The organism is Roseovarius sp. A46 (genome assembly GCF_004126395.1).
GTDB lineage: Bacteria > Pseudomonadota > Alphaproteobacteria > Rhodobacterales > Rhodobacteraceae > Roseovarius > Roseovarius nitratireducens.
Genome location: NZ_PVWS01000017.1, coordinates 1 through 55672, shown reverse-complemented (window position 1 = coordinate 55672; position 55672 = coordinate 1). Strand labels below are relative to the sequence as shown.

General features: G+C 67.5%; 51 protein-coding genes and 1 riboswitch (1 of these 52 cut by a window edge). Of the genes, 28 read left to right on the top strand and 23 right to left on the bottom strand.

The annotated features are described in order from the left end of the window. Window positions 1-395, bottom strand: partial view of a fructose-6-phosphate aldolase gene (fsa, locus tag C6W92_RS10605; protein WP_129432934.1) — the 5' portion only. Its footprint begins 259 nt before the window's first position; the window shows 395 of its 654 coding nt (coding positions 1-395); the start codon lies at window positions 393-395; its stop codon lies beyond the left edge, outside the window. 103 nt (window positions 396-498) lie between these two features. On the opposite strand from fsa, the gene C6W92_RS10600 reads away from it, so the two are divergent. The 3 genes from C6W92_RS10600 (at window position 499) to C6W92_RS10590 (ending at window position 4711) form a co-directional block, all read left to right on the top strand. Continuing rightward, window positions 499-2694, top strand: a complete 2196-nt coding sequence (locus tag C6W92_RS10600) for a primosomal protein N' (RefSeq protein WP_241691134.1) — start codon at window positions 499-501, stop codon at window positions 2692-2694. Between the two features lie 129 nt (window positions 2695-2823). Next, entirely contained in the window at window positions 2824-3318 is a 495-nt protein-coding gene (locus C6W92_RS10595) for a bacterioferritin (RefSeq protein ID WP_129432932.1), read from the top strand. Between the two features lie 160 nt (window positions 3319-3478). After that, a complete protein-coding gene (locus C6W92_RS10590) occupies window positions 3479-4711 on the top strand; it encodes an MFS transporter (RefSeq protein WP_129432931.1) in 1233 nt (410 codons plus the stop codon). 102 nt (window positions 4712-4813) lie between these two features. On the opposite strand, the gene C6W92_RS10585 is transcribed toward C6W92_RS10590, so the two are convergent. Then, the gene (locus C6W92_RS10585) at window positions 4814-6133 is read right to left on the bottom strand and encodes a ferredoxin reductase family protein (protein ID WP_129432930.1); all 1320 of its coding nucleotides are present in this window, start codon (window positions 6131-6133) and stop codon (window positions 4814-4816) included. A 146-nt stretch (window positions 6134-6279) separates the two neighbouring features. Between C6W92_RS10585 and C6W92_RS10580 the strand changes: the two genes are divergently transcribed. Then, on the top strand, window positions 6280-7155 hold the full coding sequence (locus C6W92_RS10580) for a 50S ribosomal protein L11 methyltransferase (protein WP_129432929.1): 876 nt from the start codon (window positions 6280-6282) through the stop codon (window positions 7153-7155). 107 nt (window positions 7156-7262) lie between these two features. Next, a complete protein-coding gene (locus C6W92_RS10575) occupies window positions 7263-7607 on the top strand; it encodes a hypothetical protein (protein WP_129432928.1) in 345 nt (114 codons plus the stop codon). A gap of 80 nt (window positions 7608-7687) precedes the next feature. On the opposite strand, the gene C6W92_RS10570 is transcribed toward C6W92_RS10575, so the two are convergent. Then, the gene (locus tag C6W92_RS10570; RefSeq protein WP_129432927.1) at window positions 7688-7885 is read right to left on the bottom strand and encodes a DUF1127 domain-containing protein; all 198 of its coding nucleotides are present in this window, start codon (window positions 7883-7885) and stop codon (window positions 7688-7690) included. A gap of 210 nt (window positions 7886-8095) precedes the next feature. Here C6W92_RS10570 and ruvC point away from each other — a divergent pair, with 210 nt between their 5' ends. The 4 genes from ruvC (at window position 8096) to C6W92_RS10550 (ending at window position 11034) form a co-directional block, all read left to right on the top strand. Further along, complete coding sequence (gene ruvC, locus C6W92_RS10565; protein WP_104018834.1) at window positions 8096-8581, top strand: crossover junction endodeoxyribonuclease RuvC; 486 nt, start codon at window positions 8096-8098, stop codon at window positions 8579-8581. Further along, on the top strand, window positions 8578-9249 hold the full coding sequence (ruvA, locus tag C6W92_RS10560; RefSeq protein WP_129432926.1) for a Holliday junction branch migration protein RuvA: 672 nt from the start codon (window positions 8578-8580) through the stop codon (window positions 9247-9249). The genes ruvC and ruvA overlap by 4 nt, the downstream gene beginning before the upstream one ends. A gap of 3 nt (window positions 9250-9252) precedes the next feature. Then, entirely contained in the window at window positions 9253-10281 is a 1029-nt protein-coding gene (gene ruvB, locus C6W92_RS10555; RefSeq protein WP_104018836.1) for a Holliday junction branch migration DNA helicase RuvB, read from the top strand. A 123-nt stretch (window positions 10282-10404) separates the two neighbouring features. Further along, window positions 10405-11034, top strand: coding sequence for a hypothetical protein (locus C6W92_RS10550; RefSeq protein WP_129432961.1), 630 nt, complete (start codon window positions 10405-10407; stop codon window positions 11032-11034). Between the two features lie 9 nt (window positions 11035-11043). Here C6W92_RS10550 and C6W92_RS10545 read toward each other — a convergent pair whose 3' ends face one another. From C6W92_RS10545 to C6W92_RS10530, 4 genes are all read right to left on the bottom strand, one after another. Next, complete coding sequence (locus C6W92_RS10545) at window positions 11044-11583, bottom strand: adenine phosphoribosyltransferase (protein WP_104018837.1); 540 nt, start codon at window positions 11581-11583, stop codon at window positions 11044-11046. Window positions 11584-11641: 58 nt separating this feature from the next. Continuing rightward, window positions 11642-12022 (bottom strand): hypothetical protein, encoded by a 381-nt coding sequence (locus C6W92_RS10540; RefSeq protein ID WP_129432925.1) that lies wholly within the window; start codon window positions 12020-12022, stop codon window positions 11642-11644. Window positions 12023-12099: 77 nt separating this feature from the next. After that, window positions 12100-12975, bottom strand: coding sequence for an S-methyl-5'-thioadenosine phosphorylase (locus C6W92_RS10535; protein WP_129432924.1), 876 nt, complete (start codon window positions 12973-12975; stop codon window positions 12100-12102). 126 nt (window positions 12976-13101) lie between these two features. After that, a complete protein-coding gene (locus C6W92_RS10530) occupies window positions 13102-13917 on the bottom strand; it encodes a cysteine hydrolase (protein ID WP_129432923.1) in 816 nt (271 codons plus the stop codon). Window positions 13918-14042: 125 nt separating this feature from the next. Between C6W92_RS10530 and C6W92_RS10525 the strand changes: the two genes are divergently transcribed. Next, on the top strand, window positions 14043-14981 hold the full coding sequence (locus tag C6W92_RS10525; RefSeq protein ID WP_129432922.1) for an AraC family transcriptional regulator: 939 nt from the start codon (window positions 14043-14045) through the stop codon (window positions 14979-14981). Here the strand turns inward: C6W92_RS10525 and C6W92_RS10520 are convergent. After that, the gene (locus C6W92_RS10520; RefSeq protein ID WP_129432921.1) at window positions 14948-16321 is read right to left on the bottom strand and encodes a diguanylate cyclase; all 1374 of its coding nucleotides are present in this window, start codon (window positions 16319-16321) and stop codon (window positions 14948-14950) included. The two genes, C6W92_RS10525 and C6W92_RS10520, sit on opposite strands and share 34 nt — an antisense overlap. A gap of 86 nt (window positions 16322-16407) precedes the next feature. On the opposite strand from C6W92_RS10520, the gene C6W92_RS10515 reads away from it, so the two are divergent. The 4 genes from C6W92_RS10515 to C6W92_RS10500 all read left to right on the top strand — a co-directional run bounded on the left by C6W92_RS10515 (window position 16408) and on the right by C6W92_RS10500 (window position 19917). Then, window positions 16408-16692, top strand: coding sequence for a DUF3572 domain-containing protein (locus C6W92_RS10515; protein ID WP_129432920.1), 285 nt, complete (start codon window positions 16408-16410; stop codon window positions 16690-16692). Then, window positions 16689-17381 carry an HAD family hydrolase gene (locus tag C6W92_RS10510; protein WP_129432919.1) on the top strand — a complete coding sequence of 231 codons (693 nt, stop codon included), beginning with the start codon at window positions 16689-16691 and terminating at the stop codon, window positions 17379-17381. The genes C6W92_RS10515 and C6W92_RS10510 overlap by 4 nt, the downstream gene beginning before the upstream one ends. Continuing rightward, window positions 17378-18259, top strand: coding sequence for a DMT family transporter (locus tag C6W92_RS10505; RefSeq protein WP_129432918.1), 882 nt, complete (start codon window positions 17378-17380; stop codon window positions 18257-18259). Before C6W92_RS10510 ends, C6W92_RS10505 begins: the two co-directional genes overlap by 4 nt. 95 nt (window positions 18260-18354) lie before the next feature. Beyond that, on the top strand, window positions 18355-19917 hold the full coding sequence (locus C6W92_RS10500) for a trimethylamine methyltransferase family protein (protein WP_129432917.1): 1563 nt from the start codon (window positions 18355-18357) through the stop codon (window positions 19915-19917). 344 nt (window positions 19918-20261) lie between these two features. On the opposite strand, the gene C6W92_RS10495 is transcribed toward C6W92_RS10500, so the two are convergent. The 3 genes from C6W92_RS10495 to C6W92_RS10485 form a co-directional block, all read right to left on the bottom strand. Continuing rightward, on the bottom strand, window positions 20262-20756 hold the full coding sequence (locus C6W92_RS10495) for a cytochrome c (protein WP_129432916.1): 495 nt from the start codon (window positions 20754-20756) through the stop codon (window positions 20262-20264). 272 nt (window positions 20757-21028) lie between these two features. Continuing rightward, window positions 21029-21772: an ABC transporter permease gene (locus C6W92_RS10490; protein WP_129432915.1), complete on the bottom strand. Its 744-nt coding sequence runs from the start codon at window positions 21770-21772 to the stop codon at window positions 21029-21031. After that, the gene (locus C6W92_RS10485) at window positions 21769-22509 is read right to left on the bottom strand and encodes an ATP-binding cassette domain-containing protein (protein WP_129432914.1); all 741 of its coding nucleotides are present in this window, start codon (window positions 22507-22509) and stop codon (window positions 21769-21771) included. The genes C6W92_RS10490 and C6W92_RS10485 overlap by 4 nt, the downstream gene beginning before the upstream one ends. A gap of 38 nt (window positions 22510-22547) precedes the next feature. Further along, window positions 22548-22647: riboswitch (TPP riboswitch) on the bottom strand. Window positions 22648-22745: 98 nt separating this feature from the next. On the opposite strand from C6W92_RS10485, the gene C6W92_RS10480 reads away from it, so the two are divergent. Beyond that, complete coding sequence (locus C6W92_RS10480) at window positions 22746-23348, top strand: heme NO-binding domain-containing protein (RefSeq protein WP_129432913.1); 603 nt, start codon at window positions 22746-22748, stop codon at window positions 23346-23348. Further along, complete coding sequence (locus tag C6W92_RS10475; protein WP_129432912.1) at window positions 23345-24613, top strand: diguanylate cyclase; 1269 nt, start codon at window positions 23345-23347, stop codon at window positions 24611-24613. The genes C6W92_RS10480 and C6W92_RS10475 overlap by 4 nt, the downstream gene beginning before the upstream one ends. Here the strand turns inward: C6W92_RS10475 and C6W92_RS10470 are convergent. From C6W92_RS10470 to pepN, 3 genes are all read right to left on the bottom strand, one after another. Next, window positions 24586-24990 (bottom strand): c-type cytochrome, encoded by a 405-nt coding sequence (locus tag C6W92_RS10470; RefSeq protein WP_241691132.1) that lies wholly within the window; start codon window positions 24988-24990, stop codon window positions 24586-24588. The genes C6W92_RS10475 and C6W92_RS10470 overlap by 28 nt on opposite strands. A gap of 192 nt (window positions 24991-25182) precedes the next feature. Continuing rightward, window positions 25183-26469, bottom strand: coding sequence for a hypothetical protein (locus C6W92_RS10465; RefSeq protein ID WP_129432910.1), 1287 nt, complete (start codon window positions 26467-26469; stop codon window positions 25183-25185). A gap of 109 nt (window positions 26470-26578) precedes the next feature. Next, window positions 26579-29131: an aminopeptidase N gene (gene pepN / locus C6W92_RS10460; RefSeq protein ID WP_129432909.1), complete on the bottom strand. Its 2553-nt coding sequence runs from the start codon at window positions 29129-29131 to the stop codon at window positions 26579-26581. Between the two features lie 328 nt (window positions 29132-29459). Here pepN and C6W92_RS10455 point away from each other — a divergent pair, with 328 nt between their 5' ends. After that, window positions 29460-30236: a gamma-glutamyl-gamma-aminobutyrate hydrolase family protein gene (locus C6W92_RS10455; protein ID WP_129432908.1), complete on the top strand. Its 777-nt coding sequence runs from the start codon at window positions 29460-29462 to the stop codon at window positions 30234-30236. 15 nt (window positions 30237-30251) lie between these two features. Here the strand turns inward: C6W92_RS10455 and C6W92_RS10450 are convergent, their stop codons facing one another. The 4 genes from C6W92_RS10450 to C6W92_RS10435 all read right to left on the bottom strand — a co-directional run bounded on the left by C6W92_RS10450 (window position 30252) and on the right by C6W92_RS10435 (window position 37168). Further along, window positions 30252-32402, bottom strand: coding sequence for a choice-of-anchor L domain-containing protein (locus tag C6W92_RS10450; RefSeq protein WP_129432907.1), 2151 nt, complete (start codon window positions 32400-32402; stop codon window positions 30252-30254). A gap of 187 nt (window positions 32403-32589) precedes the next feature. Beyond that, window positions 32590-35034: a Hint domain-containing protein gene (locus tag C6W92_RS18155; protein ID WP_277815901.1), complete on the bottom strand. Its 2445-nt coding sequence runs from the start codon at window positions 35032-35034 to the stop codon at window positions 32590-32592. 177 nt (window positions 35035-35211) lie between these two features. Further along, a complete protein-coding gene (gene kynU, locus C6W92_RS10440) occupies window positions 35212-36405 on the bottom strand; it encodes a kynureninase (RefSeq protein WP_129432906.1) in 1194 nt (397 codons plus the stop codon). A gap of 10 nt (window positions 36406-36415) precedes the next feature. Next, window positions 36416-37168, bottom strand: coding sequence for an SDR family oxidoreductase (locus tag C6W92_RS10435; protein WP_129432905.1), 753 nt, complete (start codon window positions 37166-37168; stop codon window positions 36416-36418). Window positions 37169-37600: 432 nt separating this feature from the next. On the opposite strand from C6W92_RS10435, the gene C6W92_RS10430 reads away from it, so the two are divergent. The 3 genes from C6W92_RS10430 (at window position 37601) to C6W92_RS10420 (ending at window position 41254) form a co-directional block, all read left to right on the top strand. Beyond that, complete coding sequence (locus C6W92_RS10430) at window positions 37601-38053, top strand: isoprenylcysteine carboxylmethyltransferase family protein (protein ID WP_241691131.1); 453 nt, start codon at window positions 37601-37603, stop codon at window positions 38051-38053. A 128-nt stretch (window positions 38054-38181) separates the two neighbouring features. After that, on the top strand, window positions 38182-39756 hold the full coding sequence (locus C6W92_RS10425; RefSeq protein WP_129432904.1) for a Re/Si-specific NAD(P)(+) transhydrogenase subunit alpha: 1575 nt from the start codon (window positions 38182-38184) through the stop codon (window positions 39754-39756). 13 nt (window positions 39757-39769) lie between these two features. After that, window positions 39770-41254 carry an NAD(P)(+) transhydrogenase (Re/Si-specific) subunit beta gene (locus tag C6W92_RS10420; protein ID WP_129432903.1) on the top strand — a complete coding sequence of 495 codons (1485 nt, stop codon included), beginning with the start codon at window positions 39770-39772 and terminating at the stop codon, window positions 41252-41254. A 71-nt stretch (window positions 41255-41325) separates the two neighbouring features. Here the strand turns inward: C6W92_RS10420 and C6W92_RS10415 are convergent, their stop codons facing one another. Next, on the bottom strand, window positions 41326-42228 hold the full coding sequence (locus tag C6W92_RS10415) for a DMT family transporter (protein WP_129432902.1): 903 nt from the start codon (window positions 42226-42228) through the stop codon (window positions 41326-41328). Between the two features lie 295 nt (window positions 42229-42523). Here C6W92_RS10415 and C6W92_RS10410 point away from each other — a divergent pair, with 295 nt between their 5' ends. Continuing rightward, the gene (locus tag C6W92_RS10410) at window positions 42524-43804 is read left to right on the top strand and encodes a DUF3422 domain-containing protein (protein WP_129432901.1); all 1281 of its coding nucleotides are present in this window, start codon (window positions 42524-42526) and stop codon (window positions 43802-43804) included. 76 nt (window positions 43805-43880) lie between these two features. Continuing rightward, complete coding sequence (locus C6W92_RS10405) at window positions 43881-44216, top strand: cupin domain-containing protein (RefSeq protein WP_129432900.1); 336 nt, start codon at window positions 43881-43883, stop codon at window positions 44214-44216. Between the two features lie 34 nt (window positions 44217-44250). Here C6W92_RS10405 and C6W92_RS10400 read toward each other — a convergent pair whose 3' ends face one another. The 3 genes from C6W92_RS10400 to C6W92_RS10390 form a co-directional block, all read right to left on the bottom strand. After that, on the bottom strand, window positions 44251-46266 hold the full coding sequence (locus C6W92_RS10400; protein WP_129432899.1) for a capsular polysaccharide biosynthesis protein: 2016 nt from the start codon (window positions 46264-46266) through the stop codon (window positions 44251-44253). Then, the gene (locus C6W92_RS10395) at window positions 46263-47411 is read right to left on the bottom strand and encodes a polysaccharide biosynthesis/export family protein (RefSeq protein WP_241691130.1); all 1149 of its coding nucleotides are present in this window, start codon (window positions 47409-47411) and stop codon (window positions 46263-46265) included. Before C6W92_RS10395 ends, C6W92_RS10400 begins: the two co-directional genes overlap by 4 nt. A gap of 98 nt (window positions 47412-47509) precedes the next feature. After that, window positions 47510-48802 carry a capsule biosynthesis protein CapA gene (locus tag C6W92_RS10390; RefSeq protein WP_129432898.1) on the bottom strand — a complete coding sequence of 431 codons (1293 nt, stop codon included), beginning with the start codon at window positions 48800-48802 and terminating at the stop codon, window positions 47510-47512. 146 nt (window positions 48803-48948) lie between these two features. On the opposite strand from C6W92_RS10390, the gene C6W92_RS10385 reads away from it, so the two are divergent. Beyond that, window positions 48949-49536, top strand: a complete 588-nt coding sequence (locus C6W92_RS10385) for a riboflavin synthase (RefSeq protein ID WP_129432897.1) — start codon at window positions 48949-48951, stop codon at window positions 49534-49536. A 13-nt stretch (window positions 49537-49549) separates the two neighbouring features. Here C6W92_RS10385 and C6W92_RS10380 read toward each other — a convergent pair whose 3' ends face one another. After that, window positions 49550-50413: a DUF2189 domain-containing protein gene (locus C6W92_RS10380; RefSeq protein WP_129432896.1), complete on the bottom strand. Its 864-nt coding sequence runs from the start codon at window positions 50411-50413 to the stop codon at window positions 49550-49552. Window positions 50414-50632: 219 nt separating this feature from the next. Between C6W92_RS10380 and C6W92_RS10375 the strand changes: the two genes are divergently transcribed. The 5 genes from C6W92_RS10375 to C6W92_RS17710 all read left to right on the top strand — a co-directional run bounded on the left by C6W92_RS10375 (window position 50633) and on the right by C6W92_RS17710 (window position 55517). After that, window positions 50633-51808, top strand: a complete 1176-nt coding sequence (locus C6W92_RS10375) for a pyridoxal phosphate-dependent aminotransferase (protein WP_129432895.1) — start codon at window positions 50633-50635, stop codon at window positions 51806-51808. Between the two features lie 214 nt (window positions 51809-52022). After that, window positions 52023-53138, top strand: a complete 1116-nt coding sequence (locus tag C6W92_RS10370) for a porin (protein WP_241691129.1) — start codon at window positions 52023-52025, stop codon at window positions 53136-53138. A 104-nt stretch (window positions 53139-53242) separates the two neighbouring features. Next, the gene (locus C6W92_RS10365; protein ID WP_129432894.1) at window positions 53243-54073 is read left to right on the top strand and encodes a sulfotransferase domain-containing protein; all 831 of its coding nucleotides are present in this window, start codon (window positions 53243-53245) and stop codon (window positions 54071-54073) included. Continuing rightward, complete coding sequence (locus C6W92_RS10360; RefSeq protein WP_129432893.1) at window positions 54070-54939, top strand: sulfotransferase domain-containing protein; 870 nt, start codon at window positions 54070-54072, stop codon at window positions 54937-54939. Before C6W92_RS10365 ends, C6W92_RS10360 begins: the two co-directional genes overlap by 4 nt. Window positions 54940-55010: 71 nt before the next feature. Next, a complete protein-coding gene (locus C6W92_RS17710) occupies window positions 55011-55517 on the top strand; it encodes a hypothetical protein (protein ID WP_164989215.1) in 507 nt (168 codons plus the stop codon). Window positions 55518-55672: the final 155 nt, after the last annotated feature.

The window sequence follows — 55672 nt, the reverse complement described above, 5'->3', positions numbered from 1 at the left end:
CGCCCGATGAACGGCGAGATGAAGGTCGCCCCCGCCTTGGCCGCCAACAGCGCCTGATTGGCGGAAAAGCACAGCGTCACGTTGACCATGTTGCCCTCGCCCGAGAGCACCTTGCACGCGCGGAGCCCGTCCCAGGTGAGCGGCACCTTGACGGCGATGTTCGGGGCGATGGCGGCGAGCTTTCGGCCCTCGGCGATCATGGCGTCGGCCTCGAGCGCCACGACCTCGGCGCTGACCGGGCCATCGACCATGTCGGCGATCTCCTTGGTCACTTCGAGGATGTCGCGCCCCGATTTGAGGATCAGCGAGGGGTTGGTGGTGACGCCATCGACCATGCCGAGATCGTTGAGCTCGGCGATCTGGGCGGTGTCTGCGGTATCGACGAAGAATTTCATGGGGCGGCCCTCTCTGGCGGCTTGGGTTGTTTCACCCCCGGCTTTACCGCATAGACGGGGAGGCCGAAACCCCGCAAACCCGGCCCGGAGGAGCCTGTCGCGCGTGAGCCAGAGCTGCGATTTCGAGAGAGGGGCGTTGGTGGCGGTGCTGACCGCGCAGCCATTGGGCGGCACGCTCGACTATCTCGCGCCCGAGGGAGGCTGCGACGCGGGCGATTTCGTCGAGGTGCCGCTGGGGCCGCGGCGCGTGCTGGGCGTGGTCTGGGGGTCGGGCGCGGGCGGTTTTGACCTGGCCAAGGCCAAGGCGGTGAACCGGGTGCTCGACCTCGCGCCGATGGATGTGGCGATGCGCGGATTCCTGGAGCGCGCGGCGGCCTACACGCTGACACCCTTGCCGGCGATGCTGCGGCTGGCCACGCGCGCGCCGCGGCTGATGGACCCGCCCGGCGCGCAAAAGGTCTATCGCCCCGGCGATGCCACGCCCGCCCGGATGACCGATGCGCGCGCCCGCGTGCTGGCAGTGCTGCGCGAGCATGGCGGCATGGGGTTCGGTCTGGGCGATCTGTGCGATCTGGCGGGGGTCTCGGGCGGCGTGGTAAAGGGGCTGGTGGCGCAAGGCGCGCTGATCGAGGCGGAGGCCCCGCGCGACGCGCCCTATCCACGGCTCGATCCCGACCGCCCCGGCCATGCGTTGAACGAGGATCAAGCGGCGGCCGCCGCGGCGCTGTGCGACGGTGTGCGCGCGGGCGGGTATGGCACCACGCTTTTGCGCGGGGTCACCGGGTCGGGCAAGACCGAGGTTTACCTGGACGCGGTGGCCGAAACCCTGCGGCTGGGGCGGCAGGCGCTGGTGCTGCTGCCGGAGATCGCGCTGACCACGGAATTCATCGACCGGGTGGAGGCGCGGTTCGGGGCCAAGCCCGCCGAGTGGCATTCGGGCGCGGGGCAGGCCGAGCGGCGGCGTATCTGGAAGATGGCCGGCGAGGGCGGCGTGCAGCTTGTGGTGGGGGCGCGCTCGGCGCTGTTTCTGCCGTTCCGCGACCTGGGGCTGATCGTCGTGGATGAAGAGCACGACCCCTCCTACAAGCAGGAGGATGGCGTGCTCTACCACGCGCGCGACATGGCCGTGCTGCGGGCCTCAATGGGGGACGCACGGGTGGTGCTGGCCTCGGCCACGCCGTCCCTGGAAAGCTGGGCCAATGCCGAGGCCGGGAAATACGACCGGCTGGACCTCGCGGCGCGGTTCGGGGTGGCGGCGCTGCCACAGATGCGCGCCATCGACATGCGCGCCGAGGCGTTACCCGCGAGCCGATGGGTGTCACCCACCTTGCGCGCGGCGGTGACTGCAAGGTTGGCAGCGGGGGAGCAGGCGATGCTGTTTCTCAACAGGCGCGGCTATGCGCCGGTCACCGTGTGCCGGGCCTGCGGGCACCAGATCGGCTGCGAGCATTGCGACGCGCGCATGGTCGAGCACCGGTTCCAGAACCGGCTGGTCTGTCACCAGTGCGGCGAAAGCGCGCCCATCCCCGCGGCCTGCCCGTCCTGTGGAGCCGAGGGGCGGCTCGCCGCCGTGGGGCCGGGGGTGGAGCGGCTGGCCGAGGAGGCGGGCGCGCTTTTCCCCGAGGCGCGTATCGCGGTGTTGTCGTCGGACCTCTTCGGCTCGGCCCGGGCCTTGAAGGAGCAGATCGCCGAGATCGCGGCAGGGGCGGCGGATATCGTTATCGGCACGCAGCTCGTGGCAAAAGGGCACAACTTTCCGTTGCTGACGCTGGTGGGGGTGATCGACGCCGACCTTGGGCTTCAGGGCAGCGACCTGCGCGCCGCCGAGCGCACCTTTCAGCTCATGCGGCAGGTGGCGGGGCGGGCGGGGCGCGCCGAGCGGGAAGGGGTTGCCCTGTTGCAGACGCACCAGCCGGAGCATCCGGTGATCCGCGCGATCCTCGGCGGTGACGAGGAGGGATTCTGGCGCGCCGAGGCGGGGGCGCGGCGGCAGGCGGGCGTTCCACCCTACGGGCGCATGGCGGGGATTATCCTGTCCTCGCCGGATGCGCGTGCGGCGTTCGATCTGGGCCAGGGCCTCGCGCGCAATGCTGCGCCGCTCAGGGCGGCAGGGGCGGAGGTGTTCGGCCCCGCGCCTGCGCCCATTGCCCGCATCCGGGGACGGCACCGGGTGCGGCTATTGGTCAAGGCGCCCAAGGGTGCGCCGCTGCAAGAGGCCATCGCGCGCTGGCTCGCGCCCGTGAAGCTGCCCGCGCAGATGCGGCTGGCGGTGGATATCGATCCGCAGAGTTTCTATTGAGGGGGTCGAAAAACCCGTGTCGGTATCGCGTCGGTATCCTGTCGGTATCGCGCCGGTGAGCGGTGTTGCAAAACGCGGTTTCGTGAATAGGTCACCGGAGGATCTGAAAACAGGCCGAAGGAGGGCCTCATGGCCGATCGGACGACAAGCATCGAGAACCTGCAGACTGCGCTGTCGATGGAATTGACAGCGGTGCATCAATATCTGCTGCATGCCCATACCCTCGAGGATTGGGGCATCGACAAGCTGGCCGTGAAGATGCGCGAGGAGATGCACGAAGAGCTAGGCCATGCCGGGGCGTTCATCGACCGGATCATGTTCCTCGGCGGCGTGCCCAAGCTGGAGGCCGCCAAGCCCCCCAACAAGGCCGAGAGCCTCAAGGCGCTGTTCGAGGCCGACAAGACAGAGGAAGCCGGGGCCATCGAGTTCTATACCAAGGCCGCGCGGCAGGCGTTCGAGAGTGACGATATCGGCACGCGGGCACTGTTCGAGCGGATCGTGCAGGACGAGGAGGGCCACTGGGAATGGCTCGACCTGCAACTCGACCTGTTGCGCAAGATGGGCGAGCCGACCTTCATGGCCAATTACATGAGCGGCACGAGCGCAGATCAGGGCGCGGGCTGACGGCGGCGCGGCTGTCATCCTCCGGCTTGGCCGGAGGATCCCGTGGTAAGAGGAGAGCCTCGGGTCAAGCCCGGGGATGACGCCTGGTCTCTTTGAAGATTTCGGGCGGACGAGGGCGCGGCCTCTCGCCAAGGCCGCGACTTGGGCGTAAGGAATGCGCATGAATGCGCAATTCCCCCTTGGCCGGGCGCGGGATCTGCCCGTCTGGCGACGCCCCGTGACGCTGCTCTTCCTCATGGCCGCCGCGATGCCGGTGGCCTTTGCCACATGGTCGGCGCTGCTCAACAATTTCGTCATAGAAATGGCCGGGTTCGACGGCTCGGACATCGGCTGGCTGCACACGGTGCGGGAAATCCCCGGCTTTTTCGCCATCGGGGTGATCGCGCTCATCATGTTCATGCACGAGCAGGTGCTGGGCCTGGTGTCGCTGCTGCTGTTGGGGGTGGCCACGGCGCTGACCGCGCAATTCCCGTCCTTGGGCGGGATTCTCACCATCACCATGCTCAGCTCGATCGGGTTTCACTATTTCGAGACGGTGAACCAGTCGTTGCAACTGCAATGGCTCGACAAGCTGCGCGCACCGCAGATGCTGGGATGGTTGCTGGCTGCGGGGTCCGGCGCCACGCTGGTGGCCTATGTGCTGATCGTGCTGACGTGGCGGGCGTTCGATCTGAATTACAACCTCGTCTACATGGTGTCGGGCGGGTTCACCGCCTGCGTCGCGGTGTTCTGCCTGCTCGCCTATCCGCGCTTCGAGGCGCCGAACCCGCAGGTCAAGAAGATGGTGCTGCGCCGCCGCTACTGGCTCTATTACGCACTGCAATTCATGGCCGGCGCGCGGCGCCAGATATTCGTGGTCTTCGCAGGCTTCATGATGGTCGAGCGGTTCGGTTTCGAGGTGCACGAGGTGACCGCGCTGTTCATGATAAACCTCGTGATCAACATGGTGGCGGCCCCCCTGATGGGCCGGGCGGTATTCCGCTACGGGGAGCGCAATACGCTGATATTCGAATATGTGGGGCTGGCACTGGTATTCCTCGCCTATGGCGGCATCTACATGTTCGGCTGGGGGGTGGTACTGGCCGCCGGGCTTTACGTGGTGGATCACGTGTTGTTCTCGCTGGCGCTGGCGCTCAAGACCTATTTCCAGAAGATCGCCGATCCCGGCGACATCGCCCCCACCGCCGCCGTGGCCTTTACCATCAACCATATCGCCGCTGTGTTCCTGCCCGCCGCGCTGGGCTATCTGTGGCTGGTCTCGCCGGCATGGGTGTTCGTGATGGCCGCCGGGATGGCCGTGGTGTCGCTGATGCTGGCGCTGATGATCCCGCGCCACCCCGAACCGGGGTATGAAACCATTCTGGCAGGCTTTGTGCCGAAACCCGCAGAATGATGTCAGAGCCAGTACCCGCGCAGGGCAAAGGCGATCACGGCTGCAGCGATAGCGAGATTCAGGGTCCAAAAGGCGCGGATGATGCGTTGGCGGCTGGTTCGGTCAGTCATAGCTGAACTGCTCTGAAAGGATATGGCGGGCGGGCACGCCCATCTCCAAAAGCGCGGTTTCGACCATATGAAGCATCGGCGGCGGACCGCACAGGATAAAAACCCACGCCTGCCGCGCGTTCTCGTCAATGTAGCGCTCAAGCAGGTCCCGGCGGACAAAACCGGTTTCTCCGGTCCAGCCATCTGGAGGGTCGGATAGCACATGCACAAGCGTGAGCGGTGTGTCTCTCGCCATCTGGCTCAGCTCGTCGCCATGGACGATCTGCCCGGTATGCCTGTTGCCATATATCAGCAGGCGCGGGCGCGGGTCCTCTGCTGCGTTCAAGGCACGCAGATGTGACAGCGTCGGAGCAATGCCAACCCCGCCCGCGATCAGGCACAGGCCTGCGGCGCTCTCATGCCCTTTTAGCGTCAGGGCCCCGAACGGCGCGTCCACATAGGCGCGCGTGCCGGTCGCGACTTCCCCAATGTGATTGGTGAAATCTCCCAGTTCCTTGATCACGAAGCGCAACTCGGATCCGTCGCCGGGCGCCGAGGCGATCGAAAACGGGTTTTCATTCAACGAAAAAGCGCTGCGCCCGATGCTGATCCAGGCGAAATGCCCGGGGGCATAGCGCAGGCCGTCATGCCCCTCTGGCACAAGCCGCAATTCCCATGTCCGGTCGGCCAGCTTGCGCACCCGGCTGACCTGCCACAGATGCGCGCGCTTCCAGATCGGCTTGATCACGTAGACCCAAAGCAACGAGAGAACCGCGATGCCGAGCAGACTGCCCCAGACCCAGGTCAACACCGGCTCACGGCTATATTGCCCGGCCCGCGTGGCGTGCAGTACGCCCAGGGCTGCCACGATCAGCGCCATCACCCCATGCGTCAGACGCCAATGCTCATGGCGGTACAACGCATCGCGACCGATCGCCATCACCATCAGGGCCCCCAGCAGAAGCCAGGCGATGATTCCAAGCCAGAGACCATCAAACCCGAAATCCAGCGCGCCTGAGCCCGGCGGCGACTGGCGGGGATCTAGGCTTTGCTGTCCCCGATAGAGAAACGGATGCAGGACGATCAGAACTGCCGCCGACCGTGCCAGCAACTGGTGCAGCCGCATCGTGATATCCATCCCGATGTTGCCCGAGATCGACCGGAAACGCCCCGACAGCACAAATTCAACCAAGAGGATGGCAAGCCCCGCCATGCCGGCGCCAGCGGCCAGTTCATCCCACACGCCCCGCGGTGGCTGGCCCTGCACCGTGGCCAGCGCCAGCGGCGTGCAGACCACCAGGATATAGAAAAGGAAAAGAACGGCTGCGGGCATTGGAATTCCATCTGAGCTCTAGTTGTCCGGAAGCAGGCGTGTTCCATCGACCTGTCTTCGATACCATACGCGCCGCTGCCGCTTGCGGCTCCTGCGGTATCGTGTCACGAAATTCATTCGACCAACAGGCTTTATACGGATCTCTTATGACAAAGACCTATACCGCGCTCACCACGCTCAGCGACAAATCACAGGCGGAGGCGCTCGCCGAGGCGCTGGAGAGGCTGACACCCGAACCGACCGGCGTCGGTGCCTTCGAGATGGAGGACGGATCGGGCTTGTGGGAGATCGGCGCCTATTTCGAGGAGGCCCCTGATGCCGTCGCCCTCGACCTGCTGGCGGCGGCGCATGGCGCGCGTCCCTTTACCGTGTCGGAACTGCCCGAGATCGACTGGGTCGCCAAGGTGCGGCGCGAGTTGAGCCCGGTCGAGGCGGGGCGGTTTTTCGTTTATGGCAGCCATGACGCGGACCGCGTGCCGGAGGGATGCGAGCCGCTGCTGATCGAGGCGTCGATGGCGTTCGGCACCGGGCATCACGGCACCACGCTTGGCTGTCTGCGGGCGCTCGACCGGATGGCGGCGGACGGCTTCGAGGGCAAGTCGGTGCTGGATCTCGGCTGTGGCACCGCCGTTCTGGCGATGGCGGCGGCGCGCATCTGGCCCGCCGTGATTCTGGCCTCGGATATCGACGCGGTGGCGGTGGAGGTGGCCGAGGCAAACCTGGCGGCCAACGCGCTGACAGGCCGCGTGACGTGTGTCGAGGCCGAGGGGCTCGACCACCCGGTGCTGCGTGACGCGGCGCCCTTTGACCTGATCTTCGCCAATATCCTCAAGGGGCCGCTGCTGGCGCTGGCTCCGAGGATCACCGAAGCCCTCGCGCCCGGGGGCAGGGTGATTCTGTCGGGGCTGCTCAACGAGCAGGCCGCGGAGGTAATCGCGGTTTATTCAGAGCTTGGAAACAGTCTCGAACATCACGAAGAGATTGGTGACTGGTCAACCCTTACAATGGCTAAAAGTCACTGAAAATATGTCGAAATCTGGCCGAAGCGAGGGGTCTGCCCAGTTATTGCCACATTTCGACCGCACAATAATCACATCGCGGTGGGGGCCGTTTCTTCGGGACTGAGGCGATGTCTGATGCCACTCGGAACTTCAACGCCCGCCTGCGCCGGATCGATGAGTCGCACGCCCGGCTTGGACGAGGCTATGTCGGCAAGGTTCGGCCAGACGGTCTGATCGTTTTCGCGCCGCGCCGCCGCCGACGGATGATCCCGCTACGCGGCGTTCTCTACCTCTTGGTTGGCTTTGTCTTCTTCAAGGCGGTCGTGCTCGCGCATCTGGGTGGAGACACCTACGAGGCGCGGATTGCGCGGTTGGCCGAGGGGCATGTGCTCGAACAGGCGGGCGCAATGATCATGCACCCCGACACGCTGACACTCTGGGTGGCCGGATACCTGGCACCGGTCCTGCGCTGAGCCGGGCGGACAGGCACGAAAAAGCCCCGCGCGGACCATGTCCGCACGGGGCGCGCGCGATCCTGTGGTGGCCTGCGCGCTCAGAAGCGGCGGGCGACCCGGTCTATATCGCCGCGGCTCAGGCCGATATCGTCAAGCTCGCGATCCGAAAGCTGGGCGAGCGCCTTGCGCGTGGCGCGGCGGTCGTTCCACGAGATCACGGCCTCGACGATGCGAGAGAACAGGCCGAGGGCGGGGCGGGGGTGCGCGTGGGCGCGGGGGGTGTCGATGAGTGCCATGTGCGTCGTTCCTTGATACGGGGGGGCTATCGGGGCAACCCGTTTGTATTGTGCAGCTAATCGGGGCAACCGGTCCGCACAAGCTGGGGTTTCTGCATAGTCCTTATGCAATTCCTGCAAGGCTCGACGCGGTCGCGGCCCGCGCATTGTGCTTGGTTGTCGTTCACGTTTCGTGCTATTGAGGCGAAAACCAAAGCAGGCAGGGCAGACATGCGGGTATTGGGCATCGACCCGGGATTGAGGAACCTCGGCTGGGGCGTGATCGAGGTGCAGGGCAGTCGCCTGAGCCACATCGCCAACGGCGTATGCCATTCGGTGGGCGACGATCTGGGCGCGCGGCTCTTGTCGCTCTACGAACAACTGGGCGATATCGTGCACCGCTATGATCCGCAGGCGGCGGCGGTGGAGCAAACCTTTGTCAACAAGGACGGGGCGGGCACGCTCAAGCTGGGGCAGGCGCGGGGCGTGGCGCTGCTGGTGCCCGCGCAATACGGGCTGACGGTGGGGGAATACTCGCCCAACCGGGTGAAGAAGACGGTGGTGGGCGTGGGCCATGCCGCCAAGGAGCAGGTCGCGCACATGGTGCGCGTGCAGCTTCCCGGCGTGGTCCTGGCGGGGCCCGACGCGGCGGACGCGCTGGCGGTGGCGATCTGCCACGCACATTACGGGCGCGCACTGGCCGGGGGGCTGGCATGATCGGGCGCATCGCGGGGCGGATCGATTACCGCGCGAGCGACCATGTGCTGATCGACGTGCGCGGGGTGGGCTATATCGTGCATTGCTCCGAGCGCACGCTCGCGGCGCTGCCGGGCGTGGGCGGCATGGCCGCGCTCTATACTGACCTCCTGGTGCGCGAGGACCTGTTGCAGTTATTCGGCTTTCCGACGCTGGCGGAGAAGGAATGGCACCGCCTGCTGATGAGCGTGCAGGGCGTGGGCGCCAAGGCGGCGCTGGCAATCCTCGGCGCGCTGGGGCCCGAGGGTGTGGGTCGGGCCATCGCCATCGGCGACTGGAACGCGATTACCGCGGCCAAGGGGGTAGGGGCCAAGACGGCGCAACGGTTGGTCAACGAGTTGAAGGACAAGGCGCCCACGGTGATGGCGATGGGGACTGCCCCGCCACCCAAGCCAGACATGGGCGAGGTGATCGAGGCGGCTGCCCCCGCCGTCGCGGCCGCGGACCCTGTCGGCCACGCACCGGCGGGCAAGGGCGCGCAGGCCGAGGCGCTCTCGGCGCTGACCAACCTTGGGTACGGCCCCGGCGAGGCGGCGGGCGCGGTGGCGCAGGCGGCGGGCGAGGCGGGCGACGCCGACACCGCCGCGCTGATCCGCGCCGCGCTGCGGCTGCTGGCACCGAAGGGCTGATCCATGACCGACCCCGACCCCACCCTGCGGCCCGAGGAACTGCCCGAGGACAGCGACCGCAGCCTGCGTCCCCGCGCGCTCAAGGAATTCATCGGGCAGCGCGAGGCGCGGGCCAACCTGGCGGTGTTCATCCAATCGGCGCGGCAACGGGGCGAGGCGATGGATCACACGCTGTTTCACGGTCCCCCCGGCCTGGGCAAGACGACGCTGGCGCAGATCATGGCGCGCGAACTGGGCGTCGGGTTTCGCATGACCTCGGGGCCGGTGCTGGCCAAGGCGGGGGACCTCGCGGCGATCCTCACCAATCTCGAGCGCAACGACGTGCTCTTCATCGACGAGATTCATCGGCTCAACCCGGCGGTGGAGGAGGTGCTCTACCCCGCGCTGGAGGATTTCGAACTCGATCTCGTGATCGGCGAGGGGCCGGCGGCGCGTACGGTGCGGATCGAGTTGCAGCCCTTCACGCTGGTCGGGGCGACGACGCGGCTGGGCCTCTTGACCACGCCGCTGCGCGATCGGTTCGGCATCCCCACGCGGCTGCAATTCTACGAGATCGACGAGCTGCACGAGATCGTCACCCGCAACGCGCGGCTGTTGAACATCCCCACAGAGACCGAGGGCGCTCGCGAGATCGCGCGCCGCGCGCGCGGGACGCCGCGCATCGCCGGGCGTCTGCTGCGCCGTGTGGTGGATTTTGCGGTGGTCGAGGGCGGCGGCAAGATCAGCCGGGAACTGGCCGATGCTTCGCTTACCCGGCTGGGGGTGGATCACCTGGGCCTCGACGGGGCCGACCGGCGCTATCTGCGGCTGATCGCGGAGGCGTATGGCGGCGGCCCGGTGGGGATCGAGACGCTGTCGGCGGCGCTCAGCGAGAGCCGCGACGCGCTGGAAGAAGTGATTGAGCCGTTCCTGCTGCAACAGGGCCTCATCCAGCGCACACCGCGCGGGCGGATGCTGGCGGCGGCGGCGTGGCGGCATCTGGGGCTTGAGGCGCCGGGGCCGAAAGGAACGAGCGATCTTTTCGGCAAGTGAGACGCGGGTGGCCGGTGGCGGGACTTGGGTATTTGGGCCAAGAAGAAACCGCAGGGGTTTGCGGGGGTGGATCGGTCCTGCTAGAGGGGCGCGGCATTGCGGAGGCGGCCGATGAGCGACACCCTGACACCCGACGAGATCGCGGCGCTGTTTACCCGTGCGGACGGGGAGTTCCTGTTTGCCCGCTGGGGGCGGCCCATCGTGCCGGTCGTCTTTGGCGTGGAGGATGCGACGCTGAGCGTGGTCAAGGGCGCGGTCGAGGCGGTGGTGGCGCTGGCCGGTCACAAGATGGCCGAGACCGACCCGGAACTGGGCGCGAACCTGATGATGTTCTTCTTTCGCGACTGGCAGGAATTGCTGGCCGTGCCCGACCTCGACAGGCTGGTGCCGGACCTCGCGCCGCTGGTGGCGCGGCTTGGGGCGGAGGGGGCCAACCAGTACCGCATCTTCCGTTTTGACAAGGACGGCGCGATCCGGGCGGCGTTTGTCTTTTTGTGCATGGACGAAGACCTCTCCGCCGTGCCCGCCGAGACGCTGGCGCTGAGCCAGGTGGCGCAGACGGTCCTGCTGTGGTCGGACCGCGCGTTCACCGACCGCTCGGCGCTGGGGCAGTTGGCGGACGGGCGGGTGGTGCTGCGGCCCGATATCGGTGCGCTTATCCGGGCCGGCTATGACCCGGTGCTGCCCGCGATGAGCCGCGAGCCCGCACATGCGCTGCGGCTGGCGGCGCGGGTGATGCGCAGCGCGGGTTGAGCGCGCGCGTCATGCTCCCTCGAAGGCGCAGAGCGTGTGCACGTCCATTCCCATCGCCTCGAGCCGGGCGTGCCCGCCGAGATCGGGTAGATCGACGATGAAGGCGCAGCCGGTGATCTCTCCCCCAAGGCGCTCGATCAGCCGGATGCCTGCCGCTGCGGTGCCGCCCGTGGCCAGCAGGTCATCCACCAGGAGCACCCGTTCACCGGGCGCGATGGCGTCGTCGTGGACCTCGATCACCGCCTCGCCGTATTCGAGTTGGTATTCCTCCGAGATCACCGCGCCGGGCAGCTTGCCCTTCTTGCGGATGGGCACAAAACCCACCGAGAGCTGGTGCGCGATGGCGCCGCCGAGGATGAAGCCGCGCGCCTCGAGCCCGGCCACCTTGTCGATGGGCTGCCCGGCATAGGGATGCAGCATCTGGTCGATAGCGATGCGAAATCCGCGCGGATCGGCGAAAAGCGTGGTCACGTCGCGGAACAGGATCCCCTCGTGGGGGAAATCGACGATGGTGCGGATGTAGTCCCTGACGGTCTTTTGCTTGGGCATGGCGGCTCTCCGGTGGGTCGCCGCGCTTGTGCCGCAGCGCGGGCCGCCGCGCAAGGGTTCAGAGCGCGCCGCGATAGGCGGCGATGGCGCCGGTCAGATCGCTGATGGCGTAGAGGGTGAGCAGGAACACCCCCACGCAGAGCAGGAAATTGAGCGCCGTCTGCGCGAGGCGGCCCGGGTGCCCCGGCGGGTTGCCGAGCAAGGGAATCTCTGGCCGCAACAGGAAGCGCGAGGCGATGTAGCCGAAGAGCAGCGCCGACAGCGCCCAGTAGGTGAGCGTCAGGATCGCGGCGTCATGGGCGCGCGCGAGATAATCGGCGAACCCAACGATGAGCACCCAGCGGATCACCTGGAAAATCTCGTCCGCGAGCGCCTCGAACCGGCGGCCCATGTCGTGGCGCCATGCCTGGTCGGTGAGCTTGTCGATGAGCCGGGACATGGGACTGTAATGGGGGCGGCGCGCGCAGGCGTCCAGTGATGTGACACGCTGCGCGCGAAGAGTTGAGCAGACCGCGATCAGTCGAGCACCCGCCCCGCCACCGCGTCGAGCCGCGCGACGAGGGCCGGATCGCGTTTGTCGGGCGCGGTGAGGATGGCGAATTCCAGCGCGCGGTCGCAACCGTGGGGGCAGGGCGTGCGGTCCGCGCCCAAGAGCGCGGGCAAGCGGCGGACAAGGTCGCGGCCCTTGTCGGCATTGGCCCCGAGCGTGGCGATGATGTCGGAGATATCGACGGTGCCGTGATCGGGGTGCCAGCTGTCGTAATCGGTGATCATGGCGACGGCGGCGTAGCAGAGCTCGGCCTCGCGGGCGAGCCGCGCCTCGGGCATGCCGGTCATGCCGATCACGTCCGCGCCCCAGGCCTCGCGATACATCTTCGATTCCGCCAGGGTCGAGAACTGCGGGCCTTCCATTGCCAGGTATGTGCCGCCCGAGTGTACGGTGATGCCTGCGTCGCGCGCGGCGGTCTCGCAAGCCTCTGACAGGCGTGGGCAGGTGGGGTGCGCAAGGCTCACATGGCCGACGCATCCCGTGCCGAAGAACGAGGCGTCGCGCGCGACGGTGCGGTCGATATACTGGTCGAGGAGGACGAAATCGCCCGGTGCCATCTCCTCGCGGAACGAGCCGCAGGCCGAGACCGAGATCACGTCGGTGACGCCGAGCCGCTTCAACGCGTCGATATTGGCACGGTAGGGCACCGTCGAGGGGCTGTGGACATGGCCCCGTCCGTGGCGGGGCAGGAAGGCCATCGCCACCCCGTCGAGCGTGCCGGTGAGGATCGCGTCCGAAGGGGGGCCCCACGGGGTTTCGACCTCTTGCCAGCGGGCGTCGCCCAGCCCGTCGATCTCGTAGAGCCCCGAGCCGCCGATCACCCCGATCATGGTTTGTGCCATCGCCTTGCCTCCATCTGGTCAGAGGCAGGGATAGGCCGGTTCGCTGAAAAAGGAAATGCCCGCGCGGGGTGTGATCCCGCGCGGGCGGCCCCGCCTCATCCCCGGGGGCGCGGGCCGGGGGCGCGCTCAGCCGAGCATCGCCACGACCTCGTCGGTGGTCCACAGCGCGTTGGCCATGAAGCGGAAGTTGGTCAGCGCGGCGAGATAGCCGTCGCCCTCGGGCAGCATCGCCGCCGCCGTGCCGTCGGAGACCACGGCCACCTCAAACCCCTGTTCGAGCAGTTCGCGCATGTGGCTCTCGGTGCACAGGTTGGCCGACATGCCCGCTAGGATCACCTGGTCCACGCCCATCTTGCGCAGTTGCAGCGCGAGATCGTTGGTTTCCGGTCCGTAGACCTTGTGCGGCGAGCACTGGATGGTCTTGCCGTCCTCGATATAGGGCTTGTATTGCGGCATGTAGTCGGCGCCCGAGCCTTCGAACCCGTCGAGGCTAAGCGGGCTCTTGCGGTCGAACATGCTGATCTTGTGCATGAGCTTTTCCAGTGCACCCTCGAATTTCCAGCCGTGATCGGTGGGGTAGTAGTAGTGCGGCGAGACAGCGACGGTGATATCCGCGCCCTTGGCCGCCTTGAACAGCCGTTCGATGTTGTCGACGGTGTTGTTCATCTCGACCGACTTGCCCACCGCGCCCCAGGCGACGCCGTCGGGCGACAGGAAATCGACTTGCGGATCGGTGACGACGAGGGCCGCGCGGTTGAGGTCGAGCACCATGTCGCTGGGCGGCAGGAACGGCTCGGCGGGCGGTGCGTAGGGGTTGGCCTCCTGCGCCTGCGCGCCAGAGGCGGCGAGGCCGGTTGCGGCAGCGGCCAGCGCGGCCGTGCCGGTGAGCGCGGCGCGGCGGGTGAATTTCGGGTCATGGTCGTGATCGTGACAGGTGCACATCAGGTCTCTCCCTTGGTTTTGACATGACGTAGTCTGCCGGAGGTGATGTGCCTTTGCGTCCTGAATCGGTGGCATATGGACGATTTTTCGTGCCTTTCGCGTCCCGCTGCGGCAGGATCGGCCCCATGACGGAGCACCCCCACGACCGGATTCTCGACGCGCTGGAGATCAGCGCCGAGCCCTTTGCCATCTGCGCGCTGGAGGGCGCGTGTAGCATGGGGTTGGGCCGCACCCCGCGCGCCACGCTGCACTACGTGCTGGGCGGGCGGGGCGTGCTGTCGGTGCAGGGCGGCGCGCCGCTCGATCTGGCGCCCGGGCGGCTGGTGCTGGTACCGGCGAGCCGCACCCATTCGCTCGCCCATCGCGGCGGCGGTCAGACGGGGCTGCCCGCCTGCCACCCGGCGGGGCTCGACCTTGAGGCGCATGTCGCACGCGGCGCGGGGGCGGGGGTGATGGTGGTGCTTTGCTCCACGATCTCGGTGGGGCTGCGCGGCACGCACGGGTTGATCGACCTGTTGCGCGCGCCGCTCGATCTCGATGTGACGGCGAGCCCGGTGGCGTCGCAGGCGATGGCGGCGCTGGTGGCCGAAATGGGGAGCGTCCGGCCCGGGCAGCGGGCGATGGTCCGTGCGCTGTTGCTGCAATGCCTGATCGAGATGCTGCGCGTGCGGCTGGAGGCGGGCGATCCGGCAGTCACCTGGCTCGCGGCGCTGGCCGATCCGGGGCTGTGGCGCGGCTTGCGTGCGATGCTCGACGAGCCTGGCGCGCCCCACACGCTCGACAGTCTCGCGGGGGTGGCGGGGATGAGCCGGTCGCGCTTTGCCGCGCGTTTCCGGGCGGCCTATGGGCAGGGGGCGATGACGCTGTTGCGCGACCTGCGGCTGGCGCGGGCGGCGCAGATGCTGACCGAGCGGCGGGCACCGGTGGAACAGGTGGCGCGCGCGGTGGGGTTTCAGAGCCGCAGCGCCTTTACTCGCGCGTTCGTGGCAATGTGGGGTGAGACGCCGCGTGCTTTTCGCGGGCACCCCGGTCAGGCCGCCGAGCGGGCGCAGAAGCTGGCCTGATTGCGGCCCTGCGCCTTGGCGGCGTAGAGCGCGCGGTCGGCCTCGTCCAGGACGGTCTGCATGTCGGGAGCAGGATTGCCGGGACCGCTTTGCACGAGGGTGACGCCGATGCTGAGCGTGACCGGGATCGGCGCGGACTGGCCCGGTACGGCCATGGGCGTGGCACGGATCGCGTCACACAGGCGCTCGGCTACGCGGCGGGCGCGTCCGGGCGTGGCGTCCGGCAGCGCGACCAGGAATTCCTCGCCGCCGATGCGCGCCAGCAGATCACCCTCGCGTAGATGCGCGCCAAGCCGCTCGGTCACGGCGCAGAGTACCGCGTCGCCCGCGGCATGGCCGTGGCGGTCGTTGACCCGCTTGAAGAAATCGAGATCGGCCAGCATCACCGCGAGGCTCTTGCGCCCGATCGTGGTCTGCGCGAGCTGGCGTTCGAGCCAGGGCAAGGCATGGCGGCGATTGTAGGCGCCGGTGAGGGGGTCACGAACCGCCGCGGCCATGCCGGAGCGCAGCTTGCCGCGCAGCACCTCGATCCGGCGCTTCCGGTCGATCTGGCGGGCGATGCGCAGGGCCAGTTCCCCGCCGTCGGCGGGGGCGAGGAGCACATCGTCGGCCCCCATGTCGAGCAGTGTTACGGCGAGCGGGGCTGCCGCGCGGTCGAGCAGCACGAGGACGGGGCACCGACAGGTGTCGCGCGCGGCCTTGATATCCGCCAGCAGGCGCAGTCCGGCCTCGGCCTGACCGTTGGCGATGCGTAGGAGATGTACGTCCTGCGGTCCTGGCGGGGTGGTGCTCTCGGGGGCTATGCAGGTCAGGCGGTGCGGTGTGCGATCGGCGAGCAGGCTGCGCAGCGCGCGGGTCGCGGCGCGGTCCGCGCCGCAGATGGCGACGCGCCCCGGCAGGACGATTTCCGCCCGCGCTTCGGCGAAACCGGCGGCATCGCCCGCCTGCGCGGCGATCTCGGTTTCGGCGTGGTGGCTGCGCAACAGGTTGCGCAGCCTCGCGAGCAGCAGCGCCTCGGGGACCGGCTTGGCGAGGATGTCGTCGGCGCCCGCGCGAAGCATGGCCTGCCGCTCGGCGGCGCATTCGGTATCCTGCATCATCAGCACCGGCACATGCGCCAGCCTTTCGACGCGGCGCAGCGCGCGCAGGAACGGCTCGGCACTCTGCCCATCAAGGTGGGTATTGGCGAGGATCAGGTCCGGCGCGTCCTTCGCTGCGATGCGCAGCGCCTCGCGCGGGGTGGCCGCCTGCACGACCCGGTTGGGGGTGGGCGCGAGCTTGACCTTCAACACGATCCTGTTGGTGGCCATATTGTCTACAATGAGAACCGTGCCCGACATTGCGGTTGCGCCTTCGCTCTAAGCGTTTACCTTTGGGCCACTATCGCGCCGAGTGGTTAAGAAAACCTTTCCGGGAATTAACTTAAATGAACATGACGCAGGATTTCGCCGAGACCGTCGCGCTCGGGGCCTTGGGCTGGCTCGCGGGCCATGATGATCTGTTGCCGGTTTTCCTCGGGGCCACGGGGGCCTCGGAGGACGATTTGCGCGCGCGTGCCGCCGATCCCGAGTTCCTGGGCGCGGTGCTTGATTTCCTGGCGATGGACGACGCATGGGTCACGGCGTTCTGTGACGCGCAAGGTTTGGGTTATGACGTGCCGATGCGCGCGCGCGCGGCCCTGCCCGGCGGGGCGGAGATGAACTGGACATGAGCCGCGCCGACGCAATCCTGTTCGACAAGGACGGCACGCTCTTCGATTTCCACGCCACGTGGAGCACGTGGGCGGGGCAGGTGATCCGCGACCTTGCAGGTGGCGAGGCAGTGGCGATGGCGCGGTTGGCCGAGGCCGCGCATTACGACCTGGCGGCGGCGCGATTCTTGCCGACAAGCCCGATTATCGCAGGTACCAACCGCGAGGCCGCAGAATGCCTGGCCGGGGCGCTGCACGACAGGGACGTGGACAAGATCGAGATCCACCTGATGCTGAGCGCCGCCGAGGCGCCGCTGGCCCCTGCCGTGCCTCTGGCCCCTTACCTCGACGGGTTGCGCGCCCGCGGGCTGCGGCTGGGCGTGGTGACCAACGATACCGAGTATGGCGCGCGCGCGCATCTGGGCACCGTAGGGGTGCTGGAGCGGTTCGATTTCATCGCGGGCTTTGATTCCGGTCACGGGGCCAAGCCCGCGCCAGGGCCGCTCCTGGCCTTCGCGCGGGCAGTCTCGGTCGCGCCCGGCCGGGTGGTAATGGTGGGCGATAGCACCCATGACCTGATCGCGGGCCGCGCGGCGGGGATGGTATGCGTGGGCGTGCTGACCGGCACGGCCGTGGAGGCCGACCTTGCCCCGTTCGCCGACGCGGTGCTGCCAGATATCGGCCACCTGCCGGAGTGGCTTCTGGCATGACGCGACACCCGCTGTTTGGCCTGTTTCTCGCCACCTTCGGCGCGCTGGTGCTCACGCCCGACGCGCTATTCATGCGGCTGTCGGGCATGGGCGGCTATCAGATGGTGGGCTGGCGCGGCCTCTTGATGGGGGCGGTGATGGTGGCCCTCTGGGCGCTGACGTCGCGCCGCCGGGGCCGCGACCTGGCGCTTGTGGCGACCGGTTTCGGCCTTGCCATCGTGGCCTGCCAGTATGTCAACGCAACGCTGTTCAGCCTCGGCATCGCGCACGCGCCGGTGGCGGTGATGCTCTTGGCGGTGGCGACGGTGCCGGTCTTTGCCGCGCTGTTCGCCCGGATCATCATCGGCGAGCCGACGCGCCGCGCGACATGGGTGACGATCGTGGTGGTGCTGGGTGGCATCGCGCTGGCGGTGTTCGGCGGCGAGGGGGCGGTGACGCTGACCTCCGACGCGCTGTTGGGGGCGATTGCGGGGCTCGGGGTGGCGATGGTGCTGGCGCTGAATTTCGTGATTCTGCGGGCGCGCCCCGACCTGCCGATCCCGCTGTTGATCGGGCTGGGCGCGGCGCTCGCGGGCGTGACGGGCACCGCGATCACCGGGCCTGTGGCGATGACCGACGGTGTGGTCTGGGCGATCGCGGTTTGCGGGCTGGTGATCCTGCCGGTGTCGTTCTTCTCGCTCTCGCTTGCCTCGCGCTACACTCACGCCTCGAACGTAAGCCTTCTGCTGCTGCTGGAGACGGTGCTCGGCCCGCTCTGGGTGTGGCTGGGCGTGGGGGAGGAGCCCACGCCCATGATGCTGGCGGGGGGCGCGGTGGTGGTGGTGAGCCTCGCCGTCTATCTCTGGCACACGGGCCGCCGACGGATGGCCGTCGCCTGAAAGAGTGAAAACGACAGGTTTCGTCGCAAAGCGGCATGTGGGCTGTGCGCGCGCGGTGTTTCGTTATGGAAGACGAGCACCGGGAGGGCGCGAAGATGGCCGAGGATCTCAAACGCAGGAAGCGCGGTGGCGGCCGCGCGGGCAATGCCGCGCGGCGCGGCGGCGCGGTGATCGAGCAGATGCCGTGGAACCCGCCGTTGAACATCGACCGGCCGACCGAGCCGCTCGGACCCGAGGGCGTGAAGGCGATCCATGACGGTGCGATGCGCATTCTCGAAGAGATCGGGATCGAGTTTCTCAACCCCGAGGCGGTGAAGATCCTGCGCGCCTCGGGTGGCTGCAAGATCAATGGCGAGAACGTCCGCATGGGCCGCGATTTCGTGATGGAGATGATCGGGAAAGCGCCGGAGAGCTGGACCATCACGCCGCGAAACCCCGACCGGCGGTTGACCATCGGTGGCAATCACCTGAACTTCGGCAACGTCTCCTCGCCGCCGAGTTACTGGGACATGAAGATCGGGCGCAAGGTGACGGGCACCCGCGAGATGTGCCAGAACCTGTTGAAACTCAGCCAGTATTTCAACTGCATCCATTTCGTCGGCGGCTACCCGGTGGAGCCGCAGGACATCCACGCGAGCGTCCGGCACCTCGACGTGCTCTATGACAAGCTGACGCTGACCGACAAGGTGGCGCATGCCTATTGCCTCGGGAAAGAGCGGGTCGAGGATGTGATGGAGATGGTGCGCATCGCGGGCGGCCTCAGCCACGAGGAATTCGAGGCCAGCCCGCACATGTATACCAACATCAACTCCACCTCGCCGTTGAAGCACGACTACCCGATGCTCGACGGCTGGATGCGGCTGGCGCGGCGCGGGCAGGGGCTGGTGGTGACGCCCTTTACCCTGGCCGGGGCGATGGCGCCGGTGACGATGGCGGGAGCGGTGGCGCAATCGCTGGCGGAGGCGCTGTGCGCGGTGGTTCTGGCGCAGGTGATCCGGCCCGGCGCGCCCTGTGCGATTGGCACGTTTACCTCCAACGTGGACATGAAATCCGGCGCGCCCGCGTTCGGGACGCCGGAATACATGCGTGCGACGCAGATGACCGGGCAACTGGCGCGGTTCTACAAGCTGCCGATGCGGGCCTCGGGCGTTTGCGCGGCCAACGTGCCCGACGGGCAGGCGATATGGGAGACCTCCAACAGCCTGTGGTCGGCGGTGCAGGCGGGGGCCAACATGGTCTATCACGCGGCTGGATGGCTGGAGGGGGGGTTGATCGCGTCCCCTGAGAAATTCGTCATGGATTGCGAGATTTTGCAGCATATCCAGCGGTATATGGACCCGATGCTAACCGCCACGGGGCCGGACGAGATCGCCATCGACGCGATCCGCGAGGTCGGCGGACAGGGCCACTTCTTTGGCATCCAGCACACGCAGGACCGCTATACCACGGCCTTTTACGCGCCGTTCCTGAGCGACTGGCGCAATTACGAGGCGTGGGAGGCGGCGGGGGGCGTATGGACGACCGCGCGCGCGCACCAGGTGTTCCAGGACATCATCGCGGGCTTCGAGGCGCCGCCGATGGACGAGGGTATCCGCGAGGAACTGGCGGCCTTCGTGGAACGGCGCAAGGCCGAGGGCGGGGCACCGACGGATTTCTGAGGAGGGGGTGAAAGTGGCGTCGGTAACACGTCGGTATTGCGTCGGTATTCCGGCGGTGCGTGGGGGCCGGTCGGGGGACGGGTACTTGGGCCAAGAAGAAGGGAGCAGATCGGGGCGTCTGCCTGTCGCGGTGCGGATCGGTGAAAAAGGGGCAACCGCCCCGGAAGGCGTGCCCCTGACGGCAAGAGGCTCCTGACGGTTTTTCGGGAGACTTGGGCCGCTTTACTATATGCACCTTTTCGGCGCGCACCGATCCAAGAGGGCAAGTCCTGCTGTGAGTAGCGGTCTATCATTAGAAAGCGCAAAAACGTCGGAACCGATGGGTAAGCAAGCTCCTAGTTCGATTACTTTACCAAAAGCTGGCGCGTAAGAACCTCGACCATCTTTTGAGCCTCAGACTCATCAAGTCGCCCGTGATTCAGTAGGAACTCTGCGACGTCTCTATTCGAGTAACGACCGGTCAGTACATCGTCGCGCAAAATCAACTTGATGCGCGCAAACTTGGCAGCATTGTCATGGCAAATAACGCACTTGTTTCTGAACAGGGCGCCAGAATCGTGAATAAACTCGAACTGCTCAATCAGAACGTCGATTTCTTCGTCTGATAGCTTGCCGTGACCTGCCTCCAGAAAATCACGGACAAGGCGATCCGAAATTTTTCCAACAAGGCCGATATTAGTTATGGCCAACTTCTCAGCGACAAACTCTCCGGCATGCGGCGCGTGACAAGCTGCGCAGTTCTGTTCGTATACAAAATGCGGGTCAAGCTGCTGGGCGTTCACGCAAACTGCCCAAAACACAGCGCCGACTGATAGACCAATTTTTTTGAAGTGTTTCATTTTCCGAGCATCCTTGGGGTGCAAGAAACCGCGCACATTCAGGATACATGCTTCCGTCGTGATCACACTTGACCAGAGTCAATCTGCTGGCCGATCAACCTTGATTTGTTGAGGTTTTAAGAATCTACTAATTCCCGCCTGAAGCAGCTTGTTCGATTGTTTCTAAGCTTGCTACGCATTGCTGCCGTGGGTGCAAGTTGAAGCATCCGGCAAAATGGGCCCTCGACATCCTCGGCCTCATGGCTTCGCCATGATGCGCACAGGGCCGGGGATCAGCCCGCCGCCGTCCCATCCAGCCACCTCCGGCACGCCGCGTCCACGGCGCGGTGCAGCAGAAGGGTGAACACCGCCAGCACGATGAGGGCGGCGAACATGAGGTCGATCTTGGCGCGGCCATTGGCCAGCAGCATGAGGTAGCCAAGCCCCTTGGAGGCCCCCACCCATTCGCCGATGATCGCCCCGATGGGGGCGTAGACGGCGGCGAGGCGCAGGCCGGAGGCAAAGCCCGGCAGCGCGGCGGGCACGCGGATATGCCACATCAACCGCGCGGGCGAGCCCCCCATCACGCGCCCGAGGTCGAGCCAGGGCTGCGGGGTGCGCATCAGCGCGTCGAAAAACGACGAGGTGACCGGGAAGTAGATGATCAGCAGCGCCATGGCGATCTTGGACCACAGCCCGTAGCCCAGCCACAGCGTCAGGATGGGGGCGAGGGCGAAGACCGGGATCGCCTGGGAGAACACCATCATCGGGCGGATCAGCCCGCGTGCGAGCGGCGAGGCGGCGAGGCCGATGGCCGAGAGCCCGCCCAATATCGCCCCCAGCGCCAGCCCGATCAGCACCTCGGCGATGGTGACGCCCGCGTGCCCGGCGATCAGCGCGCGGCTGTGCCACAGCGCCTCGGCCACGCGGCCCGGCCCCGGCAGGATGAAGGGCGGCAGACCCGTGAGCGTGACAAGCGCCTGCCACAGCGCGAGCGCCAGCGCGGTGGAGGCGGCGATGGGGATGAGCCTGCTCATGCCGCCGCACCCTGCTCGCGCAGCCGGGCGAGCAGGCGGCCCTGCACTTCGAGCGTCCCGGCATCGTCCACGGGCCGGGGCACGGGCGCCGCGGGGGGCGCGACAGTCTCGAGCCCGTCCGCCCCGAGGATGTGGATGGCATGGCCGAGGCGGGCGGCCTCGCCCGGGTCATGGGTGACGAGCAGCACCGTGCGCCCCGAGAGGTGCCGTGCGCCCAGCTCCTGCATCTGCGCGCGGGTGCCCGCGTCGAGCGCCGAAAACGGCTCGTCGAGCAGCACGAGGGGGCGGTCCTCCATCAGCGTGCGCGCGAGCGCAACGCGCTGCCGCTGCCCGCCGGAGAGGGCGTGGGGCCGTTTGTGCGCGTGCTCTGACAGCCCGGTGCGGGCGAGGATGTCACGGGTGCGGGCGGGATCGGCGCGGGTGCCGCGCAGCCGCGCGCCGAGGGTGACATTGCCGGTCACGTCGAGCCAGGGCAAGAGATCGGCCCCCTGCGCCATGAGCGCCACGCGCCCGGTGACCGGCGCGCCGTCGGAGGCGGTGATGGTCCCGTCGAAGCGCGTCACCTCGTCGGTCCCCGCGACCAGCCGCAGGAGCGTGGTCTTGCCGATGCCGGAGGGGCCGAGAAGGCAGGTGATCCGCCCCGCCGCCGCCTCGAGCCGAAGCGGACCGAAGAGCGGCGCGCCGCCGATCGTGGCGGTGCCGTCGATGAGGAGTGCGGGCGGCGTGGCGGCTTGCATGGCCGGTCCTTTGGTTGGGCGGGGGACAGGGCAGGCCGCTTGAGCGCGTCTCCGTTCCCTCCGCCGGTGCGAGCCGGGTCAGGTTCGATGGGTTGGCGCAGCCTCTCAGCCCCTTGCAGGGCACCCCAACGGATGGCGGCGGTGGTAGCAGGCCCCCGGTGCGCTGACAAGCGGCGCGCGTTCAGGGAATGTTAAACTCTGGTTGCCAGACTGCGCGCACCGGCAAGGAGAGGGCCATGAACGGGCTGATCAACCGCGCGATCGCGTGTTTCGTCAGGGACAGCTACGGCGTTCCCGTGTGGGAAGAGGTGATGGCGCGCCTCGGGATCGACGAGTCCGCGTTCGAGCCGCTGATGCCGTGCGAGCCGGGGGTGACGGCGCGCCTGGTCGAGGCGGTCGCGGCACGGTTTTCACGGTCGTCCGCCGACCTGCTGGAGGATCTCGGCACCTATCTCGTGGCGCAGCCCCGGTCCGAGGCGATCCGGCGGCTGTTGCGCTTCGGCGGGGTGGACTTCGCCGAGTTCCTCGAATCGCTCGAGGACCTGCCCGACCGGGCGCGGCTCGCCATGTCCGAGCTCGACCTGCCCGCCATCAGCCTTTACATGCAGGGCGCGGGGGTGTTTCTCGTGGAGATGGCGCGCGCAGATGGCGCGGGGCTGCGATTTGGGCCGGTTCTGCTGGGCATGCTGCGCGCGATGGCCGACGATTACGGGGCGCTGGTGCTGCTCGATTATCGCGGCTGCGACGCCACGCGTGAGATCATCGAGGTGCACCTGCTCGACGCGGCCTTTGCCGACGGGCGGGACTTTGACCTCGCCAGCGGGCGGGCCGCGCCATGAGCGGCGCGGCTGCGCAGATGCAAGCCTTGGCGCAGGTGGCGATGCTTGACCGGTTCTGTCCCATGCACGTGGTCATCGGCCCGACCGGCCATGTCATCGGCGGCGGGCCGACGCTGGCCAAGATCGTGGCGCCCGAGAAGATGATCGGCCGGCGGTTTCTCGAATTGTTCGAGCTGACCCGGCCGCGGGCTGTGCAGGACGTTGCCGCGCTGCGCGCGCTAGACGGGGCGCGGCTGCGCCTGCGGCTGCGGTCGCGCCCGCGCTATGCGCTCAAGGGGCAGCTTTGCCTGCTGGCGCCCGAGGATGCGGGCGGAGCCGGGGGCGCGATGGTGGTCAACCTCGCCTTCGGCATCTCGGTGGTCGACGCGGTGCGCGATTTCGGCCTCAGCGGCGCAGATTTCGCGGTGACCGATCTGGCGACCGAGATGCTTTACCTGCTCGAGGCCAAGACCCTGGCGATGGAGGAATCGCGCAGGCTCAACCGCCGCCTCGAAGGGGCACGGCGCGCCGCGCAGGAAGAGGCGCTGACCGATACGCTCACGGGATTGCGCAACCGGCGCGCCTTCGACGCGCTGCTGGCACAGGCGGTCCAGGAGGGCGGGGCGTTCGCGCTGCTGCATCTCGATCTCGATTTCTTCAAGCAGGTCAACGATACCCACGGCCATGCGGCGGGCGACCTCGTGCTGCGCGTGGCGGCGCGGCGAATGCTGTCGGTGGTGCGCGCCCGCGACGTGATCGCGCGCGTGGGCGGCGACGAGTTCGTGCTGTTGCTGCCCGGTATCGACGCCACCGGCGCGGTCGATACCGTCGCCCGGCGGCTCGTCGCGGCGCTGGAGGAGCCGGTGAGCGACGGCACGCTGACCTGTCGTATCTCGGCCAGCATCGGCGCGACGCTCTGCCGTGATGGCCCGGGCCGCGCGCCCGGTGAAATCATGGATGCCGCCGACCGCGCACTATACGCGGCAAAGGCTGCCGGGCGCGGCTGTCACAGGCTCCACATCGCGCAGGACGCGGCGCCGCCGGGCGGCGAGCCGATGCCGCCAGGGTTGCAAGACGCCGGGGATGCGGACGGTGGCCAGTGCGCCGGGACCGCCCGCTCTGCCGGGGCGGATCGGAAGGTCGGGATATGCCAGGACGCCGATACCGGACCGCGGGCCGGGGGTGCCGTGGACGCGGTGTCCGGTGGCGACGGCGTGGCCCCGGGGGACGTGGACGGCGCTTGGCAGGCTGCGGGCGCTCACGGGGCGGCGATGCGTTCCAGGTAGGCCCAGACATCGCGCGCCTTGTTCGCGTCGCGCAGCCTGTAGGCCATCTTGCCGCGCGCTTCAGGGTCGTCGAGATAGCCGCGCAGGAAGGCGGTGGCGTCGCGCACGTAGACCACGAAATCGGCTTCGTTCCAGCGCAGCCCGCGCTGCCCGGCCTCGGTCATGGAGGGAGAATAGTGAAAGCCCGGCACGCTACCCGCATGGCGCCCGATCACGCCGTAGAGATTGGGCCCGGTGCGCCCGCCGCGCACGAGCGCCGAGCCGGTCTCGTCGATGACGGAATGACAGGCGGTGCACGCCCGGAACAGGCGCTCGCCGCGTTCGGGATCGGCGGCATGGGCCGGCAGGGCGAAGCCCAGGGCGGCGAAAAGGATCATCTTTCGAGAAAATTGCATCGCGCGCGGCCTCCGGACGGTTTCTTCTCCCCACATGTCCAAGATGGCACGGCAGATGGCGCAAGCAATGCGCCAACCCCGGGCTTCACGCGCTTGTCAGCATCCGTCATCGGGGCGTGTGCACGAACAGGACGGTAAGGTTGTGATCAACCACAAGATGTAGGGAGGGGCCGATCAGAGCGCGGGAAGCCGATACATTCCCGCGCTCGAGAAGCCGAGCGCACAGCCATCGGCGATCTCGTCGGCAAAACGCTCGGCGATCACCCGCAGCGCCGCCTGCCGCCCCCTGGTCACCAGTGCGCGGCGCGGTGGCAGCGACGGGGTGGAACCCGGCCCGATCAACGCCTGCGACCAGATCAGCGGGTGCAGCTCGTGCAGGTGCTGCGCGACCAGCCAGTCGAGGCAGGCATGGATCGTGGCGCGCGCCCTCTCTTGCGCGGCGGGCAGTCGCGCCGCGCCGGTGCGCGGGGCCATCGTGAGGCCGCAAAAGGCGGCGATCTCGTTGATGATGTGCTGGTCGGGGGCCTGCACGGCGATGGCGTGCAGCCCGTCGACGAAGAACTCCGCGTCGACGGTGCCGAGACCGTCGGGCTCGATCGCGAGCGCGTCGAACCAGACCCAGGTATAAGCCCCCGCCCCGTGGTGCGCGCCGGTTTGCGCGGCCATGCGCCTTGCCTCCAGCTCAAGCTCTGCGAAGGTGCCGAAGCGCGAGGGCAGCAGCGCCTCGCCAAGCGCGCGCAGGTGCCGCGCGCTGCCCGGGTCGAGCGCGATGAGCCGGGCATAATCGTCTGCCACGCGCCGCCGGGGCGCCGGGCGCGCGGCGAGCAGGGCGCATTGCGCCGCCGCCAGCGAGGGGGCGTCGTGGGTCTCGGCGTCGAAGGGGCCGAGCAGGTCCTCGGCGCGCCGGAAGTGGTCGAGGAAATGTGCCTCTCGGTCCGGCGTGGCGGTGCCTTTCGCGGTGCACATGCGCCACGCCCGGCCGATATCCATATGCGTGAGCGCGATCACGAGTGCGATGGGATAGCTGTCGGGATGATCGGCACGGACCTGTTCGAGCGCGTCGAGCCCGGCGGGGTCGGGCGTGCGCGCGTCGTGAACCGCGTCCCCGGCGGCGGCCACCGCATCGGCGCGCGCGCCTTCGGCCAGCAGCCCCGCCGCCGCCTCGCCGCCCGGCGTGTGCAATCGCGCGGCGTCCGCTTTTGCGATTCGCTCGGCAAGCCGCGCCCAGTCTTCCTGGCGGGCAAGGCGCTGGCCCGCGTCGTGAAAGTGAATGCGAGCATGTTCCTCGTCGCTGATAGGGAGCGTGGGCAGCAGGATGCGCCGCGCGAGGCTGTCGATATCGGCGCGCGGTCGCGCGAGACCGAGCCGCCGCAGCAGCCGTGCGAACGCGGGCGCCCGTGCCGGTTTGCGCCGCTCGGTGCGCCGGGGGCTTTCAGACGGGGCGATCGGGTCGAATATCATGGCATCTCCGGCGAGCTGGATCGGACACAGCCTGCCGGGCCATTTCGGCCAAATCTGGGCACGCCTTGGGTGAAGGCGGGGAATTGCCGACGCGCCGCGCGGCGGCTGGTCAGGCCTCGCGAATGCGGCCCAGCATCTCGGCGGTGTCGCGGCTGAGCCCCGGTGCAGCGAGGATGCGGTCGATCTGCGCGAGAATCATGTCCTGCCGCGCCGCGTCGTAGCGCCGCCATGTCTCAAAGGCCGCGCACATGCGCGCCGTTGTCTGGGGGTTGAGCGGGTCAAGCGCGATGAGCATGTCCGCCATCAGCCGGTAGCCGCGCCCCGAAACATGGTGAAACCCGGCGGGAAATCCGGCCAGCGCGCCCAGCACCGCGCGAAAGCGGTTGGGGTTGCGGATGGTGAAATCGGGATGTTCGGTGAGCCGCGCGGCGGTCTCGGCGGCCTCGGCGGGATCGGCGTTGAGGATCTGCATCCCGAACCACTTGTCGAGCACCAGCCGGTCGTGCCGCCATTGCCGGTAGAAGGCGTCCGACACCTCTGTGCCCTTGCCCGCGCGCATCAGGCAGGCGAGCGCCGCGAGTTGCTGGGTCATGTTGTCCGCCGCGTCGTATTGCACCAGCGCCCGCGCGCCCCCATCGCGCCGCGTGATGAGGCCGAGCACGGCGTTGGCCAGCGCCCGCGCGCCGGCCTGATCGGGGTCGGGGCGGTAAGGGGCACTGACCTGGTGCGCCGTGTAGAGCGCGTCGAGCGTGCCCTGCATGGCGTCGGCGCGGGTGATGTCGAGCGCCTCGCGCGCCTCCCAGATGGCCTGCGGGTCGGGCGTGTCGCCCGCCTCGGACAGAGCCTGCGCCAGTTCGTCCTCGCCCGGCAGGCCGAGGGCGAGGGCGCGGAAGGCCGGGTCGAGCGCCTCGTCGCGCAGCATGGTGTGCACCGCGTCGAGATAGGCCGGGTCGGGGGCCGCGCCGTCGCGGATCATGGCCATCAGCGTCTCGCGCGCCAGTGCGCGCCCGGCCTCCCACTTGTTGAAGGGGTCGGTGTCGTGGGCGAGCAGGAAGGCGCGTTCGGCATTGGTGGTCTCGCGCTCGACGATCACGGGGGCCGAGAAATCGCGCAGCACCGAGGGCACCGGCCGGGCCGCGAGCCCGTCGAAGGAAAAGCTCTGCTGGGCCTCGGTCATCTCGAGAATTCGGGTGGGTTCCACCTCGTCGCCATTGGGGCCAAGCAGGCCGACGGCGATGGGAATGACGCGGGGGGATTTGTCGGGCTGGCCCGGTGTGGGCGGCGTGTTTTGCTCGAAGTGCAGGGTGTAGGTGCCGTTCTCGAAGCTGTCGGTGACGCGCAGGCGCGGCGTGCCCGCCTGTGCATACCAACGCTTGAACTGGGTGAAGTCGCGGCCGGTCGCATCCTCGAACACCTGAAGCCAATCCTCGATGGTGCAGGCCTGACCGTCATGGCGGGTGAAGTAGAGATCGAGGGCCTTGTAATAGTCTTCGTCGCCCACAAGCCGCTTGAGCATACCGATGAGCTCTGCCCCCTTCTCATAGACGGTCGCGGTGTAGAAGTTGTTGATCTCGATGAAGCTTTCGGGTCGGACGGGGTGGGCGAGGGGGCCTGCATCCTCGCGGAACTGGCGCGCGCGGAGCGCGATCACGTCGGAGATGCGCTTGACCGGGGCCGAGCGCATGTCGGCGGTGAACTGGCTGTCGCGATAGACGGTCAGCCCCTCCTTGAGGCAAAGCTGAAACCAGTCGCGGCAGGTGATGCGGTTGCCCGTCCAGTTGTGGAAATACTCATGCGCGATGATTGCCTCGATCCGCTCGAAATTGGCATCCGTGGCGGTCTCGGGGCTGGCCAGCACGCAGGAGGAGTTGAAGATGTTGAGCCCCTTGTTCTCCATCGCGCCCATGTTGAAATCGTCCACCGCGACGATGTTGAACAGGTCGAGATCGTATTCGCGGCCATAGACCTCCTCGTCCCATGTCATGGATTTCTTGAGCGCCTCCATGCCGAAGGCGCATTTGTCCTCGTCGCCGGGGCGCACCCAGATGTTGAGACCGACCTCGCGGCCAGAGCGGGTGGTGAAGCGGTCGGGATGCGCCACGAGATCCCCCGCCACCAGCGCGAAGAGATAGGCAGGTTTAGGCCACGGATCGTGCCATTCCGCCCAGCCGTCGCCCTGCGCCACCGGGTTGCCGTTGGACAGCATGACCGGCATGTCGCCCTCGATGCGCACGGTAAAGACGCCCATCACGTCGGGGCGATCGGGGTAATAGGTGATCTTGCGAAAACCCTCGGCCTCGCACTGGGTGCAGAACATCCCGTTCGAGAGATACAGCCCCTCAAGCGCGGTGTTGGCCGCCGGGTCGATCTCGACCTCGGCCTCGAAGGTGAAGGGCGCGTCGGGGACATCGGCGGTGAGGCCGGTTTCCGTCACCTCGGGCGCGATGGCCGCACCGTCTATGCGGGCACCGATCAGGCGCAGGTTCTCGCCATGCAGAAAGAACGTGCGCGATACGGCCCCAGGGTTGGGGCGGAACGCTATCTTGCTGACAACGCGTGTTTTTTCTGGATCGAGGTGAAAGGTCAGGTGCACCGCGTCCACGAGATAGGCGGGTGGCGTGTAATCCCTCAGATAGATGGGCTGGGGTGCGGCGTCCTTCATCCGGTCTCTCCTGCAAGCGTCGGCGCGACCCTAGGCGGATCGGAGAGGGGCTGCAACGGGGCGTTCCCCCGGCGCGGGCGGGCGGTGACGGCGCAGCGGGGCGCGGTGTGGACGACGCGACCGGGGCCCGCCGGGATGCGGATGGCGGGGGATCCGGCCACGCCGCCCACGCGCGCATCATGGCGGGAAAAAATGAGCAAACCGTCAACCACCCTGCGCAAATCCGCGTCATCGCACGGGCACCTGTGCGCGGAGTGCCCTTTCGTTATTTCGTTTCGCGCTATACCTTGATTTATATCGTGCAGCAGAGCCACCAAGAAGGACTACCATGGCGCGCCCCGTCGTCGGCATCATCGGCAACAGCTACGAGATCAACGACCGCTACCCGGCCCATGCCGGAGGCACGATCAACTCGGCCGCCGTGGCCGAAGTGGCCGGTTGCGTGCCGCTCATCATTCCGAGCGATCCGCGCTTCGTCTCGGTGGCCGAGCTGATGGAGGTGTGCGATGGGTTCCTGCTGACCGGCGGGCGGCCCAACGTCCATCCCGAGGAATACGGCGAGACACCGACCGAGGCGCATGGCGCGTTCGACCGCGCGCGCGACGCGATCAGCCTGCCGCTGGTGCGCGCCTGCGTGGCGCGGGGGCAGCCGTTCCTGGGCATTTGCCGTGGTTTCCAGGAGGTCAACGTCGCGATGGGTGGCACTCTGCACCCCGAGATCCGCGAGCTGCCGGGGCGCGACAATCACCGCATGCCGCCCGAGGGCACCATGGAAGAGCAGTTCGCCCTGCGCCACAAGGTGCGGTTTCAGCCCGGCGGCGTGTTTCACCGGCTGATGGGGGCCGAGGAAGTGATGACCAACACGCTGCACGGGCAGGGCGTGATCGCCGCCGGGCGCGATATCGTGATCGACGGCTGGGCGCATGACGACACGCCCGAGGCGCTCTATGTGCGCGGTGCGCCGGGCTTTACCCTGTCGGTGCAGTGGCACCCGGAGTGGAATGCGGCCAACGACCCGGTCAGCCGCCCGCTGTTTACCGCCTTCGGCGATGCGGTGCGGGATTGGGCGGCGAAGGCGGGCACGCCGCTGCGGCAGATGGCCTGAGCGTCAGGCGCGCGGTCAGGCGGCGTAGCCGGCGAGGCGTTCGCGCAGCAGGGTCGCCTCGCGGGCGCGCAGGCAGGGGCGCGCGGTTTCACGGTGGCGCGACGCGGTGCTGCGCAGTTCCGGGAAGATCGCGAACAGTTCCTCGCGCGCGGCGGTGTCCACGGCCGAAAGTGCCGCGTCGCCGGCAAAGAAGCTCTCGGTGGCAAAGCCCTCGGCATAGATCACCTCGTGGCGGTCGAACATCAGGTGGATGTAGGTGACCGCCTTGCAAGGCGCGATGCAGGCATCGGTGCCGCCCAACAGATGCTTGGCGGCGACCAGCACCTCGTCGCAGCCGAACAGCAGCTCGGCATGGTAGCCGGTGACGAGCAGGCGGTGTTGCGGCGATACCAGTAACCCGCCCGTCCCGGTGCCGAAGATCGCAGGGCCCACGCGCACGGGCGCGAAGGCTCCTCGGCCTGGCACGGTGCGCTGCCCCACCCAGCGCACTGGCCGCGGCCCGTGATCGCGGGTGATGACCATGTCACCCGGTCGCAGCGTCTCGACCGGGCGCTCGCCGCGGGGGGTGAGAATGCGCGTGCCGGGCGTGAAGCAGATGATGTTCTCGATCTCGGAGAACGTCACGAGGGTGCCATCGGGCAGGGTGAAATTGCCCGACAGCCCGCCCGCGTCATCGTCTTCGTTGGTGAAGGTGATGTCGCCCTGTCCCACGTCCGGTGTGAGGATCAGCGTATCGCCGTCGGTCTCGTCGCCCTCGCCGCCGGTGATGTCGATGGCGCCGCTCTCGCCCTCGACCTCGGCGAGGGTGAAGGTGTCGTCGCCCTCGCCGCCCTCGGCGCTGTCGCCCTGCGCGATGAGAAAGCTGTCGTTGCCCGTGCCGCCGATGAGGGTGTCGGCCCCGGTTCCGCCGTCGATCACGTCATCGCCCGCGCCGCCATCGACGGTATCGTTGCCCGCGCCCGACAGGATGGTGTCATCGCCGCCGCCGCCCTGAACGGAATCGTCGTTGGAGGCGTCGGAATGGTCGAAGGCGTCGATCATGTCGCCCTCGGGATCGCCCGTGTAGTCGGCATCGATCACCTCACCCGCGCCGGTGCCTTCGACGATGAAATCGGGCGGCGTGGTCGTGGTCTCGATGGTGACGAAGCCGGTGGCAGGGGTGCCGTTCTCGTCCACCGTGGAATAGGTAAATGTGTTGGTTCCGATATCGCCGTCCGTGGTGATGGCGATGGTGCCGTCGGCATTCAGCGTGACCTGCTCGCCGGTGGCGAGGGTGACGGTATCGCCGGGGCTGACGGCGGTATTGTCGATATGGGTGACGGTGTGCCCGTCGCCCTGGTCGTTGGCGAGAATGTCGTGGATTTGCGTGGTGTTGGGCCCCTGCGCCAACGTATCAAGCTCGGCGATGTTCATCGTCTGGACCGAGTCGGCCATGATGAGCAGGTTGGAATCGTACACGCCGTCGCCGCCATCGCCGATGGCGATACGGATGTCGTTTTCCTCGCCCGGGTTGACCGGGGCGGTCAGCGAAAGCACCACGGTGGTGCCGTCCATCTCGGTGTTGAACTGATCGCCGGCGTTGTCGCGGTAGAGGTTGGCGTTGGACGTGTCGTTGATCGTGTCGATGGTGATGTCGGTGCTGCCGCCCTGCGCGAGCTCCAACGGGACATAGGCCCCGTTGACCCAGACACCCACCGCGTCGTTGAAGCCCGAGTTGACGTATTCCAGGTATTCCTCGGAGGAGAACACGAACTGCATGGTCAGCGTGTCGCCCTCGGGCACGAAGGTGGCGTCTAGAATGGCGGCATCGAAGATTTGCTGTCCCGAAATCGTTTCGAGCTGGTCATCGCCGCCGCTGTACTGGTCATCGTCGTCGTCATCTTCGCCGTCGCCGCCCCAGTCGGTCGAGGTGTTGGGGGCGGTGTTGGTGTTCAGCGTGCCGGAATCGTTGGTGAAATCCGTGGCGCGCCCGGTCGAGAGGATCACGCCCTCGTCGCCGGGGCTGATCTCGCCCAGGGTGCCGGTGCCGCCTGAATAGGTGCCCGAGGCCCCCCCGGCGCCGCTGTAGCTTGCCGAGACGACGGTGACGCCGTCACCGAACATGGTGTCGGCCATGTCCATCGCGGTGGCGGAGGTGTTGACGTTCAGCTCGCTTGCAATGGGCATGACATCACTTTCCAACTCGGATAACGCGGCCGCGCCGAGAGGCGCCGCAGTCTAGACCGCCGGTTCACTCCAGAGGGTTAACGCCTCCGTTTGGCCTGCATTTGGCGCGGTCGAGGCAATTCGGCGGCGGGGCAGGGATATCGTGTCGGCATCTTGTCGGGATTGCGTCGGTATCCGTGCCACCCGGTCACGCGGCGGGCATCAAGAGCCGCGCCTCGTGGCGGCGCAGGCAGGGGCGCGCGGTGGGACCATAGCTCTCTGGGTGGGAGCGCAATTCGGGAAAGAGCGCGAAGAGCTCTTCGCGTGCGCCCCCGGCGATGGCCGAGAGGCCGATATCGCCGACGTGAAAGCTCTCGGTCGCGGCGCCCTCGGCATAGATCACCTCGTGGCGGTCGAACATCAGGTGGATGTAGGTGACTGCCGCCTGATCGGTCTGCGTCACCGCCTGTCCGTCCACCAAGTGCTTGGCGGCGACCAGAACCTCGTCGCAGCCAAAGAGCAGCTCGGCCTTGTAGCCGGTGAACAGGAACCGGTGCTGTGGCGACACGGTGAGCGGTGCGCACGCCCCGTCGAGCACATGCGCGGCCACGCGGACCGGTGCGAAGCGGCCAGTGCCCGGCACCGTGCGTCGCCCGACCCAGCGCAGCGGCTGCGCCCCGTGATCGCGGGTGATGACCATGTCGCCGGGGCGCAGGCCCTCGACCGGGCACTCGCCCTGTTCGGTGAGGATGCGGGCACCTGGCGTGAAGCAGATGATGTTCTCTATCTCGGAGAAGTTGACCAGGGTGCCGTCGGGCAGGGTGAAATTGCCCGACAGGCCGCCCGCCGCGTCGTCGGTATTGGTGAAGGTGATGTCGTCCTGGCCGACATCGGCGGTCAGTTGCAGCGTGTCGCCATCCGTCTCGCCGCCTTCGCCGCCGGTGATCGAGATCGTGCCGTCGCCGGTTTCCGTCTGGTTGCCGAGAATGAACAGATCATCGCCGTCGCCGCCAAGCAGGGTGTCGTTTTCGCCTGCGACGAGCGTATCGTCGCCGCCGCCCCCGAACAGGAGATCGGCCCCCGCGCCACCGTCGAGGCTGTCATCGCCCGCGACCGTTTCGACCCCGAGGATGAGCGGGCTCTCGTCGAGGCTCGTTTCGGTGCCGCCCGGTGCTGTGACCGTGCCCGACAGCACCTCGCCCCCGGCGTTTTCCCAGACCCGCACCTCGATCGTGTAGGTTTGCCCCGCCTCCAGCGTCACCTCGCCCCAGCGCGTGGTGGGGGCCTGGTGATAGTCGTTGTCGAGGAACGGGCCGTCATTGCCGGTCTGGTTGGTGAAGTCGAGCGGGTCGCCCTGCGAATCCAGGATGCGGAGGGTCGAGCCGTCGTCGGAGGTGGTGGTGAACCGGTAGGTGCCCGCATCGGGCGCGTAGAGCGTCGAGGTGAAGATGACGCCGAAATCGTTGGGATCGCCCTGCCCGGTGGCCGCCTGACCAAGCGCGTCGATATCGAGCGTGTCCTGCGTGCCAGAGCCTGCGAGCGTGCCGTTCTCGATGGTGAAGGCCTGCCCGTTGGCCGAGGAAAAATCCTGCGTGTAGACCTCGTAGGCCCAGCGGGCGCTGGTGCCGTCGCCGTAGAGCTCGTCGTCGCCGCCACCGCCAAGCACGGTGTCATTATCCGCCCCGCCGATCAGCGTATCGCCGCCGTCAAGCCCGTCGACGACATCATCCCCCGCGCCGCCGTCGATGTAATTCGTGGTGGTGCCGCCGTCAAAAACGCCGTCAAAGCCGGTCAACGTGTCGTTGAAATCCGATCCGATGATTCCGTCAATTCCAGAGCCGGTATCGCCCGTTGCATCGCCACCACCATAGGTGCCGGTGCTGAGATCGACATTCACGGCCGCGTCCGAGGCGGAATAATCGACAATATCAAGCGCGGCACCGCCACTAAGGGTATCCGCGCCTGCGCCGCCAATCAGCGTGTCATCGCCGTCCGCGCCAACAAGGCTGTCATCGCCAGCGCCGCCATGGATCGAATCGTTGCCGGTGCCCCCCAACACCGTGTCATCGCCTGCGCCCGCGAACACCGTGTCATTGCCTGCCCGCGCCAGGACAGTGTCATTGCCCCCGCCGACCGAGTCGCCGTCGGCATCCACGTAGCTCGCGTCGATGCTGTCGTTGCCCGCGGTCCCGTCGACCTCGAACCCGGCCTCCACATAGTCGTCGATACTGAACGCCGGATCGCCCGCGGTCACATCGGGATCGGTGTCATGGTCGAGCGTCTCATAGCTTCGGCCGGTGACAAGCGGTGTCTCTGACAGGGTATAGTAGCCGGTCGCGTCGCCGCTGGTGACGCGAAACGTTATGACGTTGAACGTATCACCGGTGACCGTATCGCGCAGGGTCCAGCTTTCTTCGGCATAGATGCCCGCTCCAGTCGAGGTGTCGCCGCCAACCGTGACGTCTGCAGTGGCGCTCTCGCCGCCCGACCCGCTGCTGTCGATGGTCTGGCCTTCGAGGCCCGGCTCGTTGTCGGTGATCGTCGCGGTGCCGGACGGTTTGGCCTCTCCGGTCCAGCTCGCGGTATTGCCGACCGATCCCGACAGGATGAACAACGGGTCGTTGTTGTAGATATTCACCGTGTATGTCGGCACTGGCCTGTTCCTTCCTCATCGCCGCTGGTCTGCGCCAACTGGCTGGACGGGATTTGGGTTGGTTTCCCGTCTTGTTTCCAAAACAGATACAGTGCCGGTGCGGCGGCAATTGGTGCATATTCTGCTCAAATTTAGGCGTATTGTGTCGAATCTGGGATCAGTCGGAGGGCCGGGCAATCAGGTCACGGCGTTGCGTCTGCGATGGGCCGGATCGTCCCAGAGGCCGCCCTGCATCACCTCCGTCAGGATGCGGGTGGCCGCCTGCACCTCCGCCTCGCCGAGATATAGCGGCGTGAATCCGAAGCGCATGATGTCAGGCGCGCGGAAATCGCCGATCACGCCGCGCGCGATCAGCGCCTGCATGGCGGCATAGCCCTCTTTGAATCGGAACGAGACCTGGCTGCCGCGCCGCGACGGATCGCGCGGGCTGGCCAGCGTGAGCATCGGGCAGGCGGCTTCGATGCCGGTGATGAACATCTCGCTGAGCGCAACGGAGCGCGCGCGCAAATCCGCCATATCCACCCTGTCCCAGACATCGAGCGCGGCGTCGAGCGCGGCCATGGCGAGCACCGGTGGCGTGCCCACGCGCATCCGCTCGATGCCAGCGCCCGGGCGGTAGGCAGGCTCGAAGTCAAACGGTGCGTCGTGACCCAGCCAGCCCGAGAGCGCCGGAAAGGCCGTGTCCGCATGGCGCGGGGCGACGTAGATGAAGGCGGGCGCGCCGGGGCCGCCGTTGAGATACTTGTAGGTGCAGCCCACGGCGAAATCCGCGCCTGTCCCTGCCACGTCCACCGGCAGCGCGCCCGCGCTATGCGCCAGATCCCAGACCGTGAGCGCCCCTGCCGCGTGGGCGCGCGCGGTTAGCGCGGCCATGTCGTGGAGCCGCCCGGTGCGGTAATCCACCTCGGTGAGCAGCGTCACGGCGACCTCTTCGGTGATGGCGTCGGCCACCTCTTCGGGGGCGACGACGCGCAGCTCAAGGCCGCGGTCCAGTGCCCGGATCAGCCCCTCGGCCATGTAGAGATCGGACGGGAAATTGCCGCTGTCGGAGAGGATCACGCGACGGCCGGGGCGCAGGTCGAGCGCGGCGGCGAGCGCCTGGTAGACCTTGATTGACAACGTATCACCGAGGACCACGGTACCGGGCGCCGCGCCGATCAGCCGCCCGATCCGGTTGCCCAGGGCGCGCGGTTGCGCCATCCATCCGGCGCGGTTCCAGCCGGTGATGAGCATCTCGCCCCACTCGTCCTGCATCGCCCGTGCCATCCGGGCGCTGGCCGCGCGGGGCAGGGGGCCGAGCGAGTTGCCGTCGAGATAGATCACCCCCTCGGGGAGGTGAAACATGGCGCGGGTTGCCTCGAAATTCGTCATCCCGTGCCCCCTAGACCTGTCCGCCCGCGATTTCGATGCACTGGCCGTTGACGCTGCTCGATCCCGGGCCGCACAGCCATAGCACGGCCTGCGCCACCTCGTCGGGGGCGATCAGGCGGTTGTGGCGATTTGTGGCGATCATGGTGGCGCGGGCGGCATCCTCGGTCACGCCCGCCCGCGCGGCGATCGAGGCCACGTTGCGCGTGACAATCTCGGTATCGACATAGCCGGGGCAGACCGCGTTGAAGGTGAGAGTCGTGCCGAGGTAATCCTCGCTCAAGCTCCGGATGAGGCCGATCAGCCCGTGCTTGGACGCGGTGTAGGCCGACGCGCCCTTGAGCCCCCGCAGTCCGGCGATGGAGGAGACGGCGACGACGCGGCCCCACTCGGCGCGGCGCATGTCGTGCAGACATTCGCGGATCGTCCAGAACGCCCCGTCGAGATTGGTGGCCATGATGCGCCGCCAGAAATCGGTATCGGTCTTGTGGAGCGCGCGACCCTCGGCGATGCCGGCGTTTGGGGTGCAGACCTGCACCGGGCCGCGTGCGGCGACCGCTGCGGCCACGCCCTGGGTGACGCTCGCCTCGTCCGTCACGTCCATGACCTGCGGATGCAGGCGCGGGCCGGCCACAGCGTCGAGCACCTCCGCGCGGCGGCCCGTGATCGTGACCTCGGCCCCTGCATTGGCGAGTGCGCGGGCGATGGCGAGGCCGATGCCCGTGCCGCCGCCGGTGACGAGAGCGTGTTTGCCGTCGAGTGTCATGGAGCCTCCGGTTTGGTTGCGGGCAGCGTAGCGGTGACACGGGGAGGGGGGAAGGGGAAGGTGCGGGTTGGCGGGGGTGGCCTGAAGCGGTCGTTGGGCATTTGGCGATGGTTCGCGCGAGCGCCCGACCGCCGGGTGGGCGCAGTTCGGCCAATGCTGTGCGATTTATGGTGCAAGATACCTCTTATATTTCCGCCACTTGCACCGTTGCAGAAGCGCCCGCCCGATGGGGCGGTCGGGCGCTCGCGCGGCGGCGTGCAAGCACGCCTTGTTCCGCGCGGGGGCAGGAGGCGAATGGCGGCAACAGGCCAGACGCGCCCGCGATCCAAAGCGCCCTCGTCACTCCCGCTGGCACCGGGCGTCACGCGGTTTTTGACATCCCCGCCATCCCGTGCATGGTGCCATTGACACCTGTCCCGGAGAACCGCGCGAATGCTGAAATGGATCGACATGCCCCCCGTCTGGCTCGTGGGCTTTCTCGTGCTGGCGTGGGCACAGGCGATGTGGGCACCGATGGACCTGAGCCTCGGCGGCGGATGGGTGGATTTCGCGGGCGGCTTGCTGGTGGGCGGCGGCGTGCTGCTGATCGCGCTGGCGGCGATGGAGTTCCGCAAGCACAAGACCACCATCGTGCCGCACGAGACGCCCGAGCGGCTGATACAGTCGGGCATATTCAAACGATCGCGCAACCCGATCTACCTGGGCGACGCGCTGATCCTCGCGGGATTCATCCTTCGCTGGGACGCGGTGCTGGCGCTGCCGCTGATCCCGGTTTTCGTCTGGGTGATCGAGCGACGATTCGTGATCCCCGAAGAGAACCGGATGCGCCGCACGTTCCGGGCCGATTTTGCCCGCTATTGCGAAAAAACCCGGCGTTGGCTGTAGCGCCTGCGGCAAACTTGATATCGCAAGTCGCAAAATAGTGTGAAATAACCGCTTTCGTGAAAACCGACCCGGCACCGGATGACCGGCGGCCATCGACAGACAGGATCTGCCAGAGGGGGACAGGAAACGTGAAGATCGGAACGCCAAAGGAGGTGATGGAGGGTGAGAACCGCGTCGCGATGACGCCGGACTCTGCGCTTCAGCTTCAGAAACTGGGATATGACTGCGCGATCGAGACCGGCGCGGGCGAGCGCGCGGGTTTCTCGGATGCCGCCTACGAGGAGGCCGGGGTCGAGATCATCAAGACCGCCGCCGCGCTGTGGAAGGCGAGCGACGTGATCGCCAAGGTGCGCGTGCCCACCGAGACCGAGCTGAAAAGGCTGCGCGAGGGGTTGACGCTGATTTCGTTCTTCAACCCCGGCGGTAACGAGGCCGGGCTGGAAACCGCCGCCAAGAAGGGCGCCACCGTCATCGCGATGGAGATGGTGCCGCGCATCAGCCGCGCGCAGAAGATGGACGCGCTGAGCTCGATGGCCAATATCGCGGGCTACCGCGCGGTGATCGAAGCGGGCAACAATTTCGGCCGCTTCTTTACCGGGCAAATCACGGCGGCGGGCAAGGTGCCCCCGGCCAAGGTGCTTGTTGTGGGCGCGGGCGTGGCGGGGCTGGCCGCCATCGGCACGGCCACCAGCCTCGGCGCGATCACCTATGCGTTCGATGTGAGGCCGGAAGTGGCCGAGCAGGTGGAATCGATGGGCGCCGAGTTCGTCTATCTCGATTTCGAGGAAGAACAGCAGGACGGATCGGCCTCGGGCGGCTATGCCTCGGTGTCGAGCCCGGAATTCCGCGAGGCGCAGCTTGCCAAGTTCCGCGAATTGGCGCCGGAGGTGGATATCGTGATCACCACCGCGCTTATTCCCAACCGCGAGGCGCCGGAGCTGTGGACCGAGGACATGGTGAAATCCATGAAGCGCGGCTCGGTGATCGTCGATCTGGCCGCCGAGAAGGGCGGCAACTGCAAGCTCACCGTCGCCGACGACAAGATCGTGACGGAAAACGGTGTGACCATCATCGGTTATACCGATTTCCCGAGCCGGATGGCGACGCAGGCCAGCACGCTCTATGCCACCAACATCCGCCACATGATGACCGACCTGACCCCCGAGAAGGACGGGCAGGCCGTGCATGACATGGAGGATGACGTGATCCGTGGCTCCACCGTGACGCACAAGGGCGAGATCACCTGGCCGCCGCCACCGCCCAAGGTGGCCGCGATTGCCGCTGCGCCCGCGAAGGAAAAGCCAAAGGAACTGACCGCCGAAGAAAAACGCGCGCAGGAGATCGCGGCGTTCAAGGCGCAGACCAAGAGGCAGGTGACGCTGCTGGCCATCGGGGGCGCGCTGGTGCTTGGCGTCGGCCTCGTGGCGCCGGCGAGCTTCATGCAGCATTTCATTGTGTTCCTGCTGGCGGTGTTCGTGGGCTTCCAGGTGATCTGGAATGTCAGCCACAGCCTGCACACGCCGCTGATGGCCGTCACGAACGCGATTTCGTCGATCATCATCCTCGGCGCACTGATACAGATCGGGTCGAGCTCGATCTTCATCACAATCCTCGCCGCGCTTGCGGTGTTCATGGCCGCGATCAACATCTTCGGCGGCTTTCTCGTGACACGGCGGATGCTCGCCATGTTCCAGAAATCATAAGGCGGAGGGGATCATGGATTTCGGATTCACGATAGCGGCCTATGCGGTCGCGGCGGTTCTCTTCATCCTCAGCCTTGGAGGATTGAGCGGACAGGAAAGCGCCAAGCGCGCCATCTGGTACGGGATCGCGGGCATGACCATCGCCGTCTTGGCGACGATGGTCGGTCCGGGGCAGGGGCTGTGGCTCTTGTCGGTGGTGCTGATCGCCGGTGGCGCGGCGGTGGGGTATCAGCTCGCCACGCGGGTTCAGATGACGCAGATGCCCGAGCTGGTGGCGATCATGCACAGCCTCGTGGGCCTTGCGGCGGTGTTCGTGGGGTTCAACGCCGATCTCGAGCTGGGGCGCGTGGCGCAGGCGTTTGCCGACCAAGGGCTCGCCTTTCCCAGGTCCGAGGAGATCAGCGCGGAGGCCGCGGCCTTTGCCAAGCAGTTCACCGGCTTTGCCGCCATCCTCGCCAAGAAGACGGCAGTGGAGGTGAATATCCTCAAGGTCGAGCTGATGCTCGGCATCTGGATCGGTGCGGTCACGTTCACCGGATCGGTGATCGCCTATGGCAAGCTCGCGGGCAAGGTGGACGGTGCCGCCAAGAAGCTGCCGGGCGGTCACGTTCTCAACGCCGGTGCGGCGGCGTTGTCGCTGCTGTGCGCGGCGATGTATCTGGGCGGCGCGGGCGTATGGACGCTGGTGCTGCTGACGCTCCTGGCGTTCTTTATCGGCTATCACCTGATCATGGGGATCGGCGGGGCCGACATGCCGGTGGTCGTCTCGATGCTCAACAGCTATTCGGGCTGGGCGGCGGCGGCGATCGGCTTCAGCCTTGGCAATGACCTGCTGATCGTCGTGGGCGCGCTGGTCGGCTCTTCCGGTGCGATCCTGAGCTACATCATGTGCAAGGCGATGAACCGGCAGTTTGTCAGCGTCATCCTCGGGGGCTTTGGCGGATCGCAGGGCCCTGCGGCGGAGATCGAGGGCGAGCAGGTTGCCATCGACGCGGACGGTGTGGCGCAGGCATTGAACGAGGCCGACAGCGTGATCATCGTGCCGGGCTATGGCATGGCGGTGGCGCAGGCGCAGGGGGCGGTTTCGGACCTCACCTCCAAGCTGCGGGCAAAGGGCAAGACCGTGCGCTTTGCCATCCATCCGGTGGCAGGCCGCCTGCCGGGGCACATGAACGTGCTGCTGGCAGAGGCCAAGGTGCCCTACGACATCGTCATGGAGATGGACGAGATCAACGAGGACTTCCCCGACACGGATGTGGCGATCGTCATTGGCTCCAACGACATCGTCAACCCGGCGGCGCAGGACGACCCCAACAGCCCGATTGCGGGCATGCCAGTGCTGGAGGTGTGGAAGGCCAAGCAGGTCTTCGTCTCCAAGCGCGGGCAAGGCACCGGCTATTCCGGCATCGAGAATCCGCTGTTTTTCAAGGAGAACACGCGGATGTTCTACGGCGATGCCAAGGCCAGCGTGACGAGCCTGCTGCCGAAGATCGAGTGAGGGCCTTTACAGGTCTGCGTTAGCGGAGGCGCGGCCTGCGGGTCGCGCCTCTTTTCATGGCGCGCGGTCTCTCAGCGCAAGGCCCGCGTGAGCATGCGCCAGGGCCGCCCGTCGATCGCGGCAAGCCCGGCACCGATCAGCGCCATTCCCATCATGTGCCGCAGGAGCAGCACCTCACCCAGGATGAGCGTGCCCAGCAGGATGGCACTGGCCGGGACAAGGAAGGTGACCAGAAGCAGGTTGGTCGCCCCCGCCGTCGCGAGGATGCGGAAGTAGAGCGTGTAGGCCAGCGCGGTCGACAGGGTGGCCACCCCGATCAGTGCGCCGATGGCTGCGATGCCGGGGGGCGCAAGGCCCCACGGGCGATCGACGATCAGCGCGAGCGGCAGCAGGATCAGGCTCGACGCGATGACCTGTCCGGTCGCGGTGGCCATCGGGCTGACCCCCATGCCGCGGAAGCGTCGCCCGAATATCCCCGCCAGCGCGTAAGAGACGGCAGCCATCAGGCACAGGAGTTGCGCGGCCACATGCACACCAAGATCGCGCAGTGCCCCCATTCCGATCATCACCGCCACCCCCGCGAAGCCGATCAGCACACCGGAGATCTTGCCGCCGGTCATGCGTTCGTCGCGGGTCAGGACATGGGCCAGCAAAACGGTGAAGAGTGGTGTCGCGGCATTCAGGATCGAGGCCACGCCCGAGGCGATATGCTGTTGCCCCCAGACGATCAGCGAAAAGGGAAGCGCGTTGTTCATCAGCCCCATGCAGGCGAAGGCGACCCAGATGCGCCGCCCGCGCGGCAGGCGCTCGCCACGCAGTCGCAGAATCGCCATCAGGATGAGGGCGGCAAGGGCCACGCGGCCCACGACGACGCTCAGCACCGGCAGGTCGCGCACCGCCACCTCGTTAAAGAAGAAGGACCCGCCCCAGACCGTGGCAAGTGCCAGAAGCATACCCCATTCGAGTGCGCTCATGGGGCGCTGTGACGGTGGTGCGGTCGGTGCCGATGCGTCTGAAATGCTCATGACGCCAGATGTGCCCCACAGGGAGCGGGGCTGACGACCCGTTTCCTGCGGATTTCGCGTACGCGGCGCATGACGCATTCGCCTTTGGCGCGGCGCGGGTTTTGGAGTATTTTCACCAAGAAGAAGCCCGAAGCCTGTGCGGTATACGGTTGTGTTCCGCTAAATCATTGGGTTTTCAGGGAAAACCTCTTTTGCGCGGGTGCGTGGCGCGCTAAGGAACGGCACAGGATCAGGAGACCGGCCCATGCCCCCCATCACCGACCATCCGCTGCGCTACGAGCTGACCAACGAGCTGCACGCGCGGCCCTTTCCCACACTGGCCGCGCCCTGCACGGCGATCTATCTCGCCGTCAAGCGCGAACAGGACGCGGCCAAGCGCGATCGCGCGGCCGATCTCGCGCATCTCACCGCGCTGCTCGACCGGTACGGCGCCAAGCATCCCCGGCCCGGTGCGACGCATTATTTCGGCGAGATCGGGCGGCACCGGCTCAAGTGGGAGAGCCATACCGAGATGGTGACCTACACGGTGTTCAGCGAGGGGGTGAGCGAGCGCCCCTTCGACCCGGCGGATTTCGACGTGTTCCCCGACGAGTGGCTGGCCGAGGCGCCGGGGCAGCGGATCACCTCGGCGATGATCCGGGTGGTGCCGTGGGAGAGCCGCGAGGGCGCGCGGACGGATATCGACCGCTGGTTCGTCCCGGAGAGCGTGGCGGTGGCACGGGTGCTCGACGATGCCGGCGTGATCGCCGGCGATTTCCGGATCGACCCGGCGGGGCATTTGCGGTTCTCACTACACGTAGCCCCCGAGACCGGGCAGCGGCGGATCGGGCGGATCGTGCAGCGGCTGTGCGAGATCGAGACCTACAAGACCATGTCGATGCTGGGCTTTGCCCGGGTGCGCGAGATGAGCCGCCAGATGGGCGAGACCGACAGCCGCCTGAGCCGCCTGGTGGGCGACATGACCGCCGGCAGCCAGCCCGCCGAGGACACGCTTGACGGGCTGCTGGAGGTGTCGGCGGAGCTGGAAGCCCTCGTTGCGAAATCCTCCTTCCGCTTCGGGGCGACGGCGGCCTACGAGCAGATCGTGCATCAGCGGATCGGGGCGCTGCGCGAAGAGCGGTTCAACGGGCGGCAGACCTTCTACGAGTTCATGATGCGGCGATACGATCCGGCGATGCGCACGGTGACGGCGACAAAGGACCGGCTCAAGGCGATGTCGGACCGGGCGATGCGGGCGGGCGATCTCTTGCGCACCGGGGTGGACGTGGAGCGCAGCGCGCAGAACCAGAGCCTGCTGGAGAGCATGGACCGCCGCGCTGACCTGCAACTGCGGTTGCAACGCACGGTCGAGGGGCTCAGCGTGGTGGCGATCAGCTATTACGCGGTGTCGCTGGCGGGCTACCTGCTCTATCCGGTGGCCGGCGTGATGGGGGTAAGCAAGGGCATGATCACCGCCGCCGTCACCCTGCCGGTGGTGGCCGCGGTGTGGTGGATGGTGCAGCGCATCCGCCGCAAGCTGCACTGACGCGTTGTCCTGAGGCGTTGCCATGCCAGGGCCGGGGGCGCATGATCGAAGGGCGAGACCCCAGGAGGAGATGCCGATGCCCTTTGCCGATTTCATCATGGATTTCCCGTCCCTCGATCTGCCCTTTCCCGAGGACGTGGTGCAGAGCCGCGCCGTCCGCTCGGAGCACGGGCTAAGCGTGTTCTTTACCTTTCTTCAGGACATGGTCCTGCCGCCGCACAGCCACGGCCCGCAATGGGGCACGGTGGTGGAGGGCGAGATCGAGTTCACCATCGGTGGCGAGACGCGCATTTATGGACCCGGCGACAGCTATGCCATCGGCGCGGGCGTCGAGCATGGCGCGAAGATCAAGGCAGGCACGCGGGTGATCGACGTGTTTGCCGAGCCGGACCGCTACCCGCTCAAAGGCTAGACGCGCAACCTGGGGCCGACGGCGCCGCGCCCGCTCAGCGCCACAGCCACGCGTGGCCCGCCAGCGCGCCCTGCGCCTTGGCCAGCAGCCGGTTCGCCGCCCCCGCGCGCGGCCCCTCCGCGTTCGTCAGCCGGTCGGCCACCACCTCCACCGGGCAGGGCAGGCCGGTGACCGGATCGCGGTAGCGCGGGTAGTCGATCAGGGTGGCGTGGACCAGCCCCTCGAGCGCGGGCCGGGCGCGGCGCCGCGCGGGCACCGGCCCGAGATCGCGGGTGAGGCCCCAGCCCGCGTAGAAGGGCACGCCGGTGGCGGTCACCCGCACCCCGCGCAACAGTGCCTCGAACCCCAGAAGCGAGGTCATCGTCCAGACCTCGGCCACCTGCGTCAGCAGCGCGGCGGGATCGGTGCCGGAGACCACCAGATCGGCGAGACCGTCGAGCGCCCCGGGCGGCACCGCGCCGGGGCGCAGCCCGGCCTCGACGTCGGGGTGCGGCTTGTAAAGGATAACCGCGTCGGGGTTGTCCGCACGCGCGCGGCGCAGCAGCTCGAGATTGGTGGCAATCGCGCCCGCGCCGAGCCGGATCGAGGCGTCATCCTCGACCTGCCCCGGCACGAGGATGCGGTGGCCGTCGGGCAGGGCGGGGGCGGGCGCGCCGAGGTTGTACTTGCTCAGCCCGTGATCCGTCAGCGTCGAGATGAGGGCGCGGGCACGCTGTACGTGATCGGCGCGCAGCGTCTCGCGCATAGCGATCAGCCGCTCAAACCGGCTTTCGCGGCCGGGATCGTAGTAGATGCCGAGATCGTCGAGCACCAGCGACAGGGGCGGCACCAGATCGGCCCCGAGCCCGCGCGAGCGCAGGAAGCCGTCCTCGACGTGCACCGCGGCCTCGGGGGCGTCCGTCTTTGCCGAGGCCCATACCATCGCCGGGCGGTCGCCGCGCGCGCGCCCGAAGATCACCCGCCGCTGGCTGCCGAAGAAGCGCTGGATCGGTGCTCGTTTCCACAGCCGCATGCCATGCGCGGTCCAGCCCCGGTGATCGTCGCGCCAGGCGCGGGTTTCGGCCTCGAACTGGTCGAGCGCGGTTTCCAGGTCGCAGAGCCGGTCGCGGCAGGGATCGTACCAGGTGGGGGCGAGGATCATCGCGCCGGCGAAGAGCTGTGCGCGGGTGAGGGTGCGGGTGCGCCGCGCGAAGGGTGTGGCGTGGCGGTCCTCGGTCAGCCCCCACCCGGCGTAGAAGGGCCGTCCAAAGACCTGCGGGCGGTGGCCCGCGAGGATCGCCTCGAACCCCATCTGCGACGACACGGTATAGACCGCCTGTGCCCCTTCGAGCAGCGGCCAGGGGCTGAGCGGCGCGGTGATCAGGCGCACGCGGCCGACGGCGTCCGCCGTCGAGAAATAGCCCCGTCGGTGGCCCTGGGCGGTCTCGGGGTGAGTCTTGATCAGGATGGGCGCGTTGGGGTGCTCTTCCTGCGCGAGGGCCAGCATCTCTTGAAAGGTGCTGGCATCCGCCCCGCCATGACGGACCGAGGCATCGCCATATGTCTGGTCGATCACCAGAACGTAGCCCGGATCGGGGCAGGGCAGGGCGGGATCGACGCCGGAATACTTGGTCAGGTGGCCCGCGCGCAGCCGCGCCATGGCGTCGCGCGCACGGTCCAGAAGCGGGGTGTCGTCGAGCGGGTGGCGCGCGAGCGTATCCTCGATATCCGAGGGCACGCCTGCATCGAAATGCACGCCCTGCCGATCGAGCAGAAGCCCCAGCGGCGGTGCACCGCTGCGCCCCGGCAGGACCGAGCGCAGGAATGCGTCCTCAACCCGCAGAAGCCCCGTGCCGGTACGGTTCGCCACCGCCTCGCCGCGCGCCGCGACCGGGCTCTTGCCCCAGACCGCCACGAGGTCCCCGGCAGACGGCCAGCCGAGGCGCAGGTCGTACCCGGCAAGGTGCAGGATGCGCCTTACCCGCCGCTGCCACAAGAACCCGCCGTTGAAATGGAAAACCCGCCGGGGCGTATCGGCCCCGGCGGGTGCGTCGCCCTGTTCTGGCGTCATACGTCGCCTTGCAGCGTGCTCGATGCGGTCGAGACCGAGCCGACCGCGCCCAGCGTGCCGGTGAGCGCCGAGATGACCTTGCTCCATTGCGCGAAGGGGGCCTCGGTCACGTAGATCGTATCGTCGTCGCGGATCGCGAAATCGCGGGCCATGAACATGCCGTTGGGTTGCGTGAGGTCGAGCACATAGACCATGCGCTGCGCGCCCACGAGATCGTTGCGGCCCAGCACCTGGTTGGCGATCTCCGCCGGTTCGTTGCGCAGCACGAATACGCCGGTGGGATCGGAGGACGCCACGCTCAACCCGCCGACCTGTGCCAGCCCCTCGAGCGCGCTCAGCGTCTGGGTCTCGAAGGTCACGCGCGCCTGCGCGCCGGTGGCCCCGAGCGCGGTGTAGGAGCGGGTGTCGGCCTCGACGAGAACGCGGTCGCCGGCGCGCAGGGCGATGTCGAATTGCGGATACTTGAACAGGTCCTGGAACCAGACCTTGGCGCGTTTCTCGCCGCGGATCACGGTGATCTGCGCGACCTCGGGCTTGATGGCGATGCCGCCCGCCGCCGCGATCATTGCCGAGAGCCGCCGCGTCGGCGCCTCTATCGGGTAGACGCCCTGCCCGGCGACCGCGCCGCTCACCGATACGGTCGAGCCGTCACCGGCCACGCGGCGCACCTCGACCTGTGGATCGGGGGTCTGCTGGTCGAGTCGCTCGGTGATAGCGCGGCGCACCCCCTCGGGCGTGTTGCCCGCCGCCCTGATGCGGCCGGCGTAAGGCACGAAGATGAAGCCCTGGCCATCGACCTGCACCTCTTCGAGGACGGTCTGGTTTGCGGTTGCCCCGGTCATCAGCCCGTCATCGACATTTTCCCAGATGGTGAGGCCGAGTTTGTCGCCAGCGCGGATCGTGTCCGAGCCGAGGAGCCCGGCATTGAGGAAATCCTCGGTGAAGCCGAGCGCCGGCTGCACGGCGGTCGCGCGGGTAACGCGGTCGTTCACCGTCACCACGAAGGCGTCGCCCTGACGCTGCACCGATCCGGCATAGATTTCGCGCTTGTTGGGGCCCAGTCGTGGCAGGCCGCACCCGGCTAGGAGGCTTGCCACCAGCAAGAGGGCGACGGGACGCGCCCATCGGGAGTGTCGGGGTGTCACTGCTCGGTCTCCTCGACCTGTTCTTGTTCTGCCTCGGTATTTTTCCCGGAACGCTATCGCAAGGGGCCTGAAAAATCCAGCTTTTCCTGTGGGCTGCCTCAGGGAACGAGGCGCAACTGTTGCCTTGGTGCCGCGGTGCCGCGGCTCAGCGCGTCGTAGGGATCGTCGGGTGCGAGCATCATGTCCACCACTTGCCGCAGCACCTGCCGCCGCCCGCGCGCCGAGTAGAACCCGCCGGGAAGCTGGCTGGTTTCCAAGAGGTAGCGGCGGTAATCGGCATAGGCGCGCCGGTCGGGGCGCTCGGCTCGGGCAAAGAATTCGGGCAGTGGCAGGGTCGAGACGAATTCGGGTTTGGCATAGACCGCCGCGCCGAAGGTGCGCAGGGGGATGCCCCGCCACAACACCTGCTGCCCGGCGGTGGAGTTGACGGTGACGGCGCTGCGCGCCTCGTCGAGAAGCGGCGCGAGCTTGCCGCCGCGCAGGAAATGCACCCGGCCTCTGAGCCCATGTTCATCCACCAGCCGACGCAGCGTGGCGCGGATGGGGGCGCGACCGTCCTCGAGCGGGTGCGCCTTGACCACGAGGTGATGATGCGGCGGTGCGCCCGCGGCAAAGCCCTTGATCACAACGTCGAGAAACTCGGTCATCGACGAGAACGGCGAGTGCGCCTGGAACGAGGCGTCGTGTTCGAGCTGCAAGAGCGCGACGTGATAGGGAAAGCCGCCGGTGCGGATGCGCCGTGTCGCAACGCGCCGTTCCAGCGCCAGGGCGGGCATGAACAGCAGGCGCCGCATGTAGAGCGCGAATTCAGCCCCCACCCCGATCGTGCGGTGCGGACGAAACCGGCGATAGCCCCGGTTCAGCGCCAGCACGCAGCCGTGATAGAGCGCGCCATAGAAGATGTGCTCGCGCATGTCGCCCCAGCTTGCGGGCGGCAGGGCGGTATCCATGTCCGAGGCGGCGAGGGCCGTGCGCATCTCGTCGATACCGAGATCCATCAGCCGCGAATGGCCGTTCGTGCCGCCGCGCTCGTAGGTGATCCAGTAGGGGCGCATGTAGCCCTCTTCGAACACATGCACCGTGATCCCCGCCGCGCGGGCGATGGCCACCGCCTCGGCATGGACGGGCCGCGTGTCGCCGTAGAGCACCAGATCGGTCACGCCATGCGCCGCGATCAGGCTGCGCAAGGTTTCGGGCCAGCGGTCAGGCGCCTCGCGAAAGGCGATGTAGCGACCGGCATCGGGCCAGAAGGCGCGATCGCCCGCGTTGAAGCCCACGCGCCGCACCTCGGCCCCCGACCGGCGCAGCATCTGAGCCAGCCGGTGAAAAAACGGCCCGTGCGGCCCCTGCAGCAACAGGAAAGAGCGCCCTATTCCGGTCAGCCCTGGCATTCCTGCATGTCCCCGCTCACTCTCGTTCCGGGGTTCTCGTAGCGGAAAATTCTGGCAAAAGTAAGCCTGCGGGTCGCTGGTTGGCTTGTCTTGGACCGGTCGGGGCGCTAGGCCGTTGGGGCAGGCCAGCGAAGGGAGCGGCGCGCATGTTCACAGGCATCATCACCGATATCGGCCAGGTTCGCGCGGTCGAGCAGCGCGGCGATATGCGCGCGCGGATCGCGACCGGCTATGACACCGGCACCATCGAGATGGGTGCCTCCATCGCTTGTGACGGCGTGTGCCTGACGGTGGTGGATCTCGGCCCCGACTGGTTCGATGTCGATATCTCCGCCGAGACGCAGTCACGCACCAACCTCTCGACATGGAAGGACGGGCGGCGCGTCAACCTCGAGAGGTCGCTCAAGGTGGGGGACGAGCTGGGCGGGCATATCGTTTCGGGCCATGTGGACGGGCTGGCCGAGGTGGTGTCGGTGGCCGCGGATGGCGACAGCACCCGCGTCACGCTGCGCGCGCCCGGGGATCTGGCGCGGTTCATCGCGCCCAAGGGGTCGGTGGCGCTCAACGGCACCTCGCTTACCGTCAACGAGGTCGAGGGCCGCGATTTCGGGATCAACTTCATCCCCCACACGCGGCAGGTGACGACATGGGGCGACGTGGCCGAGGGCGACATGGTCAATCTGGAGATCGACACGCTGGCGCGCTACGTGGCGCGGCTCGCCGAGGCGGGGTGAGGCGGGCGTCGGCTCACGCCTCGGCGGGCACCGCCGCGCGGTAGAGGTGCCAGGTGGCGTGGCCCAGCACCGGCAGGACGATCACCAGGCCAAGGAACAGCGGCAACGTTCCAACAAGCATCGCCACCGCCACGATCAGCCCCCAAGTGGCTGAAACGCGGGGGTTTTCGCGCACCACCTTGAGCGAGGTGAGCACCGCCACCGTCACGCCCGCGCGCCGGTCGATCAGCATGGGAAAGGCGGTGAGGCTGAGCGCCAGCACCATCGCGGCGAACACCGCGCCCACGCCCACGCCCAGCACGGTCATTGCCCAGCCGGGCCCCGTGGTCAGCACGTCCCCGAGGAAGCCCGCGACCGAGGTTGGCGGCTCGGGGCCAAGGGTGGCGTTGTAGATCACGCTCGCGGCGAACATCCACGCGAGGAACAGTATCATCAGCACCGCGCCCAGCACGATGACAGGCACGATGACCGGCGCGCGGATCACCGAGAATGCCGCGCCCCAGCCCGCGTGCCCGGTCGCTTCGCGCTGGCGGCTCATCTCGTAGAGACCGGTGGCGACCACCGGCCCGAGCAGCGTAAACCCTGCTGCCAAAGGGAAAAGCATCGGCAGGCGCGCCATGTGAAACGCGGTGAGCGCGAGCGCGATGCCGATGATCGGGTAGATCAGGATGAGAAAGATCACGTCGCTGCGCAGGGCGCCGAAATCCTCGATGCCGCGGCGCAGGGCGGTGCGCAGGTCGTCATTGGTCAGGCGGCGCACCTCGGGCGGGGTGTCGGCGTGGCCGCGCAGGGCTTCGGTCGCCTCGGCGGCGGTGCGCCCGGCGCCAAACGCGGCCTCGGCGGCCCAGCTCAGGGGGTTTCCGATGGTTCGGGTCATGGTGTCCTCCCGCTTGTTTTGCGACGCCGGATGCGGCGTTCTGCCACACCATGATAGCACGCAATGGCGCTTCGTCACACTCACGATCCGGCGACGGGCGCGGCGGCGAACCTGCAGGTTCGGGCGGCGAACCGCACGGTTCAAACCATGCTTTCGCCTTGCGGCGGGGCATGGTGCGCGGCATGGATCGGCGCACAGGACGCAGTCGCGGAGGCGGTAATGAAATTCTCGACGGTGACGGACCGGCTCGCCGGGCTGGGCGGGGCGAAGTGGCGGGTGCACGAGCGCGCCGCCGAAATGGCGCGCGCGGGGTGCGACGTCATCCGCCTGACCATTGGCGAACCCGACATCGCCGCGCCGCCCGCGCTGATCGCCGATGCGGGGGCGGCGCTGGCGGCGGGGCGCACGGCCTATTCCAACGGGCGCGGCGAGGCGGGGCTGCGCGCGGCGCTGGCGGCGCTCTACACCGCGCGGCGGGGCCGCGAGTTCACCCCCGAACAGGTGATCTGCCTGCCCGGCACGCAGACCGCGCTATTCGCCGTGATGGCGGCGCTGGTGGAAGCGGGCGACGAGGTGCTGGTGGGCGATCCGATGTATGCCACCTACGAGGGCGTCATTCGCGCCACCGGGGCCGGGATGGTGCCGGTGCCGCTGGACCCCGCGCGGGGCTTTTGCATGGACGCGGGCGACCTGGCCGCGCGGGTCGGCCCGCGCAGCCGGGCGATCCTGCTCAACACGCCGCACAACCCCACCGGCGCGGTGCTGACCGAGAGCGACATCGCGGCCATCGGTGCGGTGGCGCGGGCGCATGACCTGTGGATCGTGGTGGACGAGGTGTACGAGGACCTGGTGTTCGACGGGATGCGTTTCGTCTCGCCGCTCGCCGATCCGGCGCTGGCCGACCGGGTGATCGCGGTGTCGTCGATTTCGAAAAGCCACGCCGCGCCGGGGCTGCGCAGTGGCTGGTGCATCGGCCCGCAGGCGTTCATCGAAGCGCTGTTGCCGCTGGCGGAGGTAATGCTGTTCGGCAACCAGCCGTTCATCGCCGATGCCACCGAGGCGGCGATCCGGCGCGGATCGGAGGTCGCGGCGGGGATGCGGCAGCGCTATGCCGCGCGCGCCGCCGCGCTGGCCAAAACACTCGAATCCGGCAGCGGGCTGCGGGTGCACCGTCCGCAGGCGGGGATGTTCGCGATGGTCGATGTGTCGGCCACGGGGATGTGCGGGGCGGATTATGCCGACGATCTGCTGGCGGAGAGGGGGGTCGCGGTGATGCCCGGCGCGGCGTTTGGCGAAACGCTCGAATCGTGGGTGCGGGTGGCGCTGACGGTGGACGACTCGCGACTCATGGAGGCCGCCGCGCGGATGGCGGCCCATGCGCGGCTTCCCGCGTAAGGTCAAAGATGAACCTACATTTTCCTGATAATATCTCGGACTCTGCCGCCCTGCCCGAAAGGTGTGTGGTATCTGAGCCACAATTGCCGCGGGATGCGCGCGGGGCCGGGGGGCTTCGTTGACACCCGGGGGGGGATTGGCGCATTCCAATGCCCAAGCCGTGTCAATGACTGGTGCGGCGGAAATGAAAACCTGCTTATGAGGAGGGACACCCTTGAAAAAGCATCTTCTGAGCACCAGCGCGATCGCACTTGGCGTCGCAATGGCTGCCCCGGCTTCGGCCCAGGAATGGAACATGAAGTGGGGCGGTTTTGCCAACACCCACGTCGGTATCACTGACGTTTCCGGCACCGGCGTTACCGGTGCGGACTTCGACGGTGTCGATGTCTACACCAACTCGGAGATCATCTTCTCGCCGTCCGTCACGCTCGACAACGGCATGACCTTCGGTTTCAGCGTCCAGATGGAAGCCATGAACAACGGCGGCGGCGCTGTTGGCATCGACGAATCCTACGTCACCATCGAGAGCGATACTCTCGGCAAGGTCGTCCTCGGCTCCGAGAACTCGGCCGGCTACCTGCTGATGGGCTCGGTCTACACGCCCGGCGTGTCGTCCATGGCGATCAACTCGCGTTCGCTGTCGGCCTTCATCCCGGTCACCGGTTCGGGTGGCTTCCGTCAGGCGGCCCTGTCGTCGCTGACCGAGGTCGCTGGCAACAACGACGTGCAGCGCATCACCTACTTCACGCCGTCCTTTAACGGCCTGACCCTTGGTGCGTCCTACGCGGCGACCAGCGCCGGTAACACCACCAACAACTTCGGTGTGAACCGCAACGCGGTTGGCCCCGTGTTCGACATCTTCGACATCGGCGCCAAGTACAGCCAGTCGTTCAACGGTGTTGACGTTGGCCTCGCAGCCCGCTGGGGCACGGGTGACACGAACACCGTCGGCCGGTCGGATCCGACCACCTGGGGTGTTGGCGGCACGATCGGCGTCAGCGGTTTCACCTTCGGTGCAACCTATGCCGAGAACGACAACGGCTTTGCCGGCGGTGCGGGCGACCAGGAAGGCTGGAGCGTGGGCGCGTCCTACGACATCGCAGGCCCCTGGACCGTTGGCCTGAGCACCTACCAGGGTGAGACGAGCAACGGTGGCGGTGCCCCGAGCTCGGACTACGAGGCCTACCTGCTTGGTGCGTCGCGTAGCCTTGGTGCCGGCGTAAGCTGGGACGTCTACTACGCCTACATGGAAACCAACAACGGTGCCGTGGCCGGAAACCCGGGCATCGACGGCAACCTGCTGGCGACCGCAATCAACCTGAGCTTCTGAGCCAGTTGATCTGAAAAAAAGGCGGCGGGGGGTGACATTATCCCCCGCCGCTTTTATTTGTCCGGGTGTTATTTTCGCATCCCGGAAAACGGACGGTCCGCACCATGAAAAAAAGCATCGTCTGGATGGCGTCCTACCCCAAGTCGGGCAACACATGGGCGCGGATTTTCCTGGCCAATTACATCGCTAACGCGCGTGAGCCGGTGCCGATCAACAACGCGCATCTTGTGGCGATGGGCGACTCGATCACCAAGACCTATCGGATGGTGGCAGGTGGTCCGCTCGACGTGACCAATATCGACCAGACCCTGCAACTTCGCCCGCGGGTGCTGCGCGGGATCGTGGCGAACAATGCCGATATCAACCTCGTCAAGACGCACAACGCCCGCGTCACCGCGCGCGGCGTGCCGCTCATCCCCGACAGCGTCACGCGCTCGGCAGTCTACATCCTGCGCAACCCGCTCGACATGGTGCTGTCCTATGCGCGCCATTACGGGATGACGCCGGAAGAGGCGGTCAGCACTGTCAGCCACCCCGACAACGCCAACCCGCCCGACGAGGAGACGGTGACGCAGTTCATGGGCTCTTGGTCCGATCACGTGCGAAGCTGGACCGGCAAATCCGCCTATCCGGTGCTGGTGCTGCGCTACGAGGACATGCTGGCGGAGCCGCGTGCCTGTTTCGCGCGGCTGGTGCAGCATCTGGGGATGCCACTCGATGTCGAGCGGCTGGACCGCGCGATCCTGTTTTCCAGCTTCAAGGAGCTGTCGGAGCAGGAGAAGAAGCAGGGTTTCGTCGAGAAATCCGAGCAGAGCGAGCGGTTCTTTGCCAAGGGGCAGAAGGACCAGTGGAAGACCGACCTGCCCGCGCGGCTGGTCAAGAAGATGAAGCACGCGCACCGCAAGGTGATGACCAAATTCGGGTACCTGGAATGAACGATCTGCGGCGAATAATCTGGCTGGCGAGCTATCCCAAGTCCGGCAACACCTGGATGCGGTCGCTTCTGGCGCATTACTTCATGCCCAAGGGGCAGGCGCCGGACATCAACCATCTCAGCCAGTTCACCACCGGCGACATACGGCAGGATTTCTTTGACCGGGCGGCGGGGCGCGTCTATCGGGGCAAGACCTACGAGGACTGGATGGCGGTGCGGCCGACCGCGCTTCGGATGATCGCGGCGTCGAAGCCCAGCCACCATTTCGTCAAGACCCATTGCCAGCCGATCCGCATCCTGGGCAAGGATGTCATCCCTGCCGAGGTGACGGCGGCGGCGATCTACATGATGCGCAACCCGTTCGACCTCGCGCCCTCGTTCGCGCGGCACCAGGATTGCGATCTCGATACCGCGATCGACCGGATGATGGACCCGGACATGAGCAGCGGCACCGACACCGGCATCTTCGAGGCGCTGGGACGGTGGGACGATCATGTGCAGACGTGGACGACCGCGCCTGGCCTGCCGCGTCATGTCATCCGGTACGAGGACATGCTGCGACGGGGCGAGCGCGAGATGACCCGCCTGCTGGAGAAATTCCTGCGCGTCAAGGTGGACAAGGCGCAGCTTGCCTACGCGCTGCGCGAGACCAGTTTCGATGCGCTGAAGAAGCAGGAGAGCGAGGCGGGCTTTCGCGAGCGCCCGCCGCACATGCAGTCGTTCTTTGCGCGTGGGCAGGCCGGGGTCTGGCGCGAGGATTTGACGCCCGCGCAGGTGGGCCGCATCCGCGAGGCGTTCATGCCGGTGCTGGAAAAATGGTATCCAGAGATGCTGGAGGAGACCGCCGAATACGCGGGAGCCGCGTGAGGGCCGGATTTGGCATTCCGGCGCGCGATCCCCATGTCGGGGCAGACAACGGGACGACCAAGGAGGTTGCGATGATCCGATCCGCGATGACGTTCGCCGCGGCTGGCCTGCTGGCTGGCTGCACTGCCGCGACCGCGCCGCAGACCGTGGCCCGGCTGGGGGCCGACCCGGTGCTGTCGGGCGGCAGCTATGACAGCGGGGGCGGGATCACCGTGGCCATCGACCTGCGCGAGCGGGACGGGCGCACGATGGTCTGCGGGGTTTGGGCCGAGAGCCGGCAGCAATCCATCCTGACGAATAACAAGGCGAAGGGCGTGCTCGATACCGGCGCGGTGGCCGTGGGCGGCAAGACCGTCCTGCAGGGACTGCGGTTCATGAAGGAAGTGCCGCCGATGGCCGATTATGGTGGGCAGGAGGCGCATTGCGCCGTGACGTCGCGGGCCTGGCAGCCGGGCGACGCCGCGCGCCGCGCGGAGATCGGCATCCCGCGGCAGGTGGTGCATGTCGAGGACGACGAATTCGGCGGCACCTTCGCCGTGTGGTTCCGGCCAACCGGACCCGGCGCGGGCGGAGTGTAAGGCGGCAGGCGCGGGGGCTTTTGGCCTTGAGCGGACGTTCGGGTCTTGGTGCCAATGCGCGGAATCAAGGTGCTGAAAGCACCGCCGCGCAGCGCCCGACCGCCCCCTCGGGCGGGCGCTCCTCGACGTCGCAAATAGCTGTGATCATTGAAGTA

Bases quoted from the DNA above. Each gene is read 5' to 3' on its own strand.
- C6W92_RS10485 (WP_129432914.1), bottom strand. From the start codon at position 22,509: ATGCAAGCCGCCACGCCGCCCGCACTCCTCATCGACGGCACCGCCACG.
- C6W92_RS10515 (WP_129432920.1), top strand. From the start codon at position 16,408: ATGAACATGACGCAGGATTTCGCCGAGACCGTCGCGCTCGGGGCCTTG.
- C6W92_RS10595 (WP_129432932.1), top strand. From the start codon at position 2,824: ATGGCCGATCGGACGACAAGCATCGAGAACCTGCAGACTGCGCTGTCG.
- C6W92_RS10380 (WP_129432896.1), bottom strand. From the start codon at position 50,413: ATGACCCGAACCATCGGAAACCCCCTGAGCTGGGCCGCCGAGGCCGCG.
- C6W92_RS10385 (WP_129432897.1), top strand. From the start codon at position 48,949: ATGTTCACAGGCATCATCACCGATATCGGCCAGGTTCGCGCGGTCGAG.
- C6W92_RS10450 (WP_129432907.1), bottom strand. From the start codon at position 32,402: ATGCCCATTGCAAGCGAGCTGAACGTCAACACCTCCGCCACCGCGATG.
- C6W92_RS10585 (WP_129432930.1), bottom strand. From the start codon at position 6,133: ATGCCCGCAGCCGTTCTTTTCCTTTTCTATATCCTGGTGGTCTGCACG.
- C6W92_RS10490 (WP_129432915.1), bottom strand. From the start codon at position 21,772: ATGAGCAGGCTCATCCCCATCGCCGCCTCCACCGCGCTGGCGCTCGCG.
- C6W92_RS10400 (WP_129432899.1), bottom strand. From the start codon at position 46,266: ATGACGCCAGAACAGGGCGACGCACCCGCCGGGGCCGATACGCCCCGG.
- C6W92_RS17710 (WP_164989215.1), top strand. From the start codon at position 55,011: ATGATCCGATCCGCGATGACGTTCGCCGCGGCTGGCCTGCTGGCTGGC.
- C6W92_RS10535 (WP_129432924.1), bottom strand. From the start codon at position 12,975: ATGGCACAAACCATGATCGGGGTGATCGGCGGCTCGGGGCTCTACGAG.
- C6W92_RS10375 (WP_129432895.1), top strand. From the start codon at position 50,633: ATGAAATTCTCGACGGTGACGGACCGGCTCGCCGGGCTGGGCGGGGCG.
- pepN (WP_129432909.1), bottom strand. From the start codon at position 29,131: ATGAAGGACGCCGCACCCCAGCCCATCTATCTGAGGGATTACACGCCA.
- ruvC (WP_104018834.1), top strand. From the start codon at position 8,096: ATGCGGGTATTGGGCATCGACCCGGGATTGAGGAACCTCGGCTGGGGC.
- C6W92_RS10580 (WP_129432929.1), top strand. From the start codon at position 6,280: ATGACAAAGACCTATACCGCGCTCACCACGCTCAGCGACAAATCACAG.
- C6W92_RS10435 (WP_129432905.1), bottom strand. From the start codon at position 37,168: ATGACACTCGACGGCAAACACGCTCTCGTCACCGGCGGCGGCACGGGC.
- C6W92_RS10540 (WP_129432925.1), bottom strand. From the start codon at position 12,022: ATGTCCCGGCTCATCGACAAGCTCACCGACCAGGCATGGCGCCACGAC.
- C6W92_RS10495 (WP_129432916.1), bottom strand. From the start codon at position 20,756: ATGAAACACTTCAAAAAAATTGGTCTATCAGTCGGCGCTGTGTTTTGG.
- C6W92_RS10545 (WP_104018837.1), bottom strand. From the start codon at position 11,583: ATGCCCAAGCAAAAGACCGTCAGGGACTACATCCGCACCATCGTCGAT.
- kynU (WP_129432906.1), bottom strand. From the start codon at position 36,405: ATGACGAATTTCGAGGCAACCCGCGCCATGTTTCACCTCCCCGAGGGG.
- C6W92_RS10525 (WP_129432922.1), top strand. From the start codon at position 14,043: ATGACGGAGCACCCCCACGACCGGATTCTCGACGCGCTGGAGATCAGC.
- C6W92_RS10405 (WP_129432900.1), top strand. From the start codon at position 43,881: ATGCCCTTTGCCGATTTCATCATGGATTTCCCGTCCCTCGATCTGCCC.
- C6W92_RS10480 (WP_129432913.1), top strand. From the start codon at position 22,746: ATGAACGGGCTGATCAACCGCGCGATCGCGTGTTTCGTCAGGGACAGC.
- C6W92_RS10430 (WP_241691131.1), top strand. From the start codon at position 37,601: ATGCTGAAATGGATCGACATGCCCCCCGTCTGGCTCGTGGGCTTTCTC.
- C6W92_RS10455 (WP_129432908.1), top strand. From the start codon at position 29,460: ATGGCGCGCCCCGTCGTCGGCATCATCGGCAACAGCTACGAGATCAAC.
- C6W92_RS10530 (WP_129432923.1), bottom strand. From the start codon at position 13,917: ATGTGCACCTGTCACGATCACGACCATGACCCGAAATTCACCCGCCGC.
- C6W92_RS10570 (WP_129432927.1), bottom strand. From the start codon at position 7,885: ATGGCACTCATCGACACCCCCCGCGCCCACGCGCACCCCCGCCCCGCC.
- C6W92_RS10415 (WP_129432902.1), bottom strand. From the start codon at position 42,228: ATGAGCGCACTCGAATGGGGTATGCTTCTGGCACTTGCCACGGTCTGG.
- C6W92_RS10575 (WP_129432928.1), top strand. From the start codon at position 7,263: ATGTCTGATGCCACTCGGAACTTCAACGCCCGCCTGCGCCGGATCGAT.
- C6W92_RS10410 (WP_129432901.1), top strand. From the start codon at position 42,524: ATGCCCCCCATCACCGACCATCCGCTGCGCTACGAGCTGACCAACGAG.
- C6W92_RS10590 (WP_129432931.1), top strand. From the start codon at position 3,479: ATGAATGCGCAATTCCCCCTTGGCCGGGCGCGGGATCTGCCCGTCTGG.
- ruvB (WP_104018836.1), top strand. From the start codon at position 9,253: ATGACCGACCCCGACCCCACCCTGCGGCCCGAGGAACTGCCCGAGGAC.
- C6W92_RS10475 (WP_129432912.1), top strand. From the start codon at position 23,345: ATGAGCGGCGCGGCTGCGCAGATGCAAGCCTTGGCGCAGGTGGCGATG.
- C6W92_RS10420 (WP_129432903.1), top strand. From the start codon at position 39,770: ATGGATTTCGGATTCACGATAGCGGCCTATGCGGTCGCGGCGGTTCTC.
- C6W92_RS10505 (WP_129432918.1), top strand. From the start codon at position 17,378: ATGACGCGACACCCGCTGTTTGGCCTGTTTCTCGCCACCTTCGGCGCG.
- C6W92_RS10390 (WP_129432898.1), bottom strand. From the start codon at position 48,802: ATGCCAGGGCTGACCGGAATAGGGCGCTCTTTCCTGTTGCTGCAGGGG.
- C6W92_RS10510 (WP_129432919.1), top strand. From the start codon at position 16,689: ATGAGCCGCGCCGACGCAATCCTGTTCGACAAGGACGGCACGCTCTTC.
- ruvA (WP_129432926.1), top strand. From the start codon at position 8,578: ATGATCGGGCGCATCGCGGGGCGGATCGATTACCGCGCGAGCGACCAT.
- C6W92_RS10360 (WP_129432893.1), top strand. From the start codon at position 54,070: ATGAACGATCTGCGGCGAATAATCTGGCTGGCGAGCTATCCCAAGTCC.
- C6W92_RS10365 (WP_129432894.1), top strand. From the start codon at position 53,243: ATGAAAAAAAGCATCGTCTGGATGGCGTCCTACCCCAAGTCGGGCAAC.
- C6W92_RS10465 (WP_129432910.1), bottom strand. From the start codon at position 26,469: ATGATATTCGACCCGATCGCCCCGTCTGAAAGCCCCCGGCGCACCGAG.
- C6W92_RS10470 (WP_241691132.1), bottom strand. From the start codon at position 24,990: ATGATCCTTTTCGCCGCCCTGGGCTTCGCCCTGCCGGCCCATGCCGCC.
- C6W92_RS10520 (WP_129432921.1), bottom strand. From the start codon at position 16,321: ATGTCGGGCACGGTTCTCATTGTAGACAATATGGCCACCAACAGGATC.
- C6W92_RS10500 (WP_129432917.1), top strand. From the start codon at position 18,355: ATGGCCGAGGATCTCAAACGCAGGAAGCGCGGTGGCGGCCGCGCGGGC.